The sequence below is a fragment of the Chloroflexia bacterium SDU3-3 genome (genome assembly GCA_009268125.1).
Classification (GTDB): domain Bacteria; phylum Chloroflexota; class Chloroflexia; order Chloroflexales; family Roseiflexaceae; genus SDU3-3.
In genome coordinates this window covers 1-45,491 of the sequence record WBOU01000026.1, presented here as the reverse complement: position 1 = coordinate 45,491, position 45,491 = coordinate 1, and the positions used below count along the sequence as shown (strand labels likewise).

The window sequence follows — 45,491 nt, the reverse complement described above, 5'->3', positions numbered from 1 at the left end:
GCCGGGGCCACGCCCGCCGCCGCCGCCGCCGCCAGGGCCGCCGGGGCCACGCCCGCCGCCGCCACCGCCACGGTAGCCGCCGCCACCGCCGCCAGGGCCGCCGGGGCCACGCCCGCCGCCGCCGCCGCCAGGGCCGCCGGGGCCACGCCCGCCGCCACCGCCGCCGCTATTGCCACCACCGCCTCGACTGCCACCCTCGCTCATTGCAAGAAGAACAGGGGCGACCTTCGAGAGCCAACCCGGCGTTACACATTGACCAAAAACCATTCGTATTTCTCCCGCCGGCTCAGACAGAGGCAATTAGCGTGCTTCAGCTGGTTGGCGGCTCGCGCGCCGCCTGCTGGCTGCCCAATCTCGCTATCTGTAGCGGCCTGTGAACGCTCACATACCAAGGTGCAGTGAGTGTACGAAGGGGCGTTCCAGCGAACGCCCCCCAATCTATCCCCCCGCTGCCTGCTGTGGCTCGCTGTCCCGCGTCTCTGCGGTGACACGTTTTGCCAGTGCTTGCAGCGCTTCCAAGTCTTCCTGCTGAATAGAATCGACGCGCAGGGCACGGGCGAGTGCGCCGCGCTTGAGCGCGAGTTCCCAGCAGGCCGGGTCGTGGCAGAGGTATGCGCCACGCCCTGCGCGTTTGCCGGTCGGGTCGTAGCCGACCCGGCCCTCGGCATCGCGCACGATTCGCATGAGCCCGCGCTTGGCATCCGTCTGGCGGCATGCGATGCATGTCCGCTGGGGAATATGCTTCTGTCGCGGGGCCTTTTGCTTTGCCATAGATATCGGTGGGCGGCCCTAACATAGCACGTGCGGATCGAACGGAGCGAGTTCGATCCGCACGTACTGTAGGTGTCCGCTACTCTTCGCTGGTATCTTCGATCAGCATGTACGAGGCGATCAGCCGGTCGTCGCGGTAGATGTAGATCTTCGCCGGGGTGGCGCGAAGCTGCACATCCTCGCCGATCAGGGCGTCGCCCAGCGGGCCGTAGCGCTGGTTCTGGTAGAGCACGGTGCCATCGGGCCGCACCTTGCGGGTCTCGACCTTGGCGGTGGCTAGGGCCACCTCGGTGGCCATCTGCTCGTGCTCGGCGGCCTCGCGGGCCTCGGCGGCGGCGCGCTCCTCATCCAGCAGCGCGGTGGCGCTCTTGATGTCGATGCGCCAGCCGGTGAGCTTGGCGGCCAGCCGCACGTTCTGGCCCTCTTTGCCGATGGCCAGCGACAGCTGCTTGTCGGGCACGATCACGGTGGCGGCGTGCTCGTCGTCGCGCAGCTGCACCTCCACCACCTGGGCGGGCGAGAGCGCGTTGGCGATGAACTCTTTCGGGTCGGATGACCACTGCACCACGTCGATCTTCTCGCCGTTCAGCTCGTTTACGATGTTCTGGATGCGGATGCCCCGCATGCCCACGCACGAGCCGACCGGGTCGATGCCCTCTTGGCGGGCCACCACGGCCACCTTGGTGCGCAGCCCCGGCTCGCGGGCGATCGACTTGATCTCGACCGTGCCGTTGTAGATCTCGGGCACTTCCATCTCGAAGAGCCGCGTGATCAGGTTTTTGTGCGCCCGCGAGACGATCAGGCGGGGGCCGCGCTCCTCGCGCCGGATCTCCATCATGTAGACCTTGAGCCGCTGGCCGTGGTAGTAGCGGTCGCCGTCCACCTGCTCCTTGGGCGGCAGCACGGCCTCGGCCTTGCCCATCTCAAGGATGACATTGCCCTTGGCCATGCGCTGCACCGTGGCGGTGATCAGCTCGCCCTCGCGCTCCAGGTACTCGCCGTAGACATGCTCGCGCTCGACCTCTTTGATGCCCTGCAGCACCACCTGCTTGGCCGTCTGCGCGGCGATTCGCCCGAAGTCGTTGGGCGTGCTTTCGACCATAATGGTCTCGCCCATCTCGACGTCGGCCTTAAACTTTTTGGCGTGCTCGATATCGACCTCGAAGCGGTCGTCGAACACCTCATCCACCACCTGCTTCTCGGCGAACACGCGCCACGAGCCGGTGGCGGGGTCGAGGCGGACATTAATCTCGATCGGCGGTGGGTTATTGCCTAGCGTGCGGCGGTACGCCGTCACCAGCGCCTTCTCTACCTGCCCGATGATGGCTTCCTTCGGGATACCGCGCTCTGCCGCAATCTGGGAGATAGCCGCGTAGAAATCGCTCTTCATACCACCTCGCCTGCTCTATACCTCTACGGGGTTTGCCCGAATTTTTGACGTTAACAAGAAGAAAAGTGGGGGATACCCACTTTCCTGCAAAGCCTTTGACTAGCGGCTTTAAGTATACCATTTTCGCTGGGCTGGCGCAAACGCTGGCTAGGCAGGGCAGCGCGGCGGGCCAGGCTACGGCGCGGGGTAGGCGGTGGGCGTGGTCAGCGCCTCGGGCGCGGGGTACGACTCGGGGGTGGCCTGGGCCTCGGGCGCGGGGTAGGCGGTGGCCTCGGCGGGCGCCGTGGCGGGCGCGGTGGTCGGGGTGCTGGGCGAGACCGTATCGCAGCCGACAAGCCCTGCGGCCAGGGCCATGCCGATGATGGCAATCTGCAGTTTCTTCACGTGGCTTTCCTCGTCATTACAAGGCGCGATTCAACGGCCCGCAGTGTAGTGCAGCGCTGGGGGGTTGTCAACTGCGCGGCAGCGCCGATGTCGCTGCGGCGTGGCGACATCGGCGCGATCTTGTGATCAGAATCTCAGCCGGGGCTAGTTGCTGGCCAGGGTGTAGCGGTAGCTGGCCGGCTCGGTGGTGATCGGGGTGCTGCCCATCACCACCAGGGTGGCGCGCTCGCCTGCGGCTAGGGTGATGTCGGCGTCGCCCTGGGCGTCGGTGGCCACGCGCTCCACTGTGGTGCCCTGCGCGCCCGTGCGCACCAGCCGCAGCGCCCACAGCTGGGGCAGGGTGCCGCTGGTGCGCACGAAGCCCGTGGCCTGCCAGCCGTCGTCGCCCTGCTCCACGTCGTCGCTGTAGCCCAGCTCGGGGATCTGGATGTTGTCGATCAGCAGGCCCGCGCCGTTCAGGGCGCTGTCGCTGATCAGCCAGAAGCGCAGCAGGATCTTCTTGCCCGCGTAGGCCGAGAGGTCGAACTGCTCGGGCAGCCACTGGCCATCCACGCCCTCGTTGATCTCGGATGAGGGCGAGCCGCTGACCCCGGTGATGCCGTTGCCGAAGTTCTGGCCCTGGGGGTCTTCGTCGGTGGTGGTGCCGCCCTTGATGGTCTGCCAGGTGGTGCCGCCGTCGGTGGATGCTGTGACAAAGGCGTAGTCGTAGTGGCGCTCGATCTCGTACCAGGCGTCGAAGCTGAGCGTGGCCTTGGTCTGGCCGCTCAGGTCGAACTCCTTGGTGAGCATCTGCACGCTGTCGTCGCCTGCGTTGCTCCACCACATGCCGGTGCCGCCCTTGGGCGTGGCCCCCACCAGCGACACCGTGCTGGCGCCGTCGAAGTGCAGGGTGGCAGGCCCCTCTAGCGTCAGGTAGTCGGCCCCGAACTGGCTGACATCGGTGCGATCGCTGGGCAGGGCTTTCTCGGTCCTGGCTGTCTCGGCGATGTCGTAGGCGTAGCGGCCTTCGTCCACGCCCTTGTCGTTCAGCACGTTGGCCACCGTCCAGTCCGATACCACGTCGGCGAAGCTGGTGATGTCAGGGTATTTCTTCTGGGCCAGGTCGACAAAGGCCTGGGTGTTGTTGCCCGCGTCGGCCTTCACCAGGCCGCCCAGGGTCTGCTCGCCGCCGTAGTGGGTGGCGATGTAGCGCAGGAACAGGCGCGAGGTGCCGTAGTGCCGCCCGGTCTGCGCGGCCTCGGCGCTCCAGGTGGTCAGCTGGATGTCGGGCTCCTCCAGGTGCTGGGCCTCCTGGTAGGGGTCGCGGAAGCCGAACAGCTCCTCGGCGTTGGTGGACATGCCCTCGTTGAACCAGCTGGGGCTGCGCCGCGCCACGTTCCACTCGATCATGTGCTGGAACTCGTGGGCCAGGGTCTCGGCGTAGCCGTCGCTGCCCAGCGGGTACGAGTCGATGCCGATCACGAACATCTCGCGCTCGTTGGAGAAGCGGTTGACCTGCTTGGTGACGGCGTCGGCGGATGAGAAGTAGCCGCCCGCGCCGCGCACGGCGGTGTTGAGGATCGTGAGCCGCGCGTCGCCATCGACCCCCGGCGCGCGCTCCTCGCCGAAGATCTCGCGGTCGCGGGCGTAGATCTCGTTCTCGAAGCGCTTGGCCGAGTCCTCGATCGTCTCCTGCGCGATATCGCCCTCGACCTCGGTGTCGACATACATGAGCACCACCGGCCCGGCGTAGCGCAGCTTGGCCTTGATCTGGTAGTTGGTGTTCTCCAGGCTGTCGGCCACCCAGAAGGTCTCGACATCGCCCACCTTCACATCCAGCGGGGTGGTGCGAGCCACCTCGGGCAGATCCTTGCCGCTGAAGGCCTCGGCCAGCGCGGTCTGGTCGCGGTCGCCCGACTTGGCCTGGGTGAGCGTGGCCAGGTCGTCGACGGCGGCAGGCACGGCCTCGGTGGGCTGGGCGGCCTCGGTCGCGCCTGCGGTGGGCTGGGCATCTTGCTCGGTGGGCTGGGCGGCCTCGGTCGCGCCTGCGGTGGGCGTGGGGGTGGTGGGCGGGGTGCTGGCCCGCCCCGGCATACACGCGCCAAGCGTGAGCGCGAGGGCGAGCATGGCGATACGTCGTTGCATAGCATTCTCCACTCTCAATCGAAGTGGGGGTATTGTAGGACATCTTGGGGCATTTCAGGACTTCTTACCACCAAGACTCCAAGACACCAAGGAACAAACGGGAACGAATACCACGAAGACACGAAGACACGAGGGCGAGAAGCGGGAACGAATACCACGAGGGCACGAGGACACGAAGGGCCGAAATGGATGTCTTGCTCCCTCGTGGCGCAATAGCCTTTTTCTGCTGCTATGAGCGAAAAATGCACATGTTGCACAATTAATAGTTGCTATCAAGAATAGACAGCAGATAGCTATCTCTTTTTACCATAAAAACCTACGTGATACGGTCGGACTGTTTTAAGCAAACAGCGGTTGTGACGGCTCCCACGGCTAACGCGCGTGGGCTTCAAGGGAGTGCCGCCCCACTCCACCATGTCAGGTACGAAGGGTAGCGAGGCCGCGTTGGAGGATGTTGATCGCCGCATTCATATCACGATCCATCACCAGCCCACACGTTGGGCACCTATGCACACGGTCAGACAAGGTCTTATCGACCAATGTGCCGCAGCGGGAACACCGCTTGGACGTATTGCGGGGGTCCACCAGAATGACCCGCCTGCCAGCTTCTGCCGCTTTGCTGACGGTCATCGCGATAAACTGCGACCACGCCACGTCCATAATACTCTTGCGCATCCCGCTGCTCGTGCCCATGGCTTGCGGGGCAAGGGCTTCAAACACGATGACCTGAAAGCGATTGACGAGCCTGCGGCTTGCCTGATGCGCAAAGTTGCTGCGTCGGTTGGCAATGCGCTCGTGGATCTTGGCAAGGATCACCGTTTGTTTGGCGTGCTCTGCCCAGTTTGCTGCTTGCTTGGCGGCGTCCTTCCGCCGCTGGACGCGCCCCAGGTCTACTTCATCGCGGCGGTAGAAACGCGGGTTAGCGATCTGCTCCCCATCGGAGAACGTCGCGAACGATGCCAGCCCCATATCCACGCCCACCACCTCGCCCGTGGGGCGTTGTTCATGCGTTTCCAGCTCGCAGGAAAACGAGACAAACCACTTGCCACTCCGAGAACGGCGTATCGTCACGGTTTTGGGCGTTCCCTCAACGGGACGATGCAAAACAACGTGGACCGCGCCGACTTTCGAGAGGAGCAACCGATTGCCCTCCAGCCGCACCCCGTTCCCGTACTGCGGGTAGGTGATCGAATCGTATCGTCCTTTGCCTTTGAACCGGGGAAAGCCTGCTTGTTCAGCGCCACGTTTGACGCGTTGGAAGAAGGCGTGATACGCCAAATCAACCCGCACCGAGACGTTTTGCAAGACTTGTGAGTGAACGCCTTTCAATGCAGGTTTTGCCCTCTTCCACATCGGAAGCAGGGCCTGGGTATCGTACAACCGCAACCGCTCGCCGCGTTCTTCATACGCACGTGTGCGTTCGGCAAGCGTCTCGTTATAGACCCAACGGCACAGTTCCAATTGCTGCTCAAGCAATCGGCGCTGACCTTTGGTGAGATAGATGCGGTATTTGTAGGTTTTCTGCATATGTTAAGCATAGCACACCGCTACGTAAAATGCAACATATGTGCTATACCGACCGTGGGCGAAAGCCGCTCAAGCGGAGCGTTTCATCCCACCAGCTTCAGCGGTGGGATGAAACGCCTAAAGGCAAGCATCCGTAAACATGCTGTCATGTTCAATCGCACCCCGCCGTGCTATGCTCACCATCGCAGGATGCTCTCTGGAAAAAGGATAAAGACGTGCCCACCATTCGCGCACTCCGTCGTAGCCACGGCATGACGTTTTCGGATCTTGCCCTGCGCAGCGGCATATCTGCCCGCACTCTGGCCGAGATCGAGTATGGCATGCGGGCGCTGGATGAGACCAGCCGCGTGCTGCTGGCTGCGATCTTCGATCTGGAGCCGCTGCTGCTGGCGGGCAGCGCCCCGCAGGCCCGCCCCGCGCCCCGGAACCCCCCGCAGCAGCTGGCGGCGCTTGGCATCGCCACTGTGGCTAGCGCGCTGGCGCTCTCGCCCATGCTGCAGGGCCAGGCCGAGGCGGGCGGCGCGATTATCCAGCAGGTGATGGCCGCGCTGAGCACCGCCCAGAGCGCCCAGCCCGGGCAGGGCGCAGATGCCTTTGCGGCGCTGCCCAGCGCCACGCCCACGGCGGCCCCTAGCGCCACGCCCACTCCCACGCCCGTGGAGATCGCGCCCACCATCCCGCCCAGCGCCACGCCCGCGCCCACCGCCACGCCCGCGTTTTCGCTTCAGGCCGATGGCCCGCACGGCTGCCCGCTGATCGCGCCCGCCGGTATGTCGGTGGTGATCACGCAGCCGTTTGGTGTAGGCACCCATGTTCCAGCGGAGACCATGGGCGCGGTCGATCTGGCGATCGACTCCGACCACAACGGCTACGATAACTCGGATGCGACCTTTGGCTCGCCGGTGGTGACGACGCTGGGCGGCACCGCGCAGGTCTTCCCCAACAGCTGGCCAGGCGGCAACTTTATCATCATCACCAACGCCGAGAGCGGCTACGCCACCGCCTACGGCCACCTGAACACCCTGGAGATTGCCGACGGGCAGGTGGTGTCGGCGGGCCAGCGGCTGGGCACGGCGGGCACCACCGGCTACTCCACCGGCCCGCACCTGCACTACGAGGTGCGCTCGCCCGCCGGGGTGAACATCGACCCCGAGCCGCTGGTGGGCTGCGCGCGCTAGGGCGGCTGCGAGCTAGATATCAGGCCCTGCTCATTGTGACGGCCTAGACGCGTGGTATGATACGTGGGCGCAGCGCGACCTTCGCCATAGAGCGCTTTTGAGACCATGCAACGTTCAGAGCAGTCAACCCGCTTTCCATCCCGCCTTGCCGACCGCCCGTCGCAGCTGTTTCGCGTGCGCACCTGGCTGGGGCAAGAGCGGGTCGCCTTTCGCTTCCGTGGGCGGCGCTACACCTTCCGCACCGCCGAGCAGGCCGCGCGCGCCCAGCAGCACCTCACCTCGCAGGCCCGCGCGCTCGATAAACCGATAGCCCTGGTGTCATTCCTGATCGTGGTGCTCACGGCGGCGTGGGCGATCTCGCTCCAGCCCGCGCTGCTGCTGAAGGCCGTAGATGCGGCGCGCGCCATCGTCGGGCCGGGGCCAGTGGCCTTTGTCGAGTCGCAGGTGTTTCGCGCGGGCACGCTGCTGCGCGAGGCGCAGGTGGCGTTCGGCTACGATGCCCCGCGCTGGGAGGTGGAGATCGCGGCCACGCCAGATGCCCGTGCTCCTCAGGCTCTTGTGCCCACGGTGGGCCTGCTGCCCACGCCGCTGCCTACCGCCACTGTCGCCATTAGTGCCACCGCCACGCAGGCCAGCGTGCCCGCCAACCGCAGCGCGGCCACGGTGCTGCGCGGGGGCAACCTGCGTTCCGACCCGACGGTGGGCGAGAATGTGCTGGGCTGGGTGCTGCCGGGCGACCGCCTGGAGGTGATCGACGACCCGCTTGCCAGCCCTGGCTGGGCCAAGGTGCGGGTGGTCGCGCCGGGCAGCGCCGCCAACGAGCGCCCGCTGCGGCCAGGCACGGTGGGCTGGATCTCGGCCCAGCTGCTGGAGCTGGGCGAGCCGCCGAGCGCCACGGCCAGCCCGAGCGCCGCGCCGAGCGCCACGGCCAGTCCCAGCGCCACGATTTTCATCCCCACTGTCACGCCTACGCCTAGGCCGCTGCACACGCCGCGCCCCACGCTGCCGCCCACCGCCGTGCCCACGATTGGGCTGGTGCAGCCCAGCGCGCCGCCGCCCAGCGCCCCCGACACCACCTGGGCGCTCGCGCCCATCCCCACCGCCATCGCCGATGGCCAGCTGCCCTACGAGGGCCAGTGGCAGTTCCTGCCCGCCGCCAGCGACGGCGGCGCTCCGGCCATGGCCGTCACCGCGTTCCGCCCCGACCCGGCGCGGCCCGATATCCAGGTGGCCGTCGTGGCGGTCGATCTGGCGCGCGCCCAGCTGCATATGGTGGCGGGCACGCTGGAGCCGCAGACCAATGTGCTGACCCCCACGGTGCCGCTGGTGCGCGATGGCCGCATCCCCGACGCCGACCGCGAGCGCCTGCTGGCCGCCTTCAACGGTGGGTTTAAGGCCATCCACGGCAACGACGGCATGGGCATTGGCGACATGGTGTTTCGCCAGCCGGTGGATGGCCGGGCCACCCTGGCCGTGCTGGCCAGCGGCGAGGTGCGCGTTGGCCTGTGGGGCCGCGACTTCACCGCCGAGATGGGCCTGGCGGCGTGGCGTCAGAACGGCCAGCTGCTGGTGGATGCGGGCCAGGTGACGCCGCGCGCGCTTGAGGGCGGCGCGGGCTGGGGCGCGTCGGTGGACAAGCAGGTGGAGACCTGGCGCTCGGGCGTGGGCGTGAGCGCGGATGGGCGCACGCTGTTCTACGCCGTGGGCGACGCGCTCACATCCGCGCGGCTGGCCCAGGCCCTGGCCGCCGCAGGCGCGCAGAGCGCCATGCAGATGGACATAAACAACTACTGGGTGCGCTTCGTCACCTACCAGCGCGGCCAGGATGGCGCGCTGCTGGCCCAGCCGCTGATCAGCGCTATGCCCCGCGAGCGCGGCAAGTACCTGGGCGCCGAGGAGCGCGATTTCATGTACCTGACGGCAAAATAGCCGATAGTATAGAGGAAGAAGACCATGCAGCGATCCGACGAGCGCGCCGCCGACCAGATCCGGCCCCTGCGCATCACGCTCGACACCTTTGGCTATGGCGAAGGCTCGGCCCTGATCGAGCAGGGCGGCACCCGCGTGCTCTGCACCGCCAGCGTGGAGGCGGGCGTGCCCGGCTGGCTGCGCGGCCAGGGCCAGGGCTGGGTCACCGGCGAATACTCGCTGCTGCCGCGATCCACCACCACCCGCTCGCGCCGCGAGCGCAGCGGGGCCTCGGGCCGCACCCAGGAGATCCAGCGCCTGATCGGGCGCTCGCTGCGGGCGGCGGTGGACATGCAGCTGCTGGGCGAGCACACCATCACCATCGACTGCGATGTGCTGCAGGCCGATGGCGGCACCCGCTGCGCCTCGATCACCGGCGGCTATCTGGCGCTGGCCCTGGCCCTACACCGCATGGTGCGGCGCGGCGACCTGGCCCAGCTGCCGCTGGTGCAGGCGGTGGCCGCGATCAGCGCGGGCTATGTGGGCGGCAGCGCCCTGCTCGACCTGGACTATAGCGAGGATAGCACCGCCGAGATGGACTGCAACATCATCCAGACCAGCACCGGCGGTATTGTGGAGGTGCAGTGCACCGCCGAGCGCCGCGCGGTGACGCGGGCCGAGCTGAACAGCCTGCTCGATCTGGGCGAGGCGGGAATCGCCACGCTGCTGGAGGCCCAGCGCCAGGCTCTGGCGGGTGCGGGATTCTAACGCCCAACGGCATGGTTGGCTGGAAACGTTCTGCCCAGCCGACCATGCCGTTTTTGTGAGCATATGCTTCCTAACGGTACGTTGAAGAGTCGCACCACGCTGCCCAACTGCGTCCGGTGTATATTCCCAAGCGCAGATCTGCGCATTCACCGCACTGTAATGCGCTCGCAAGATCGGCAACCCTGGTGAAAATCGTCCTGCCAGCGCCAGAACATTATGCTATAATGACGAGGAACACCCTACGAGCCGCGCATATTGTCTTCGTCAAAATATCTGCGCGTATTGGGTATGGCGCACACGCGCCGGGAGTCTGGCGATGCTCGATGAGTATCAGCGTGATGAGGCCATCCTTCACCTTCAGCGCGGCCTCGTCCTTGAGCGGGCACACCGAGTCGATGAAGCCGTTGAGGAATATCGCCGCGCGATCGCCCGCGATCCCCACCTCCGCGAAGCCCACGATGCCCTCGGCCTCTACTACCAGCGCTACGGCCTCTACGCCAAGGCCGCTGAGGAGTTCCGCTTTGTCGTGAAGCTGGAGGGCGGCGATTTCCTCGCCCACTTTAACCTTGGCTATGTGCTGCTGGAAATAGGCCGCCACGATGAGTCGATGCAGGTCTTCCAGCACTGCCTGTCGCTCATCCCCGATGACCCGGCCACCAACTACGAGGTCGCCTGCCTGCACTACATCCGCGGCAGCTACATCGAGGCGCTGCAGCACACCCAGATCGCGCTTGAGCGCTACGCCGAGGACTGGGCGCTCTACAAGCTGCGCGGCTGCTGCATGCTGCGCCTGGGCAACTACGACGAGGCCCAGATCGCCTTCGAGCGCGCCCGCACCTGGGCCACGCGCCCCCAGGCCCAGGCCGAGATCGGCGCGCTGCTGGCCTCGGTCGAGCGCCACCGCGAGTGCGGCGAGGAGCCATCGTTTAAAGATCAGCTCTACGCCAGCTACGGCATCGTGCAGCTCGGCTCGGCCCAGGATGACGGCATCCATCTGCGCGAGGTGGCCGAGTACCACTTCACCTACCCCGACATCGCCACCACCCTGCGGCGCATGGTCGGCCTGGCCCAGGCCGCCGCGTGGGGCTTCTCGTGCGTGATCGGCCTCGATCGGCTGGCCGCGCCGGTGGCCAGCGCGCTCTCGGCCATGCTGGGCCTGCCCATGTGCGGCACTGAGGCGCTCTGCTGCAACTCGCGGCCCCTGCTGGTGATGGCCGTCGGGCGCGAGCAGGAGCTGCTCGACATCGCCCGCGAGCGCAACGGCGGCTGCGGCGCGAGCTTCTGCCTGGGCCTGAACTGGCTGGGCCGGGGCAGCTACCACCCCGACATCATCGGCGTGATCGCGCGCGGGGCCTGCAGCGTGCCGTGGGAGCCGGAGCTGCGCCGCCTGCGCTCGCTGGGCGCGCCCGCCGAGCAGGTCGAGCGCTGTCTTGCCAGCGCGCTCGATCAGATCATGGCCGCCAGCGCCGATCTGGATGCCGACCCGACTCTGGGCGCGCAGATCAGCTACTATACCGACAAGCACCCGAATCTGCGCTTCCTCTAGCTTTTTCGCACTACAAAAACACCCGCATGTGGGCAACACATGCGGGTGTTTTTTTGCCACTTGGTGCGGCGATCTGCCAGCGCCTAGCGTGGGATGAAGTCGGTGCCCTCGTCGATCGAGCGCACGAACGCCGCGATCAGGCGGGCGGCCTGCTCCACATCGGGCAGCGCGATCATCTCGCTGGGCGAGTGCATATAGCGGTTCGGGATGGAGACCAGGCCGCAGGCCACGCCCGCGCGCGCCACGTTGATCGCATCGCCGTCGGTGCCGGTGCGCCCTGGGCTGATCGTGACGGTGTAGGGGATGCCCTCGCGCTCGGCGGCACCCACCAGCATGTCGAACACCACCGGGCTGACCGCCGAGCCGCGGTCGAGCACCGGGCCGCCGCCCAGCTTCACATCGCCGCTGTGGCGCTTGTCGGCACCGGGCACATCGGTGGCGTGGGTCACATCCACGATGATCGCGGCCAGCGGGTCGAAGCCGTAGGCGGCGGTGTGCGCCCCGGCGAAGGTGATCTCCTCCTGGCTGGTGGCCACGGCGGCCACGGTGGCCCTGGGCCGATCCTGCGACAGCAGGCGCAGCGCCTCCAGCACGGTGAACGCGCCGATGCGGTTGTCCATCCCGCGCGAGACCATGCGCCCGTGGGGCAGATCGTAGACCTGGCCCTCGACCACACCCACGCTGCCCACGCGCACCAGCTCCAGCGCCTCGGCGCGGCTGGCCACGCCGATGTCGATCCACAGGTCGTCGATCTTGCTCACGCGCTCGCGCTCGTCGGGCTTCATCAGGTGGATGGCCTTCTTGCCTATGACGCCCACCACCGGGCCGCTGCGGCCCACCAGGCGGATGCGCTGCCCCACCAGCACCTGCGAGTCCCAGCCGCCCACCCCCGAGAAGTAGAGGTAGCCGTCGTCGTCGATATAGCTGACCATCACGCCGATCTCGTCGATGTGGCCCGCCAGCATGATGCGGGGCTTGCCGCCCTGCAGCACGGCGAACGAGCTGCCGCGCACATCGGCGTAGACCGTGTCGGCGAAGGTGCTGGCCTCCTCGCGCCACAGGCGGGCGGCGGCGGCCTCCTCGCTGGATGGGCTGGGGGTATCCAGAAGCTGTTTGAGAAATGCGGTGTTCATGTGTTCCTCTTCTGCCAAATAGAGCCACACCATAGTACAACAAAAGCTGTGGGCGGGTGTCCCACAGCTTGCTTTCTGAGAAGAACGAGGCGGCGGCGCGAAGTGGGGCGGGCTAGCGGATGGTGTAGGCGGGGAAGCTGGTGTTGGCGCGCTGGCTGGCCCTGCCGAACACGGCGCGGGCCTGGGCGATCTGCTGGCTGGCGTCCTCCAGGCGCAGCACGGCGCGGTTCACCAGCTGCACGCTGAAGCTGCCGTAGAACTCCAGCATGTCGTCCATGGCGGCGCGCTCCTCGTCCAGCCCCTTCAGGTAGGCGGTGTGGGCCTCGCGCAGCGACGCGGGCGGGCTGAGCGCCGCGATGGCCTTGTACGACCCATCCACCTTCTCGCGCAGGGCGCGGGCCGCCGAGGCGTGCAGCAGCGACGAGTTGCCCAGCTTGCTGGTGGCCTCGCGGTAGGCATCCACAGCGGTGCGCAGGTCGCCGCGCTGGGCCTCGAAGGCGCTCAGGTAGGCCAGGGCCTGGGCGTCCTCGCTGGCGGCCAGGCTCTTCTGGTAGAGCGGGATGGCCGTGGGGGCCAGGGTGGCCTGCGGCATGTCGGGGGCGGCGGTGGGGATGTGCTGGGCCTTGCTCTGGCTGATGATCTGGCGCAGCTGGTAGTTCAGGCCGATCGTCAGGGCGTAGAGCATGATCATCGCGACCAGCACGATCTGCCAGGCGCGGCTGGTCTCGCGGCGGTTGCGCCGCCAGCCGACCCACCAGTTCTCGCGGTGCTCGCGGTCGCTGCGGTCGCGCTCGCTCTGCTGGGGCTGGGCGGCGGGGATGGCAGCAGGCACGGGCTGGGCGGCCACCATCTTGCGCTGCTCAAGCCAGGCTAGGCCCTGGCGGGCGCGCTCGCTGCTGGGGTTGATCGACAGCACCGAGCGCAGGCAGAAGGCGATCTCGTTGGGGTCTTCGAGCACGCCCGAGAGCCAGAGCCATGCCTGCTCGTGGGTGGGGTCGAGCTGCACCGCGCGAGAGAGCAGGCTGGCGGCCACGCGCTTCTGGCCGCCCTTGGCAGCGCCCACGCCGCGCGCGAACAGGGCTGCGGCCTCCTCGGTGTTGTATTTGACAGATCGTTCTGACATGGCACCTAGTGGTTTGGCAGCGACTTGTTGACCATCCGCTGCGACTCGAAGGGATCTTGGAGCAGGCGCTGGCGGATGACCGTCCAGTTCTCGGGGTCTTCGCCGCCCAGCCGCCAGATGGCGATGCCAGCCAGGTCGAGCTGCTGCACCAGGGCCAGCTTGGCATCCAGGCTGCTCTTGGTGGCGAAGTAGGCCACGCGGCGCTGGCCGCGCAGGGTGTAGGTGATGCGATTCTCCTGCACGCTGCGGCCCTGGCTGTCGGTCTCGACCAGGGTTTTCTCGATGCCGTACTGCTGGATGATCGCGTTAAAATCTTCCCAGTTGTAGGCCTTGGCGTCGCCGCCGCCCTGCTTCCAGTCGTAGCCGTAGAACGGCACGCCCACGATGATCTTGGATGGGTCGACCACGGTGCGCGCATACTCGGAGACATCCTGGACCCAGTAGACTGGGGCCACCGGGCCGGGCGAGCCGCCCTTCCAGCTCATATCGTAGGTCATCATGCGCATGCGGTCGGCATATTTGTTGATTACCACCCAGTCCTGGAAGCCGCCCAGGCCGCAGTAGTCGCATGTCTTGGCGTGCACAGCCACCGTCAGCAGCTTGCCGTGCTTGTGCAGGGCCTCGCCCAGCTCGATGATGAAGGCCGAGTACTCCTCGCGCAGGCTGGATGAGAGCGACTCGAAGTCGATGTCGAAGCCGTCGTAGTTGTGGGCCAGCACCTCATCCACGATGTTGCGCACGTGGCGGCTGCGGGCCTCGGGGTTGCGCAGCAGCGTGGGGATGGGGTCGGCCCCGGTCACCACGTTGTGGACGGATGGGATGACCAGCACGTTGTTGGCGTGGGCCAGATCCACCAGGTCTTTGTCGCGCGCGTCGTAGCCGTGCAGCAGGTCGCCCCTGGTGTTGGTGGCGTACCAGAACGGGCTGATCTCGTCGAGGATGTCGGCGTTGGCCTCGAACGACTTGCGGTTGGTCTCGTTGAACGAGTTGGGCAGCCACGCCGAGATGTAGCGCCCCGTCTTGGGGTGCACGGCCTGCTGCGGCCCGCCGCTGGCCAGCTCCTGGAAGGCCAGCGCGTCGGGGGCGGCGGTGGCGTCGGGGCGGGCGTAGGGCACGGGGGTCGGGCTGATGGCTGGGATGTCGGTGGGGGCAGGCGTGGGCGTGGGCACCACGGCCTGCTGCATCAGGCTGGCGGTGTCGGCGGCCAGCCCCACCCAGATCAGCAGCGCGAGCAGGAAGAACCCGGTGACGAGTAGGCGGCGTAAGAGTGGTAGTAGGCGTTTCATTGCGTGTATGGCTGGCTCCCAGCGGGCGCGCCTGGGCCGCCGCTGCCACTAGTAGGCATCAAGCTCGCGCAGGCGGTCGTCGCTGATCCCAAAAACATGGGCTATCTCGTGCAGCACGGTCCGGCGGATCTGCGCGCGGAGCTGCTCGCGGCTGGGGAAATCGTGGCTCAGCGGCTCGCGAAAGATCGTGATGGTGTCGGGCATCAGCACCATGCCGCTCTGCCGGACGGTGAGCGGCACGCCCTGGTAGAGGCCGTAGAGCGTCTGCCAGGGTTTGATCCGGGCGGCGCGACGGTGCTCGGGCGTAGGCTGGGCCTCGACTAGCACCTCGACGTTCGCCAGGTGGCGGCCAAACTCCTCGGGCAGATCGTTGATGGCCTCCAGCACAACGGCCTCAAAGGTCTCTTCATCCATGGCGTCGTGCCTCCTCGCGGGCATTATATGTTGCTTGGAAACAGAGTGTCAAGCGTTTCGGCGGGCGTGTATGCTACAGCAAGCAACACTTCGGCTTGGCAGCGCCTGCCGCGCGGCTTGACGGATGGACGGCGAGCGGGTACAATCATCTCCGCTGTGCGGGAGTGGCGTAGTGGTAACGCGAGAGCCTTCCAAGCTCAAGTCACGGGTTCGATTCCCGTCTCCCGTACCATCAGTTCCCCCTCTTTTTTCCTTACACCTGCGGTTTTCTCACCTGTCTCTCATACAATATAGAATGCGTGCGTGAACAGCGCGGCAAGCATCAGATACAGCGCGGTGGTGATCGCGATCAGCGCATAGTACACCGGCTTGGATCGCCACGAGGCCATCACGATCATCACCGGGAACAGCACCATGGCGTAGCGCCCGGTGCCCTGCATGGTGAGCGGACCAGCCAGGGGCGACACCAGCGCGAGGCACAGGCTGAGCGCGGCGTAGAGCGTGTAGGCCAGCGGGGTGCGCCGCCACGAGAGCGCGACGATCGCGGTGAAGGCAAAGACGATCACGGTGTTGATCGCGCCGATCATGTAGAGGTGCGGGTCGTTGGTGAGCGCCGGGTTGAGCGCGTAGCCGATGCCGCGCGCCAGCGTCAGCGGCGGCAGCATGGTCTCGCGGTCCCAGTGGCTCTGGGCGTGCTGGAAGGCCAGCGGGTCGCCGGTGTGCCACAGCAGGTAGGCCATGTAGGCCAGCATGCCCAGCGGCGCGATGCCCAGCCCCAGCGCGGCGCGCAGCCTGTCGCGGCCCACCAGCCCGCCGCGCCACAGTAGCAGCCCTAGCTCCACCGCCATCACCACCCCCAGCAGCACGCCGGCCAGCCTGCATATGGAGGCCAGCGCGATCGCCGCGCCAGCCCACATCCATTTCCGCCGCCGCATAGCCACAAAGAAACCCACGCTCAGCGCCAGAAAGAACGACTCGGTGTAGGGCACGGCGTAGAAGAAGGCCAGCGGGAACAGCGCGGTGTAGAACACCGCACGCCGCGCGGTCTCGGCGTCGCCCGTGTCCTCCATGGCCAGCCAGTAGAGCATGCAGAAGGCCAGCAGCGAGGCCAGGTGTACCAGTGCGATCCCGCCCACCGCGCTGGCTAGCTCGCTGCCGAGCCCGACGATGCGCATGGCCAGCGGCAGCAGCGGGAAAAACGCCAGGTTGCCGCCATCCTGCTCGGTGATGCTGGCGGGGTAGCCATCGGTGGCGATCTGCAGGTAGTTGAGCGCGTTCCAGCGGTAGTGGGCGGCCATCCCCCAGCCGTAGCGCTCCTGCACCGGGTTGGTGATGGCGTAGATGACCGGCAACATGTCCTTCCCGGCGAAGACCACAAGGTAGAACAAGATCCGGCTGATCAGAAAGATGGCGATCGCGGGCTGGTAGAAGTTCCAGGTCCGGCGCAGCCGCCCGCCCGCGCTGTCTGGCTCGGGGGGCTGCGCGGTGTCACGGGGCGGGATCGAGATGGTGTGGAGCATGGTCTGCCTCGTCTGCTAGCGGGCCGCACGGCCTGCGTGTGCTAGGCACTAGTATAGGCGATCTGGCGATGCTACGCCGACATGGGTGCAGCCCGCGCTGGGCCTGTGTGCCCTCCAAAACCACTGGGCTGGAGCGGTACGCCCTATCCAAGATCGGTCGCCTTCGCACCTTCGTGGTTCCTGGTTCTCTTTTTCCTTGGTGTCTTGGAGTCTTGGTGGTAAAAGAATTGGCGATCTGTCGCGAACGCATAGGCCCTGTCAGAGGCGCTGGGATCTGCCGCCCGATGCGGATGCCTGTGCTATACTGTGCTCTACAACGCTCTGGTAAAGTAGGCGATCTGTCCATGCGAATCACATTTCTTGGCACCGGCACATCCATGGGCCTCCCGATGATCGGCTGCTGCTGCCGCGTCTGCACCTCGGCGGACCCACACAACCGCCGCCTGCGCACCTCGGCGCTGCTGGAGGTGGGCGGCAAGGTCGTGCTGATCGACGCTGGGCCGGATCTGCGCCAGCAGGCGCTGTCCGTCGGCCTGGCGCATGTGGATGCGGTGCTGGTCACGCACTCGCACACCGACCATATCGCGGGCATCGACGACCTGCGCCCGCTGACCATGGTCAGCAATGCGGCGATCCCGATCTATAGCACGGCGGGCACGCTGGGCGAGATCCGCAAGCGCTTCGACTACGCCTTTGGCGAGAGCAACTCGGGGTCGAGCCGCCCCATGATCGAGCTGCGCGAGGTGGCCCACGGCCAGCCGTTCGTTGCCGCTGGCCTGGATGTGCTGCCGCTGGCGGTCGAGCATGGCTCGTGGACGATCACCGGCTTTCGGGTCGGCGACCTGGGCTACGTGACCGACGCCAGCGCGATCGGCGAGCCGACCATGGCGGCGCTGGGCGGGCTGGATCTGCTGGTGCTGAACGCGCTGCGCCACGAGCCGCACCCGAACCACATCTCGCTTGGCCAGGCGGTCTCGCTGATCGAGCGGCTGCGCCCGCGCCGCGCCCTGCTGGTGCATATGACGCACGATCTCGACCACGCCGAGACCAACGCGCTGCTTCCAGAGCACATCCGGCTCGCCCACGATGGCCTGTCGGTCGAGCTGGCCGACCCGCCAGGGGTTGCGCCTGCCTGACCGTGGGCTGCGGGGCCGCCATTCGTACCCGTATAGCGCGCACGTTGAGAGCTATTGCACATATTGTGCTGCGGTGGAATATGTGCGCCGGAATGATCATGCGTATTGCGATAGATGCCCGCCTGAACGCGTACCGGCGCGGCGGGATACCACAATATACACGGAGTCTGGTGGCGGCTCTCGCCGAGGTCGATCAGAGGCACCAGTATATCTGCCTGCAGCACCGCAAGATGGAGCGCCCGCTGGCGGTGGCCCCGCACGTGAGCCGCCACGTGATCTACACCCCGCCCCACAACCGCTTCGAGCCATGGTCGCTGCCGCTGGAGCTGATGGCGGTGCGTCCGCAGGTGCTGCACTGCCCCGACTTTATCGCGCCCACCCGCCGCCCGTTTCCAGCGGTGGTCACCATCCACGACCTGGCGTTCATGCACTACCCCGAGATCTTGGATGACGACGCCCGCCGCTACTACGGCCAGATCGCGCGCAGTACCGCCCGCGCCGAGGGCGTCATCGCCGTCTCTGAGGCCACCCGCCAGGACATCGCGCAGTACCTGGATGTCGCGCCTGACCAGATCGATGTGGTCTACGAGGCCGCCGCGTCGCTGTTCCGCCCCGTGCTGCTGCGCGAGGGCGAGGCCCGTGTGCTGGGCGGCCAGCCGGTGGTGGCCAAGAGCTTCATGCTGTTTGTGAGCACGCTGGAGCCGCGCAAGAACCTGCCGACCCTGCTGCGCGCGCTGCGGGTGGCGATCGACCGCCGCCCCGAGCGGCCCTACCGCCTGGTGATCGTGGGCGGGCGCGGCTGGAAGGACGAGCCGATCTTTGAGTCCGCCCGCGAGCTGCGCCTGGGCGACCACGTGCTGTTCACCGGCGGCGTGGGCGTGTACGACCTGCGCTGGCTCTACAACGCCTGCCGGGTCTACATCAACCCCTCGATCTACGAGGGCTTTGGCCTGCCCCTGCTGGAGGCCATGGCCTGCGGCGCTGCCAGCCTGGCCTCGCAGTCCTCCAGCCTGCCCGAGATCGGCGGCGACGCGGTGGCCTATGTGCCGCCGATGGATGTGGAGGCATGGGCCGACGCGATCGAGCGCATGTGGGATGATGAGGACCGCCAGCGCGAGCTTGGCCGCCTGGGCATGGCGCGCTCGCAGCGCTTCTCGTGGCAGCGCGCCGCCCGCGAGACCCTGGCGATCTACGAGCGCGTGGCCAAGGGCCTGCCCCGCCGCGCCGAGCACGCCGCCCCTAGCGCCACCCAGCCCTCCCCCGATGACCCGCTGGGCCAGCCCGACCACGCGGCCCACGCCACCTTCGAGCAGAAACAATGAGATCGAACCAACCTACCTTCCGCTGCGAGGCCGATGTGCTGGAGGGCCTCGCGCCGCTGGCCCGCGACGAGCTGCAGCGCCGCCTGGGCGACGCCGTGCGCCTGGGCGGCGCGCCGCGCCCCGATGCGCTGGGCTTCACCTACCGTGGCCCGCTGGCCGACCTGCTCGACCTGCGCAGTGTGGTCGCGGTGTCGCTGGTCCACGCCTTCGCGGTGCCGCGCCCCAAGGCCCTGCTGGGCCACCAGCACTGGGCGGTGATGGCCGAGATGATCGGGCAGGCCATGGAGCTGTGGCCGCCGGGTCGCTTCCAAAGCCTACGCCTGAGCGCCGCCGGGGCCGAGTCCTCGGTGATGCAGCGCATCCAGCAGGAGATCGCGCAGCACACCGGCCTGCGACCCGATGCCGAGGAGGGCGACCTGCTGCTGCGCCTGCGCCGCGCCCCCGATGGCTGGGAGCTGCTGGTGCGGCTCTCGCCCCGGCCGCTGGCCACGCGGCCCTGGCGGGTGTGCAACATGCCCGGCGCGCTCAACGCCTCGCTGGCCCACGCCATGGCCCACCTGACCCAGCCCAGCCCCGTCGACCGCGTGATCAACCTGATGTGCGGCTCGGGCACGCTGCTGGTGGAGCGGCTGGCCCTGGCCCGCGCCGCGCTGGCCTTGGGCTGCGACACCGACCCCGCCGCGCTGGAGTGCGCCCGCCAGAACCTGGCCGCCGCCGAGGGCTACGAGCTGCCCCACGGCCAGCCCGTGCGCCTAGAGCCGTGGGACGCCACCGCTGTGCCCATGCCCGACGCCTCGTTCGATGTGCTGCTGGCCGACCTGCCCTTTGGCCAGCTGATCGGCTCGCACCGCGAGAACGAGGAGACCTACCCCCGCCTGCTGGCCGAGGCCACCCGCCTGGCCGCCCCCGGCGCGCGTATGGCCCTGATCACCCACGAGGTGCGCCTGCTGGAGCGCGCCGCCGCCCCCTTCGAGGCCTACTGGGCGCTGCAGGATGTTATCCCCGTGCGCTCCGGCGGCATGACCCCGCGCATCTTCCTGTGGCGGCGCGCGCGCTAGCCTGGCTGTTTTTGCCGCCTAACAGAAAGACAGCCAGATGTTTAAAGAATTTCTTTACAAAATCCAGCGCTGAATCGGATAGAGATGCGCTGCGAAGCATGATAAGATACCCCAAGCATATGAGGTCAACACAACACTAGAGGTAACTCATGCGAAAGCAGCTCTCTTTGCTCGGCGTCTGCCTGATGCTGGCGGCATTTTGCCTGCCCAGCGCCCAGGCCAGCGCGGCCCCGGCCAACCCGCCGGGCACCCTGGTGGCCTACTACCCCGAGACCGGGCACCACGTCATCTCCCACTTCAAGAAGTTCTACGACGCCAACGGCGGCCTGGCCATCTTCGGCCTGCCGCTCACCGAGATGTTCGTAGAGGATGGCCTGCAGGTGCAGTACTTCCAGCGCGCCCGCTTCGAGTACCACCCCGAGCTGCCTGCGGGCCAGCGGGTGCAGCTCACCCAGATCGGGCGCTGGTTCACCAACGACCGTGCAGCCACGCCCGCGTTCCAGTGGCTGGGCCAGAACCCCGACCCCAGCGGCCAGCGCAGCTTCTTCCCCGAGAGCGGCCACTCGCTCGGCGGGGCCTTCCGGGGCTTCTGGGAGGGCAAAGGCGGTCTCGCCGTGTTCGGCTACCCGATCTCCGAGGAGCTGCAGGAGGCGAACCCGAACGATGGGCAGACCTACACTGTCCAGTTCTTCGAGCGCGCCCGCTTCGAGCTGCACGCCGACAAGGTGGGCACCCCCGACGAAGTGCAGCTGGGCCTGCTGGGCAGCGAGCTGATCGCCCAGCGCCCCGCCGCCCAGGCCCAGCAGGCCGCCGTGCCGCGCATGGTGCTGCTGGGCAAAGCCACCACTGGCTTCCGCACATCCGCCGAGGCCCGCGAGCAGAATATCTTCCGCGCCGCCGACATGTTCAACGGCGCGGTGGTGCCCGCCGGGCAGGAGTACTCGTTCCTGAACAGCGGCGAGTTCTCGGAGGATGGCGGCTTTGTCGAGGGCTACGGCATCGTGGGCGGGCGTATGGAGAAGATGGTGGGCGGCGGGCTGTGCCAGGTCTCCACCACCATGTACCGCGCCGTGGCCAACGCGGGCCTGCAGATCACCCACCGTGTGGCCCACAGCTACGTGGTCTACTTCTACGAGAACATTCTGGGCTTTGACGCCACCGTGTTCACGCCCGACGTCGACTTCCGCTGGCGCAACGACTCGCCCGGCCCGATCACGATCTTCACCAGCACCGACGCGGCCACATCCAGCGTCACCTTCGAGCTGTGGGGCACCAGCGACGGCCGTAAGACCACCTACCAGGGGCCGACGATCAGCAACAAGCGCCAGCCCGGCGCGGCCAACTGGCAGTACGACCCCACCCTGCCCAGGGGCGCGGTGCGCCAGATGGTGCACGGGCGCGCGGGCATGGATGTGAGCCTCACCCGCATCGTCACCATGCCTGACGGCAAGGTGCTGCGCAACGAGAACATCGCCACCCACTACGAGCCGTGGGCCGACTTCTACCTCTACGGCCCAGGCGTCACGCCGCCCAGGGGCGCGATCATCGTCCCGCCGTCCACCACCGGCGCATAGCCCTCCCGCCGAGCGCGGCAGCCCCACAGGCCGCCGCGCTCGCTCTTTCTTGCGGTGCCTTGCCTGCCTCGGGTATAATGAGCCGCAGCAATAGAGGATGACTATCAACCCTTCGTCGTCTACTCCCCGATCATTTCTCATGGGAATGTAGCGAGATGCCAATGTTGGCGCTGGGGGCCGCAGTCTGCTTGCTGGCCTCTTTGATCTGACCTCTCACGTGTTGGAGTACCACATATGCTGAACTTCTTTAAGAAGCTGGTTGGTGACTCGAATGATCGTGCGGTGAAACAGCTGCAGCCGATCATTGCCGAGATCAACGGCCTGGAGCCGGAGTACCAGGCCCTGACCGACGAGCAGCTCGGCGCAAAGACGGCTGAGTTCAAGCGCCGCCTCGCCGATGGCGAGACGCTGGATGATATCCTGTCCGAGGCCTTCGCCACCGTGCGCGAGCAGGCCCGCCGCACCATCGGCCAGCGCCACTACGATGTGCAGATGCTGGGCGGCATCGTGCTGCACCAGGGCAAGATCGCCGAGATGAAGACCGGCGAGGGCAAGACGCTGGTGGCCACCCTGCCGCTCTACCTCAACGCCATCGAGGGCAAGGGCGTGCACCTGATCACGGTCAACGACTACCTGGCCAAGGTCGGCGCGGGCTGGATGGGCCCGATCTTCCACCGCCTGGGCCTGACGGTCGGCTTTATCGCCCACGACTACTCGGCCCGCTTCGACCCCGACTACATCGACCCGAGCGCCAACCAGGAGGACCAGCGCCTGGTCCACTGGCGGCCCTGCTCGCGCCGCGAGGCCTACGAGTCCGACATCACCTACGGCACCAATAACGAGTTCGGCTTCGACTACCTGCGCGACAACATGGCGGTGGAGCAGAACCAGGTGGTGCAGCGCGAGCTCAACTTCGCGATCGTCGACGAGGTCGACAACATCCTGATCGACGAGGCCCGCACCCCGCTGATCATCTCTGGCCCGGCCCAGCAGAGCAGCGAGGAGTACCGCCACTTCGCCCGCCTGGTGCCCAAGCTCAGCGCCAGCCCCTACACCCCCGACGAGGTGAAGCGCGAGTTTATCGAGGATCCCGAGGGCGATTTCATGATCGACCCGCGCTCGAAGAGCATCCAGCTCACCGACCAGGGCATCATCAAGGTCGAGCAGATGCTGGGCATCCCCGACGGCGAGAGCCTCTACGACCCCAAGTACTACGAGCTGACCCACTACCTCGACAATGCGCTTAAGGCCCAGTTCATCTTCCACCGCGACCACGACTATGTGGTGGAGGCCGATGGCGAGATCGTGATCGTCGATGAGTTCACCGGGCGCAAGATGCCGGGCCGCCGCTGGTCCGATGGCCTGCACCAGGCCGTCGAGGCCAAGGAGGGCGTGCCCATCCGCCAGGAAAACGTGACGATGGCCACCATCACCTTCCAGAACTTCTTCCGCATGTACAAGAAGCTGGGCGGCATGACCGGCACGGCCTACACCGAGCGCGAGGAGCTGGGCAAGATCTACAACCTGGATGTGGTGATCATCCCCACCAACCGGCCGAACGTCCGCCAGGATATGGATGACCAGATCTACCGCACCGAGAAGGCCAAGTTCAACGCCACCATCCAGGAAATCAAGGAGATGCAGCAGTCGGGCCGACCGGTGCTGGTGGGCACCACCTCGGTCGAGACATCCGAGCGGCTCTCCGAGCTGATGAACCGCCACGGCATCAAGCACTTCGTGCTGAACGCCAAGCAGCACGAGCGCGAGGCCCACGTGGTGGCCCAGGCCGGGCGGCTCGGCATGGTCACGATCGCCACCAACATGGCCGGTCGCGGCACCGACATCCTGCTGGGCGGCAACCCCGACGGCCTGGTCGAGGAGCTGCTGGCCAAGAAGAAGCTGAAGCTGGAGGATGCCACCCCCGAGCAGCGCCAGGAGGCCTGGGAAGAGGCCAAGCGCCTCACCGCCACCGAGGGCGAGGAGGTGCGCAAGCTCGGCGGCCTGCACATCATCGGCACCGAGCGCCACGAGGCCCGTCGCATCGACAACCAGCTGCGCGGTCGCGCTGGCCGCCAGGGCGACCCCGGCTCGTCGCGCTTCTTCCTCTCGCTCGAAGATGACCTGATGCGCCGCTTCGGCCCGATGGATCGCGTGAAGGGCCTGATGGAGCGCTGGGGCGTCGAGGAGGACATCCCGATCGAGGCCAAGCTGATCAACCGCTCGATCGAGAGCGCCCAGACCCGCGTCGAGGGCTACAACTTCGACGCCCGCAAGCACACCGTCGAGTTTGACGATGTGATGAACAAGCAGCGCCTGGTGATCTACGCCGACCGCGCCAAGATCCTGGCGGGCGAGAACATGCGCGAGCGCGTGCTCGACATGATGAGCGACGAGATCGCCGCCCTGCTCGACCTGCACGTGGGCGACAACCCTAGCGAGGAGTGGGATCTGGAGGCGCTCATCCGCGCGGTGCGCACCATGGATCCCATGCTGCCCGCCGAGGTGACCGCCGAGGCGCTGGAGAAGCTCACCCGCGAGGAGATCGACGACCTGCTGGTCGAGCGCCTGGAGGAGGCCTACGAGCAGCGCGAGCAGACTATCTCCGAGGAGAACATGCGCTACGTCGAGCGCCGCATGATGCTGGGCGCGATCGACCGCCAGTGGATCGACTACCTGACCGGCATGGAGGATCTGCGCCAGGAGATCGGCATGCAGGCCATCGCCCAGCGCGACCCGCTGCTGGAGTACCAGCGCAACGCCTACAGCATGTTCGATGAGCTGAAGCGCAACATCCAGCGCGACATCGTCTACCAGATCATCCCGGTCTCCTTCCAGTACGAGCAGTACATGCGCCAGCTGATCGCCGAGCAGCAGCAGCGTCTGGCGGTGGCCCAGCAGGCGGGCCAGAGTGAGGAGGAGGCCAAGGCCAACAAGACCGTGCGCAAGCAGGTGACGATTAAGCTGGAGCGCAACGACCCCTGCCCCTGCGGCAGCGGCAAGAAGTTCAAGCACTGCCACCTGGGCCGCGAGCAGGAGCTGCTGGCCCTCATCCAGTCGGGCCAGATCCGCCTGGTCGAGCAGCCCAGCAGCGACCCGAACCAGCCGGTCGAGGCCACCGCTGTGCCGGTGAACCCCGCGCCCATGCAGCCCGACCCCGAGGACGACGAGGACGAGGACGAGGCCACCGCGCAGGCCCCGGCCCAGCCCAAGCCCGCGCCGCGCCCCGCCGCCCCGCCGCCCCGCCCGCCGTCGATCTCGGCGCAGCTGGCCACCGGTCGCGGCCAGAGCGTGCCGCGCGGTCGCGGTGCGCAGCCCGCCCCCAGCTCGGCGGCTGCCAAGGCCCAGAGCGGCGCCGCCAAGGCCCAGAACGGCGAGCCGCAGCAGCCCGAGGCCGCTGCCGAGCCCAAGGCTGCCAAGCCCTCCCAGCCGGTGCCGCGCGGCAAGAAGAAGTAGCCGCATATCCCCCAAGGCCCCGCGCAGCAACGCTGCGCGGGGCCTTTTGCTTGCAGGAGGAGCGTTTTACTACGAAGACGCGAAGGCACGAAGAGAACACAAGAACCGATGTACCACCAAGACTCCAAGACACCAAGAAGACAGAGGAGCGTTTTACCACGAAGACGCGAAGGCACGAAGAGACGGCAGAATATGGTGAGAATCAGCCCTTACCACCTGGCCCATGCGGCGAAGGTGCTGCTCGTGTAAACTGGCCATATACACGCATACTAGCTGCCAGCGGACAGCACAGGAACGCCTCACATTGCGAGTTCCAAGGGGGCATCGCCCCATGGCGGGGTTCCGAGGGGCTGGCCCCTCGGCGCTGCCCGCGTAGGGCATCCACCCACTTCACCACCGCCATCGCTGATAGGAAAAAGCTCAATCTGGTCGATGTTGCGTTTGCAGCGGCCGAACCAGGGTCTATGCCTTCTGTTCGCATTTTCGTGGTACATACCTTGTGTTCCTTGGAGACTTGGAGCCTTGGTGGTAAAACGTTCTGACGAACAAGAACGCAGCGGCCCTGCCGGTTGATTGTCGCCACTTGTGGTGCGGTCTCAGCCATACTACAATGGGGCCGCGCCCCAGGCTGCGTAGCTAATCGCTTCGGCTCGCTGGCAAGATCACAACTCTGCCGCCCGCCACGTGCGCTACAATGGTCGCTTGGAGCAGTGCGATCTGCGCTGGCTGCCAGACTGCGGGCGGCCATGCGGCGTACCCCGCAGCTGATGGAATAGATGAAAGGGAAGATCCGTGACCGCTCGACGTAATATACGGCCTGTGATGCTGGTGATCCGCGACGGCTGGGGTGAGCGCGAGGAGACCGAGGCCAATGGCGTGAAGCTGGCCAACACCCCCAACGACGACGCATGGCGCAAGGCCTACCCCTGGACTCTGGTGCGCGCCGCCGAGAAGTATGTGGGCCTGCCCATGGGCCAGATGGGCAACTCCGAGGTGGGCCACACCAACCTCGGCGCTGGCTTTGTGGTGCGCCAGGACATCACGATCATCGACGACTCGATCGAGGACGGCACCTTCTTCGAGGATGGCGTGCTTGTGGATGCCTACAACCACGCCAAGAAGAACGATGGCCAGGTCCACATCATCGGCCTGCTCGGCTCGGGCGGCGTGCACAGCCACGTGAACCACGAGAAGGCCCTGCTGGAGATGGCCGTGCGCACCGGCGTCGAGCAGGTCTACGTCCACATGTTCACCGATGGCCGCGACGCCCCGCCCCAGAGCGGCATCGCCTTCGCGCGCGACCTGCTGAGCTTCATGCACGAGAAGAATGTGGGCCAGGTGGCCAGCGTGATCGGGCGCTACTACGCCATGGACCGCGATAAGCGCTGGGAGCGCACCAAGCTGGCCTACGATCTGCTGGTCAACGGCATCGGTACCCCGGCCAGCGACGCGCTCACCGCCATCCAGCGCTCGTACGACGAGGGCGTGACCGACGAGTTCATCAAGCCCGCCGTGATCGTGGATGCCGCTGGTGCGCCGGTGGCCACCGTGAAGCCGGGCGACACGGTGATCTTCTTCAACTTCCGCTCGGATCGTGGTCGCCAGCTCACCCGTGTGTTCACGCTGCCCAAGTTCGACGGCTTCGAGCGCGAGCTGCTCAAAGATCTCTACTTCGTGACCATGACCGAGTACGAGAAGGATCTGCCAGTGCACGTGGCCTTCGAGAACGACGATGTGGCCATGCCGCTGGCCCGCGTGATCAGCGATGCTGGCCTCAGCCAGTTCCACTCGGCGGAGACCGAGAAGTACCCGCACGTCACCTTCTTCTTCAACGGCGGGCGCGAGGAGCCGCACCCCGGCGAGGACTGGCAGGTGGTGCCCTCGCCGCGCGACGTGGCCACCTACGACCTCAAGCCCGAGATGAGCGCCCACGGCGTGCGCGACGAGGTGCTGAAGGCCATCGAGTCCGAGAAGTACGACTTTATCCTGGTCAACTTCGCCAACCCCGACATGGTCGGTCACACCGGCGTCATCCCGGCGGTGATCAAGGCCTGCGAGGTGGTGGATGAGTGCACCGGCCAGATCATCGAGGCGCTGCTGGCCAAGGGCGGCGCGGCGATCGTGATGGCCGACCACGGCAACGCCGAGCTGATGATCGACCCGGCGACCGGCGGCCCGCACACCGCCCACACCACCAACCCCGTGCCCACCTTCCTGATCGCCCCGGCGGATGCTGGCCTGGGCCTCGGGCAGGTGTCGCTGCGCGCGGGTGGTAAGCTGGCCGACATCGCCCCCACGGTGCTCGACCTGATGGGCCTGCCCAAGCCCGCCGCCATGACCGGCGAGAGCCTAGTGGTGCGCAAGTAGGATGTTCGAAACGGCGAAGGGGCGGCCTTGGCCACCCCTTCGCTCCCCCTTGCCACCCCGCGCGGGCTAGCGCCCGCTACTCGCGGATGTAGACCTCGCGCTCGTGCTCGAACTGCCAGTCATCCAGCACCTCTACCTCCACCTCGATCCGCGGGTTCGCCGGGTCGATCCGCTTCACCAGATGAATGTCCACCACGCGGTTATCGTTTACCTCTAGCGCGGTGCAGATAGCATCTTGGGCGATCTTCAGCCCACCATCTAGGTCACGGCGCATAGGCGTCTCAAAGTAGAAGTCGATAAACAGCGCAAGGTAGCCGCGCTGCGCCGCCTCGCAGAGCGCGTCGCTGATCTGCCCCTGACCGCGCGCCCGCTCAAGGTTGCGGATCACGTTGGTCTTGTAGCGCCGGGCCTCTTTGCTCAGCACCCGCCGCCCCTCGACGGTGGCATACTGGTTGTTGACGCTCGGCGGCAGCGGCAGCGTCACGTGAAGCCGATGGATCATGGCACCTTGCTCCTAGCACATTCGTGCGTGTGCGAGGTATTATAGCACATGTGGTCGGGATTGTTTGGCGTTGGAACGCTATTTGCTACCGCTGCTATGATACAAACAAGGTGTTAGCCGCTGCCAGCACGAGGCCGCCTGTGCCGAATCCAACAGCTATCGAGGATAATCATCATGCCGCGTGTGCTTCTTCTTCCGCCCGCTAGCAGCCTGCGTGCCGCGCTTGCGCCGCTGGCCCAGCACGACATCGAGCTTGCGGCTGCCGCTGAGCCGGGAACCTGCCAGCTGGTGCTCGCCGACCTCGCAGGCCAGCCTGCTGCCGCGCTGGGCACGCTGGGTGCGCCCCAGGGCCTTCCGGTGCTGGTGGTCTCCAGCGCGCCGCCTGCGCCCGCCCACGGCTGCTGGGTGGTGGGCTGGCTGCCCGCCGATGCCGCGCCCGCCGAGCTATGCGGCGCAGTGCGCGCCGCCGTGGGGGCCTGCGCCGCGCGCGGCGACGACGACCCAGCCCTGCTGCTCCAGCAGGCCGCCAGCGTCGCCCAGAAGAAGGACGAGTTTATCTCGCACATCGCCCACGATCTGAAGAACCCCATGGCCTCGATCAAGGGCTACGCCGACCTGATGCGGCGGCGCAGCGCCAAGCTCGAAGAAGACCCGAACCGCAAAGGCCTTGAGATCATCTCCACCCAGGTGTCGCGTATGACCATGCTGCTCGATCAGCTGCTGGACTTCTCGCGGATCAGCCTGGACCGCATGATCCTCGACAGCCGCCCGATCGATCTCGTCGCGCTGGCCCAGCGCCTCGTTGAGGATCTGCAAGCCACATCCAAGCGCCACACGCTGCAGCTGGTGGCCCCGCCCCACCCGGTGGTGGTGCTGGCCGACGAGACGCGCATCCGGCATCTGCTCGATGCGCTGCTGCAGAACGCCATGCAGTTTAGCCCGCAGCAGGGCACGATAGTGATCTCGGTGGCGAGCGATGGAGGGGCAGCGGTGGTGCGTGTGGTAGACCGGGGCATCGGCATCCCCCCGGCGGATCTGCCGCATATCTTCGAGCCGTTCTACCGCGCCAGCAATGTCGAAGAGAGCCGCCCGGGCGCGGGTGTTGGGCTGTTTGTGGCGCAGCACGTGGCGCAGCGCCACCAGGGCCAGATCATGGTGGAGAGCGTGGTGGGCGAGGGCAGCACATTCACCGTGTGCCTGCCGCTGGCGCCCGAGGGCGATGTGGCGAGCTAGGGCAGCCCTAGCTCGTGCTGCAGCGCATCCAGCTCGCGCGAGACGCGCTCGACCAGCTGCCGCCGCTCCTCGGCGGGTAGGAAGGTCGCGCCTGCTGCGGTGCGCACAGTCGTCGCCAGCTCGCCCGCGCTGAACCCAAAGGCGCTGGCAGCTAGCCGGTACTCGTCGCAGAGCGTGGTGGCGAAGAAGGTTGGGTCGTCGGTGTTGATCGTCACCGGCACGCCGGCGTCGAACAGCATGCGCAGCGGGTGATCCTCGATCCGGGCCACCGCGCCGGTCAGCAGGTTGCTCGACGGGCAGACATCCAGCACCACGTGCTGGGCGCGCAGGTACTCCAGCAGCGCTGGGTCGCCCACGCTGCGGATGCCGTGGCCCAGTCGCTCGGCCCCCAGTGTGCGCGCGGCCCCCCACACGCTGGCAGGCCCCACCACCTCGCCCGCGTGGGCCATCAGGTGCAGGCCGCCGCGCCGCGCCGCCGCGAACACCTCGGCGAATGGTTCGGGTGGGTAGTGCAGCTCGTCGCCGCCGATCGACCAGGCCACGAGCGAGTGCTTGCGGTTGCGGATGGCCACCTCGACCAGCGGCCAGGCGTGGGCGGTGCCAAACTGCCGGCCGTAGTCGAAGGCCAGGCACACCTGCGTGCCGCGCTCGGCCTGCGCCCGCGCGAAGCCCGCCGCCGCGCCCTGCACCACCTCATCCAGATCCATGCCGCGGTTGTAGTACTGGCTGGGCGAGATCATCACCTCGGCGTAGCGCACCTGCTGGTCGGCCAGGTGGTGCCCCAGCTCATAGGCGATCAGCTCGAAGTCCTCGCCGCGCACCAGCACCTTGGCCAGCACCATAAACACGCCCAGGAAATCGTGGAAGTGCTGGTAGCGGAACAGCTGCGCGACGCCCGCCTCGTCGTGCGCGGGGATGTGCACGCCGTTGCGCCGCGCGATCCGCAGCAGCGTCGCAGGCTGGATGGAGCCTTCGAGGTGCAGATGGGTCTCCACCTTCGGCATGCGGGTGATGAATGTGTCGAGCGCCTCTGGCAGAGCCTTCCTATTCACGAGTTCTCGCCTCCGATGCGGGGTCGTTCAAGGGTCAAAAAAGGAGGCCGCGCCATATGTCGTGACCCCCTGCCGCTGAACGTCCGCCTGCCGTTGTGCTATTCTGTGCCGATCGACTCAAGCCGCTGGGTGTTGTCGAACACGATCAGCGCGTCGATAATGCGATCGATATTGCCGTCCAGTGCGCCTGGGATGTTAGAAAAGTTTTGCCCGATCCGATGATCGGTGATCCGATCCTGCGGGAAGTTGTAGGTGCGGATCTTCTCGGCGCGCTCGCCAGTTCCCACCTGGGCCAGGCGGTTCTCGCCCAGCTCTTTGCGCCGCTTTTCCTCCTGCTGGGCGTAGAGCCGCGCGCGCAGCACGGCCAGCGCCGAAGCCTTGTTCTTGATCTGCGACCGGCTGTCCTGGCAGGTCACGATCATCTCCTCGGGGGTGCCAGGCTTGTAGCGGATGCGCACTGCCGAGTCGGTGGTGTTGACGCCCTGGCCGCCGTGGCCGCCCGAGCGGTAGACATCCACCTCGTAGTCCTCGGCCTTGATCTCGATGTCGGTCTCCTCCACCTCTGGCAGCACTGCTACCGTCGAAGTGGACGTGTGGATACGCCCGCGCGCCTCGGTGGCCGGCACGCGCTGGACGCGGTGCACGCCGCCCTCGTACTTCAGGCGGCTGTACGCGCCGTCGCCCTGGATCTCGAACGAGACCTCTTTGAGGCCGCCGATGCCGTTCTCGTTGGCGTTGACCACATCGATCTTCCAGCCCCGCACCTCGGCGTAGCGCGTGTACATGCGGAACAGGTCGGATGCGAACAGCGCCGCCTCGTCGCCGCCCTCGCCCTGGCGGATCTCGATGATCACGTTCTTCGAGTCGTTCGGGTCGCGCGGCAGCAGCAGCACCTTCAGCTCTTCGTCGATGGCGGCGATCTGGTCGCGCAGGGTGGCGACCTCCTCCTGGGCCATGGCGCGCAGCTCGGCGTCGCTCTCCTCATCCAGCAGCGCCTTGGCGCTTTCTAGGTCGCTCTGCAGCTTGCTGCGCTGGCGGTAGGTGTTGACCACATCCTCCATGTCGCGCTGCTCGCGGGCGATCTGCTGGAGCCGCTGGTGGTCGCTCACCACCTCGGGGCGAGCCATCAGCTCGCTTAGCTCGTTGTAGCGGGCCTCAACACTTGCTAGTTTGTCAAACATATGAACGCAGCCTTGATGTTTTTTTTCGTAGTCTGTCGTTTGGCGCCAGATTCTATTGGGTCGGGAAGAGCCGCGCTCGGCTCTGCTGGGGTCTCAAGTGGTAGCTAGGTGGATAACAAAACGCCCAGGACTGCACGCTTACGCGGAATCCTGAGCGCTTTGCAAAAGGTTCAAAAGCTAACGCGCGGGGGCCATCCGCTTGCGGCGGTTGCGCTCTGCACGGCGCGCCTTCTCTTTGCGCTGCTCGCTTTTCGAGATGAAGTGCATCTTCTCGCGGTAGGTCTTGGTGATGCGCTCCGCCACAACAATCTTGTTGAAGCGCCGCAGCAGCTGGTCGACGGTCTCGCCGTCTCGTCGCTCGATTCGCATAAGCTCTACGTCCAGCACGGCTCACAGGGCTGTGGGCCGGTGGAAGCGTAATGTTCACCCCCCCTCCGCGTGGAATAGTGCAAAAAATTGCCTTCGCTAGTATACAGGCTTTCAGGGCTTTGTGCAAATTGCCGCAGCTGGGCTCGTTTTCTGCTGTAGGCATCGGGATGATGTGCGAGCCAAACTGCCCGCATGTATCGGAGCTTCTTTACCACGAAGACGCGCAGATTCGAGGATCTCTATCCCTTTTTGAATGTGCATGCCTTCGTGGGTATTTGTTCCCTTTGTTCCCGTTTTCCTTGGTGCCTTGGAGTTTTGGTAACGAGAACGCAGAGGCCCTGCGTAGCGTGCGGTTGACGCCCGCATGAGAGCGTGCTAAGATACTTCCAACCTTTAAGGCCAATCCCGTGAGGTTGGGAAGGTAAACAAGATGTACACACACCTGCAGGCGCGTTTGGCGCGCCGTACAACCGACTGCTATCAGCGATCCTCGGCATCCCATGTGGGAGGCACGAGGTTTTTTTATGCCCGCTTCCCCTGTGCGCCGCTGCCGCTTGTAGATGCCAGTGCGCTGGCCTAACCGGAGGTTCCCCGATGAACGAGAAGCAGATCCTCTCTGTCGATGACATCCGCCGTGCGATCACCCGAATTGGCCACGAGATCGCCGAGCGCAACGAGGGCGTGCGCAACGTGGTGCTGGTGGGCATCCGGCGGCGCGGCGTGCCTCTGGCCCAGCGGATCGCAGCCACCCTGCTCGATTTCGAGGGCGTGAAGGTGCCGGTCGGCACGCTCGACATCACGCTCTACCGCGACGACCTGGCGCTGCGCGGGCCTGCGCCGGTGGTGCACTCCACCAGCATCCCGCTCGATATCACCGGGCGGGTGGTGGTGCTGGTGGACGACGTGCTCTACACCGGGCGCACCGTGCGCGCCGCGCTCGATGCCCTGAGCGACCTTGGCCGCCCCGAGCGCACCCAGCTGGCCGTGCTGGTGGATCGCGGCCACCGCGAGCTGCCCATCCGCGCCGACTTTGTGGGGAAGAATGTGCCCACATCCAGCGAGGAGCGGATCGAGACCAAGCTGCAGGAGATCGACCACGTAGACGATGGTGTCTTTATTGTTCGGTAGGCGCGGCCCTGCCGAGCCAGCCGGGAAAGGAACCCCGATGCCAGCCAAGAATACGACCACCGTACCAGCGCCCGAGGCTGCGCCGCGCCGCCGCCACGTGCTCGACCTGGATGACTTCAGCGCCGCCGAGATCGCCGAGGTGCTTGAGACGACCGCCAGCATGAAAGAGGTGCTGGGGCGCTCGATTAAGCAGGTTCCGGCGCTGCGCGGCAAGAACGTGGTCAATATGTTCTTTGAAGATAGCACGCGCACCCGCATCTCGTTCGAGCTTGCGGCCCGCTCGCTCTCGGCCAACGTAGTGTCGATGAGCGCCAAGGGCAGCAGCGTCGAGAAGGGCGAGTCGCTGATGGATACGATGCGCACGCTGCAGGCGCTGGGCGCGGATGTGATCGTGATGCGCCACAGCGAGGCGGGCGCGCCCTACTTTCTGGCCCAGCACTTCCACGGCTCCATCCTCAACGCGGGCGATGGTCGCCACGCCCACCCCACCCAGGGCCTGCTCGACCTGTTCACCATCCAGGAGCGCTTTGGCCGGATCGAGGGCCTGAAGGTGGTGATCGTGGGCGACATCCTGCACAGCCGCGTGGCGCGATCCGACCTGTGGGGCCTCACCAAGATGGGCGCGCAGGTCACGCTCTGCGCGCCGCCCACGCTGCTTGGCCCCACCGCGTTCTGGCTGGCCACTTGGCCCGATGTGACGATCACATCCAACCTGGATGAGGCGATTGCCGGGGCCGATGTGGTGATGACCCTGCGCCTGCAGAAAGAGCGCCAGCAGGCCGGGCTGCTGCCCTCGCTCCGCGAGTACAACCGCCTTTTCGCCATCACGCCCGAGCGCATGGCCAAGGCCGCGCCCGAGGCGATTGTGATGCACCCCGGCCCGATGAACGAGGGTGTGGAGATCATGCCCGAGGTCGCGGTCTCGTCGCAGTCGGTGATCGAGACTCAGGTGACAAATGGCGTGGCGGTGCGTATGGCGCTGCTCTACCGTTTGGCGGGCGAGTAGCTTGGGCGGTTTCGCAGCGCCGATGATGCGACACAAGAGGAGTGAGTTATGCGCTATCTGATTAAAAACGGCAATATTATCGATCCGGCCCGCCGCATTGCGACGGTTGGCAATATTTTGATCGAGGATGGCAAGGTCTCGCAGCTGTTCGACCTGGCCGACCTGAACATGACCGCCGAGCCAACCGGCGAGGTGGAGGTGATCAACGCGCGCGGCTCGATCGTGGCCCCTGGCTTTATCGATCTGCACACCTACCTGGGCGAGCCGGGCGAGGAGCACCGCGAGACGATCGAGAGCGCCACCCAGGCGGCGGCGCGCGGTGGCTTCACTACGCTGTGCGCCATGCCCGCCACCCAGCCCGCCATCGACTCGGCTGGCACGGCCCGCTACGTGCGCGAGATCGCGCGACAGCGCGGCGCGGTGCGGGTCGACCTGATCGGCGCGATCACCCAGGGCCGCAGCGGCGAGCGCCTGACCGAGATGGCCGAGCTTGCCGAGGCTGGCTGCGTGGCCTTCTCCGACGCTGGCCACACCGTGTCCGACCCGGCGGTGATGCGCAACGCCCTCTCCTACGCCGCCATGCTCAATCTGCCGGTGATGGCCCACTGCGAGGACACCCGCCTCACCAAAGGCTGGGCCATGCACGAGGGCACGATCAGCACGCGGCTGGGCCTGCAGGGCTACCCTTCCTCCGCCGAGGAGGTGATGATCGCCCGCGACATCGCCCTGGCCGAGCTCACCGGCGCGCACATCCACATCTGCCACGTGAGCACGGCGGGCGGCGTGGCGCTCATCCGCAACGCCAAGGAGCGCGGCATCCGCGTGACCGCCGAGGTGACGCCCTACCACCTGACCTTGAGCGACCGCTGGGTGCTCGGCTCGCTGGCGCAGAGCACGCCGCCCACCGGCCCCGCGCCTGCCCCCGAGGGCAAGAAGCGCAAGCGGGCCAAGAAGAGCGAGCCAGGCCTAGGCCTGCCCAGCTGGTTCGACCCCACGCTGCTGCCGCCCTACGACAGCAGCACGCGCGTCAACCCCCCGCTGCGCAGCGAGGAGGATGTCGAGGCCCTGCTGGAGGGCCTGCGCGATGGCACGATCGACGCGATCGCCACCAACCATATGCCGCAGAGCATGGTGGAAAAAGATGTTGAGTACCGCCTGGCGGCGCCTGGCATCTCTAGCCTAGAGACGGCGCTGGGCCTGATGCTGTCGCTGGTGCACCGCGCCGAGATCGATCTGGTGGACATGGTGGCCAAGCTCACCGAAGGCCCCGCCAGCGTGCTCGACCGCACCCCGGCCACGCTGCGCCCAGGGGCGGTGGCCGATATCGTGATTTTCGATACCGACCAGACCTGGATGGTCGACCCCAAGGACTTCGCATCCAAGGGCCGCAACACGCCGCTGGCTGGCCAGCAGCTCAAGGGCCAGGTGATGATGACCATGGTGGGCGGCGAGATCGCGTTCCGACGCGGCAACTTTGGGGTCGGTACCGGCATGCTGCGCCAGGCCAGCAAGCTGGAGGGTATTCTCGACGACGCCGATAAAGACTAGGCGCTACAGGTGGGGCTGGCGCGCGTAGCGGCAGCCCCAGCACGCTCATGATCACGCAACATATGTTCCCTGTGGCCGAGCAGCGCGCAGCTGGCGGTCTGATGTGGCTCACGCTCCACGCCCCGGCCATCGCCCGCAGCATCCGGCCCGGCCAGTACCTGCTGGTGCGCTGCGCCGATGCCGACAGCGCTGACCCGCTGCTGCGCCGCCCGCTGTTTGTGGCCGCCGCCGAGGAGTCGCTGGGCCAGATCGGCCTGCTCTACGCGCCCAGCGAGCGCGGCCTGCGCTGGCTCTCCCGCGCCCGCCCCGGCGAGCCGATCGATGTGCTGGGGCCATTTGGCCACGGATTCGAGGTCGACCGTCGCACGTGCACGCTGCTGCTGGTGGGCCAGGGCGATGCCCTGGGTGCGCTGCTGCTGCTGGCCGCGCAGAGCGTGCGGCGGGGCTGCGCCGTCGCCCTGCTGGCCGGTGCTGCCGACCCGGCGCTGCTGCCGCCCGCCTTCCTGCTGCCCGACGAGGTCGAGTACCAGAGCACCGTTGGCTCGCCCCTGGGCCTGCTGCTGCCGCCCGCCGCGCCTGCGCCCGCCAAGGGCAAGCGCCGCCCCGAGCCGCCGCGCCCCGCCGCCCGCCCCGAGCTGATTGCTTGGGCCGACCAAGTGTGCGCCGCCCTCCCTATCGAGGATGCGGCGACGCTGTGCGATCAGGTGCGCCTGGCCAAGCTGCGCTGGGAGCGTGGGTTCGCCAGCGCCCTGCTGGATGGCCCGTTTGTCTGCGGCACGGGCGCGTGCGGCGTGTGCGCAGCCGAGCTGCGGGTGGGTACGCGCATGCGCTGCTCGGATGGCCCGGTGTTCGATCTTCGCGACCTGTAGATTTTTAAGCTGCCTTTTGTAATGCCTTGCAGAGCCGATACTATGACACTCTACCATCTTCTTAAGCCGATCATCTTCCGCTTTCCGCCCGAGCTGGCCCACGATCAGACCGTGCACGCGCTGAAGCTGGCCCAGCGCATCCCGCTCGCCCATCGTGCGCTTGAGGCGCTGTTCCACTTTGAAGATCCGATCTTGGCAGGCGAGTGCGCGGGCATGCGCTTTGTGAACCCGTTTGGCATGGCGGCAGGCTTCGACAAGCAGGCCGAGCTGATCCCCGGCCTAGCCATGCTGGGCTTCGGCCATGTGGAGATCGGTACGGTCACGCCGCTGCCCCAGCCGGGCAACCCGCGCCCCCGCATGTTCCGACTGCTGCGGGATGATGCGCTGGTTAACCGCATGGGCTTCAACAGCGAGGGCATGTATGTGGCCACCCGCAACCTTGAGCGCCACGGCGCTGGCGGCCACGCCCTAGTGGGCGTCAATATCGGCAAGAACAAGGTTACGCCGCTGGCCCGCGCCAGCGATGACTACGTTCGCGCCTTCGACCAGCTGGCGTCGTTTGGCCGCTATGTGGCGGTCAATATCTCATCGCCCAACACGCCCGGCCTGCGCAAGCTGCACGACCGCGCCGCCCTGGCCGAGCTGCTGGGCGCGCTGGCCGAGCGCAACCGCCAGCTGCCGCAGCCCCGCCCGATCTTTGTCAAGGTCTCGCCCGACGAGACGCCCGCGCAGCTGGATGCGGTGGTCGAGGCGGCGCTGGGTACGGGGATGGCGGGCTTTATCGCGGGCAACACCACCGTGTCGCGCGCGGGCATCCGCAGCTTTGTAGGCGGCGAGATCGGCGGCCTGAGCGGTCGACCGCTGACCCTGCGCGCCCGCAGCCTGATCGCGCACCTGCACCGCGCCACCAGCGGCAATATGCCAGTGATCGGCGTGGGCGGTATTATGAACGCCGAAGATGCCTACCTGCACCTGCGCGCTGGCGCGTCGATGCTGCAGATCTACACCGTGATGGTCTACGAGGGGCCGGGCGTGGTGCGCACGCTCAAGCAGGGCCTAGCCGACCTGCTGCGCCGCGATGGCTTCCGCTCGCTGGGCGAGGCGGTGGGCGTGGATGCGGGCCTGCATCAGCTGTGACCATGAAGCTATCGAGCTTGTGATATCTCTTTACACCAGAGCTAGCTGTTACACTTTGTAGATCGCAATAGACCTAGGTACTATTGCAACTGCCATATCGTTCGTGTATAATCGCAGCCAGTTCAGCTAATTCAACCATTTCTCAACTTCTATCAAGCGGTCGCACTATGGCGGTTCCTCCTCGCTCGCGCCGGGGAAACAAAAACCAGGAAGAGATCGACCTGCTGCAAGCGTTGATCGAAACCCCGCCCGCGCCGCGCGCCAATCGCCCGGTGCCTGTTGCGCTGCGCTCGATCGAGCGCCAGCGCGACCACACGCTGAGCGGCTTCCTGCGGCGCACATGGGTTGACCATGTGCTCACCCACACCGAGCGCGTGCTGATCTTCGCCGCCCTGATGGTCTTTGGCATTTGGGTCGCCGATGGCCCGCTGCGCGACTGGCTGCACACCCAGCAGCAGCACCAGGCGCTGGCTTCGCCTGCCCAGGCCACCCCAGCCCCTAGCGCCACACCCGATCCGCTGGCCGGGCGTGTGGCCGCGCTGCTGCCCTATTCTAGCCCCAGCGCCCGCGATGGCGATATCTTTCTTTCAGCACCGGGGGCGGTTGCCGCCAAGCCCGCCGAGCAGCCCCGCACGCCAACGCGCCTCGTCGTACCCAAGATCGCCCTCGACACGCCAGTGAAAGAGGTCTTCGTGATCGACGGCGTGTGGGAGGTGGCCGACTATGCCGCAGGCTTTATGCACGGCACCGCGCTGCCGGGCGACCAGGGCAATACCGTGCTGGCAGGCCACGCTGGCATCCGTGGTGCGGTGTTCCGCGATTTGCCCCAGCTGGCTGCTGGGGATGATATCTATATCGATGCGGGCGGCTGGCGCTTTCACTACCGGGTGCGCGAGTCGACCAGCGTTTGGCCTACCCAGGTCGAGGTGCTGGCATCCCGCCAGAAACCCGAGCTTACCCTTATCACATGTACGAACTGGGATACGCAGCGGCTGGTGGTCGTTGCGGATCTGCTTGACTCGACGCCGTCACCCGGCGAATGACCGGCGCGGTAGGAAGGATACGCCATGAGAAGCAATAATCGGCCCCGCTCGCGGCGTGGCACGGCGCGCTGGACGCCGCTTGAGGCGCTGCTGATCGTAGTCAGCCTCGCGATGATCGCGTTCCCGCTCTATGCTGAGACCACCCGCTGGATCGCGCCGCCCTCAGCCCCTGCAGCCGATCGCACGCAGCAGGATACGGCCACTGCCGAGGTTGTGCCGAGCGAGGTTGTGCCGAGCGAGGTTGTGCCGAGCGAGGTTGTGCCGAGCGAGGTTGTGCCCGATGCGGCTGCTTCTGGCGAAGGGCGTGCGCGCGCGACCATTACGCCGGGGCCTGGGACGGCCACCGCCGGGCCGACGGCCACAACCAACCCGAACGTCACGCCGACCAACACCAGCGCGCCGACCGACACGGTGGAGGCGACCGACACGGTGGAAGCGACCGCCACGTCGACGACCGACCCGAACATCACGCCGACCGACACGGTGGAAGCAACCGCCACGTCGACGACCGACCCGAACATCACGCCGACCGACACCGTGGAGGCGACCGCCACGTCGACTAGCGAGGCTCCCACAAATACGCCCACAGGCAGCAAGAAGCTGATTGTTTCCAAGTCTGCAGATGTGTCAGCCGCGCGCCCCGGGACAGAATTTAGCTACGCGATCACGGTGTTTACCAGCTCGACGACAGCCGAGCAGGTGCAGGTTTCCGATGAGCTAGATTCAAACCTAGAGTTTGTTAGCGCTACTGCGACGAATGGCTCGTGCTCGGGCACAACGACGGTGACATGCACCCTGAATGTGACAAAATCGGGTGAGCTGATCACTTTACGTGTGCGAGTAAAGGCAGCGGTCTCATCGGATACCGCCAGCAATGCCGCCCTTGGCCAGATCATGAGCGGCGAGAATCAGGGTACCACCGATGTATCGGATGATGTGATCGTCAATATCAGCGGCTCGGCGGTCACCGCGACTCCGACCACTGGCACTGGGGTGACGCCAACCGATGGCCCTAGCCCGACCGCTGGCTCGAACCCGACCAACACACCTGGCTCGAACCCGACCAACACACCTGGCTCGAACCCGACCAACACACCTGGCTCGAACCCGACCAACACACCTGGCTCGAACCCGACCAGCGGGCCAAATTCTACAGCGCGGCCTACGTCGAAGAGCGATGACGACGATGATGATCGTGGTGGCGGCGGTGGCGGCAGCGATAGCGCGACGCCGACCAGCCCAGCGCTGCCGCCGCTGCCGCCTGTGCCACAGCCAGGCGGCTCGGCACCCGCGCCCGCTGCGCCCACCGCGCGGCCGGTGCGCACCGCGCGCCCTGGCCAGCAGGCTACCGCGCGCCCTGGTCAGCAGGCCACCACGCAGGCCAGATCGACTGAGCAGGCCAGATCGACCGAGCAGGCCCAGGCTACCCAGGTTCCGCCGACGCCCAGCGCGACGCCAACCCCAGCCGTGCTTGCGCCCAATAGCGATCTCTACTTCCGCATGGCCAGCGACTGGGGTAGCGCCTACCCCGAACAGGCCGTAAACTATGTGGTCGCGCTGCGAAATAACCGCCCGCTTGGGGCCGATAAGTACACCAACCTAGAGCTATCAAGCGAGATGCCGGCCAACCTAGAGATTGTAAGCGCCAAGGCCGATCGTGGCGGCGACCCCACCATAGCGGGCAATACGGTCTCGCTCAAGCTTGCAGCCCTGGCTCCCGGCGAGGGTGTCGAGGTGGTGATCGCCACCAAGGTGCGCAAGGGCGTGTCGGCGGGCACCACCATTGTCGGTCAGACAGCCCTAACCGCCGACGGCCTGCCTTTCCAGGCTTACTCGAATATTGTGTCGCTGCTGGTGGTGGGCGCTCCCCAGCTGCAGGCCACGGCCACGCCCGACGCCAGCGCCACCGCTGTGGCGTCGCGGGTGATCACCAGCACGGGCACGCTGACCAGTACGGCCGCTGTGACCAGCACGGGCACGCTGACCAATACGGCTGGCGGGGCGGCTAATGCGCAGCCCGACGCTGCGGCGGCCACGGCTACGGCCACGGCTGTTGTGGCCCCCACCGCAACCGTGGTGGCTGGGGCGGCTGCTGCCGGAACCCTGCCCGATACCAGCACTGGCGTGCCGCTCATGGGCTTCGCCCTGCTGGGTATGACCATGATGGTGCGAACTGTGCGCATTCATCGGTCGCAGACGCGTATCTAATACCTAGCGACGTTCGGTAGAGTAGCTAGCGAGAAGGGAGCGAGCCACCGTTCGCTCCCTTTATCTGCGCCGGTCTGCATCCCTACGTCTTGTAGTCGCAGGCCTGGGGTTGCTGCCTGATTCTATGTGACATAATTGCTAGATGCGAAAACCTGCACGTTGTCGCTGGAGGAGATTTCCCAACCCAAGGTTGCGATCTCCGTATCGAGAATGGGCTACGTGAAATATTCGTTTGACACGCCATAACGCGTGTGGTATACTCCCAAATCGCTGTGCTCTAACTTTATGTTTCGCACGCAGTGTAGTGGTGAACCCTATTCTAAGGCGCGGTCGCGGCTGCGTACCAGACCAGGGTTCCATCTTTTTTTGCCAACGGCTTGATGCCGAAAAGATATCGTTTTTAGAACGAACCTTTGGAACCCGGAAGGCGTCGAACGGAGGAAAGTAACAGGATGCCGACTATTAATCAGCTCGTTCGGAAGCCGCGTAAGCCGGTCTTGAAGAAGACGAAGGCGCCCGCGCTGCGTTTCACCTACAACTCGCTGAAGGGCAAGATGACCCGTGGCAAGGGTGCTCCCTTCAAGCGCGGCGTCTGCACGCAGGTCCGCACGATGACCCCGAAGAAGCCGAACTCGGCGCTCCGCAAGATCGCCCGCGTTCGCCTTTCGAACAATATGGAAGTGACCGCCTATATCCCGGGCGAGGGTCACAACCTGCAGGAGCACTCGGTGGTCCTCATCCGCGGCGGTCGTGTGAAAGACCTGCCAGGCGTGCGCTACCACATCGTGCGCGGCACGCTGGATGCCCAGGGCGTCGCCAACCGCAAGCAGGGCCGCTCGAAGTACGGTACGAAGAAGAACGCGGCTCCGGCCAAGAAGAAGTAATGAATTGTGGTGCGTCCTTGGTATTGCGGCAACGCGCGGCAACACGAACGACGCTCTACGCATTGAGGTGAAAGAATGCCCCGTCGAGGAACGATCGAAAAGCGAATCCCGGCGCCGGATGCTCGGTTCAATAGCGTGCCGATGTCGCAGTTCATCAACAAGGTGATGCAGCGCGGCAAGAAGAGCGTGGCGCAGAAGATTGTCTACGAGGCGCTGGATCTGGCCGCCGAGCGGCTGAACAAGACGCCGATTGAGGTGTTCGAGATCGCGCTGCGCAACGCTGGCCCGGCCATCGAGGTCAAGCCCAAGCGCGTCGGCGGTGCGACCTACCAGGTGCCCGTCGAGGTGAAGGCCGACCGCCGCCAGGCGCTGGCGATGCGCTGGCTGCTGATCTCGGCTCGCGCCCGCTCCGGCAAGCCGATGCACGAGAAGCTTGCGACTGAGATTGTGGATGCCTACAATAACACCGGCAACACGATCAAGCGCAAGGAAGATGTCCAGCGTATGGCTGAGGCCAACCGCGCGTTCTCTCACTATGGCAAATTCTAAGGGCGGTGCTTCTGCCGCCCCGCGCTACGCGGGCGCTGCGGCGCGGCGCACCCCTCATCGGCCTATGTGGCCGCGCGTCGTCTGAGCGTACGCGTCGAGGAGAAATATAACAGTATGGCACGAGAATACCCGCTCGAAAGAATTCGAAATATCGGTATTATCGCCCACATCGACGCGGGCAAGACGACTACGACCGAGCGAATTCTGTTCTACACCGGTCGCAGTTACAAGATCGGCGAAGTCCATGAGGGCACTGCTATCATGGACTGGATGGAGCAGGAGCGTGAGCGCGGGATCACGATCACGGCTGCGGCCACCACGGCTTCGTGGCAGGTTGCGGGCGAGGATTACCGCGTGAACATTATCGACACTCCTGGACACGTCGACTTTACTGCCGAGGTAGAGCGCTCGCTGCGCGTGCTCGATGGCGGTGTGGTGGTGTTTGATGCCGTGGCCGGCGTCGAGCCGCAGTCGGAGACGGTGTGGCGGCAGGCCGATAAGTACCACGTTCCGCGCATCTGCTTCGTCAACAAGATGGACCGCACAGGCGCAAACTTCGAGCGCACGGTGCAGATGATCAAGGATCGCCTCGGCGCAAAGCCGGTGCAGATCCAGCTGCCGATCGGCGCTGAGGACCGCTTCCGCGGTATCATCGACCTTCTGCAGAACAAGGCGATCATCTACACCGACGATGCTGGCCGCCACGAGGAGTTCGAGGACGTTCCGGCGGAGTACAAGGAGCGCGTCGAGGCCGCTCGCCAGGAGATGATCGAGGCCATCGCCGAGACCGACGATGAGCTGATGCTGCTCTACCTGGAGGGCGAGGAGCTTGGTCTCGAAGAGATGCGCCGCGCTCTGCGCAAGGCCGTCATCGACAACAAGCTGGTGCCGGTGCTCTGCGGCTCGGCCCTCAAGAACAAGGGCGTGCAGCGCCTGCTCGACTCTGTGGTCTACTTCCTGCCCTCGCCGCTGGAGATCCCGGCTGTGCAGGGTACCCACCCTGGCGAGGTGCTTGGCGAAGAGGGCGTCGAGCCGATCATCCGCGCTGCGGATGAGAATGTGCCCTTCGCCGGCCTGGTGTTCAAGATCGTGGCCGACCCCTACGTCGGCAAGCTGGCCTACTTCCGCGCCTACTCGGGCAAGCTGGAGGCCGGTAGCTATGTGCTGAACACCAGCCGCAATCAGCGCGAGCGCATTGGTCGCCTGGTGCAGATGCACTCGAACCACCGCGAGGACATTAAAGAGGTCTACGCGGGCGATATCGCCGCGATCATCGGCCCCAAGTACAGCTTCACCGGCGACACTATCTGCGATCCTGAGAACCCGATCGTGCTCGAAAGCATCCGCTTCCCCGAGCCGGTCATCCGGCTGGCCGTCGAGCCGAAGACCAAGTCGGACCAGGACAAGATGGGTATGGCGCTCGCTCGCCTCTCGGAAGAGGATCCGACCTTCCAGGTCTCCTCGGATCAGGAGACGGGCCAGACGATCATCGCTGGTATGGGCGAGCTTCACCTCGAAGTTATCGTCGACCGCATGCGCCGCGAGTACAAGGTCGAGGCGAATGTTGGTAAGCCCCAGGTGGCCTACCGCGAGTCGATCACCCAGGCTGCCGATATCGACAGCAAGTTTGTCCGCCAGTCCGGCGGTAAGGGCCAGTACGGCCACGTGAAGGTTCGCTTCGAGCCGAACGAGCCGGGCAAGGGCTTCGAGTTCATCAATAGCATCGTCGGCGGCTCGATCCCGCGCGAGTACATTGGGCCAGCCGAGGCCGGTATCAGAGAGGCGATGGAGACAGGCGTTATCGCCGGTTTCCCCGTGGTTGATATCAAGGCCACCCTGTACGATGGCTCCTTCCACGAGGTTGACTCCTCTGAGATGGCGTTCAAGATCGCTGCCTCGATGGCGCTGAAAGACGGCGTCCGCAAGGGCCGCCCGGTGCTGCTCGAGCCGATCATGAAGGTTGAGGTCACCACCCCCGAGGACTTCCTCGGCACCGTGCTGGGCGACCTGAACTCGCGCCGTGGCCAGGTTGAGGGTATGGAGGGCCGCGCGAACGCGCAGGTGGTGCGCGCATATGTGCCGCTGGCAGGTATGTTCGGCTACACCACCGACCTCCGCTCGGCAACGCAGGGCCGCGCGACCTCCTCGATGGAGTTTGCGTACTACCAGGCGCTGCCCGACCACCTGGCGAAGGAAATCATCGAGAAGCGCGGTCAGTAAGCATAGGTACCAGTGCCTGGGCCAGGGCAGGAGCCATAGCCCAGGCACCTGCATTCCAAACTTAAATCCTATCTAAGGAGTAATGCACAGTCATGGCGAAGCAGAAGTTCGAGCGAACCAAGCCGCATGTCAACATCGGGACCATTGGTCACGTCGACCACGGTAAGACCACGCTGACCGCTGCCATCACCAAGGTGCTGGCGCTGCGCGGCGCGGCGAAGTTCACGAGCTACGACCAGATCGACAACGCTCCTGAGGAGCGCGCTCGTGGTATCACGATCGCCATCCGCCACGTCGAGTATGAGACGGACAACCGCCACTACGCCCACGTGGACTGCCCCGGCCACGCCGACTACATCAAGAACATGATCACCGGCGCGGCCCAGATGGACGGCGCGATCCTGGTGGTCTCGGCCCCCGACGGCCCCATGCCCCAGACCAAGGAGCACATCCTTCTGGCTCGCCAGGTGCAGGTGCCCGCCATGGTCGTCTTCCTGAACAAGGTCGACATGATGGACGACGAGGAGCTGCTGGAGCTGGTCGAGATGGAGCTGCGCGAGCTGCTCAGCAAGTACGAGTT

35 protein-coding genes, 1 tRNA gene and 2 pseudogenes are annotated in these 45,491 nt (G+C 66.2%); 25 read left to right on the top strand and 13 right to left on the bottom strand.

The genetic code is table 11. The features are described from left to right. Nucleotides 1-256: pseudogene (locus tag F8S13_26370) on the top strand (type VII secretion-associated serine protease). Between the two features lie 182 nt (nt 257-438). On the opposite strand, the gene F8S13_26365 reads toward F8S13_26370, so the two are convergent. Both F8S13_26365 and nusA read right to left on the bottom strand, forming a co-directional pair. Continuing rightward, on the bottom strand, nt 439-771 hold the full coding sequence (locus F8S13_26365; protein KAB8139903.1) for a YlxR family protein: 333 nt from the start codon (nt 769-771) through the stop codon (nt 439-441). A 79-nt stretch (nt 772-850) separates the two neighbouring features. Beyond that, nucleotides 851-2,161 carry a transcription termination/antitermination protein NusA gene (gene nusA / locus F8S13_26360; protein KAB8139902.1) on the bottom strand — a complete coding sequence of 437 codons (1,311 nt, stop codon included), beginning with the start codon at nt 2,159-2,161 and terminating at the stop codon, nt 851-853. Nucleotides 2,162-2,392: 231 nt separating this feature from the next. Here nusA and F8S13_26355 point away from each other — a divergent pair. After that, nucleotides 2,393-2,482, top strand: a pseudogene (locus F8S13_26355) (RNA-binding protein). Between the two features lie 207 nt (nt 2,483-2,689). Here the strand turns inward: F8S13_26355 and F8S13_26350 are convergent. Next, nucleotides 2,690-4,669: a hypothetical protein gene (locus F8S13_26350; protein KAB8139901.1), complete on the bottom strand. Its 1,980-nt coding sequence runs from the start codon at nt 4,667-4,669 to the stop codon at nt 2,690-2,692. 417 nt (nt 4,670-5,086) lie between these two features. Beyond that, the gene (locus F8S13_26345; GenBank protein ID KAB8139900.1) at nt 5,087-6,196 is read right to left on the bottom strand and encodes an IS200/IS605 family element transposase accessory protein TnpB; all 1,110 of its coding nucleotides are present in this window, start codon (nt 6,194-6,196) and stop codon (nt 5,087-5,089) included. 215 nt (nt 6,197-6,411) lie between these two features. Between F8S13_26345 and F8S13_26340 the strand changes: the two genes are divergently transcribed. From F8S13_26340 to F8S13_26325, 4 genes are all read left to right on the top strand, one after another. Next, nucleotides 6,412-7,374, top strand: a complete 963-nt coding sequence (locus tag F8S13_26340; protein KAB8139899.1) for a peptidoglycan DD-metalloendopeptidase family protein — start codon at nt 6,412-6,414, stop codon at nt 7,372-7,374. Nucleotides 7,375-7,479: 105 nt separating this feature from the next. Then, nucleotides 7,480-9,303, top strand: a complete 1,824-nt coding sequence (locus F8S13_26335; GenBank protein KAB8139898.1) for an SH3 domain-containing protein — start codon at nt 7,480-7,482, stop codon at nt 9,301-9,303. Between the two features lie 24 nt (nt 9,304-9,327). Next, the gene (locus tag F8S13_26330) at nt 9,328-10,050 is read left to right on the top strand and encodes a ribonuclease PH (protein ID KAB8139897.1); all 723 of its coding nucleotides are present in this window, start codon (nt 9,328-9,330) and stop codon (nt 10,048-10,050) included. A gap of 316 nt (nt 10,051-10,366) precedes the next feature. Further along, nucleotides 10,367-11,596 carry a tetratricopeptide repeat protein gene (locus F8S13_26325; protein ID KAB8139896.1) on the top strand — a complete coding sequence of 410 codons (1,230 nt, stop codon included), beginning with the start codon at nt 10,367-10,369 and terminating at the stop codon, nt 11,594-11,596. 83 nt (nt 11,597-11,679) lie between these two features. On the opposite strand, the gene F8S13_26320 is transcribed toward F8S13_26325, so the two are convergent. The 4 genes from F8S13_26320 to F8S13_26305 all read right to left on the bottom strand — a co-directional run bounded on the left by F8S13_26320 (nt 11,680) and on the right by F8S13_26305 (nt 15,552). Next, entirely contained in the window at nt 11,680-12,729 is a 1,050-nt protein-coding gene (locus tag F8S13_26320; GenBank protein ID KAB8139895.1) for a M42 family metallopeptidase, read from the bottom strand. A 112-nt stretch (nt 12,730-12,841) separates the two neighbouring features. Then, nucleotides 12,842-13,852, bottom strand: coding sequence for a hypothetical protein (locus F8S13_26315; protein ID KAB8139894.1), 1,011 nt, complete (start codon nt 13,850-13,852; stop codon nt 12,842-12,844). 5 nt (nt 13,853-13,857) lie between these two features. After that, nucleotides 13,858-15,036, bottom strand: coding sequence for a glycoside hydrolase (locus F8S13_26310; GenBank protein ID KAB8139906.1), 1,179 nt, complete (start codon nt 15,034-15,036; stop codon nt 13,858-13,860). A 150-nt stretch (nt 15,037-15,186) separates the two neighbouring features. Then, nucleotides 15,187-15,552 (bottom strand): metallopeptidase family protein, encoded by a 366-nt coding sequence (locus F8S13_26305; protein ID KAB8139893.1) that lies wholly within the window; start codon nt 15,550-15,552, stop codon nt 15,187-15,189. 158 nt (nt 15,553-15,710) lie between these two features. On the opposite strand from F8S13_26305, the gene F8S13_26300 reads away from it, so the two are divergent. Next, nucleotides 15,711-15,784 (top strand) — tRNA-Gly (locus F8S13_26300). Nucleotides 15,785-15,833: 49 nt separating this feature from the next. Here F8S13_26300 and F8S13_26295 read toward each other — a convergent pair. After that, nucleotides 15,834-17,072: a hypothetical protein gene (locus tag F8S13_26295; GenBank protein ID KAB8139892.1), complete on the bottom strand. Its 1,239-nt coding sequence runs from the start codon at nt 17,070-17,072 to the stop codon at nt 15,834-15,836. 344 nt (nt 17,073-17,416) lie between these two features. Here F8S13_26295 and F8S13_26290 point away from each other — a divergent pair, with 344 nt between their 5' ends. The 6 genes from F8S13_26290 (at nt 17,417) to F8S13_26265 (ending at nt 27,982) form a co-directional block, all read left to right on the top strand. Further along, the gene (locus F8S13_26290) at nt 17,417-18,208 is read left to right on the top strand and encodes an MBL fold metallo-hydrolase (protein ID KAB8139891.1); all 792 of its coding nucleotides are present in this window, start codon (nt 17,417-17,419) and stop codon (nt 18,206-18,208) included. A gap of 98 nt (nt 18,209-18,306) precedes the next feature. Continuing rightward, on the top strand, nt 18,307-19,530 hold the full coding sequence (locus F8S13_26285; protein ID KAB8139890.1) for a glycosyltransferase family 4 protein: 1,224 nt from the start codon (nt 18,307-18,309) through the stop codon (nt 19,528-19,530). Further along, the gene (locus tag F8S13_26280; protein KAB8139889.1) at nt 19,527-20,588 is read left to right on the top strand and encodes a methyltransferase domain-containing protein; all 1,062 of its coding nucleotides are present in this window, start codon (nt 19,527-19,529) and stop codon (nt 20,586-20,588) included. Before F8S13_26285 ends, F8S13_26280 begins: the two co-directional genes overlap by 4 nt. Before the next feature lie 149 nt (nt 20,589-20,737). Continuing rightward, nucleotides 20,738-22,162: a vanomycin resistance protein VanB gene (locus tag F8S13_26275; GenBank protein ID KAB8139888.1), complete on the top strand. Its 1,425-nt coding sequence runs from the start codon at nt 20,738-20,740 to the stop codon at nt 22,160-22,162. A gap of 234 nt (nt 22,163-22,396) precedes the next feature. Further along, nucleotides 22,397-25,615, top strand: coding sequence for a preprotein translocase subunit SecA (secA, locus tag F8S13_26270; GenBank protein KAB8139887.1), 3,219 nt, complete (start codon nt 22,397-22,399; stop codon nt 25,613-25,615). A gap of 822 nt (nt 25,616-26,437) precedes the next feature. Then, nucleotides 26,438-27,982, top strand: coding sequence for a 2,3-bisphosphoglycerate-independent phosphoglycerate mutase (locus F8S13_26265; GenBank protein KAB8139905.1), 1,545 nt, complete (start codon nt 26,438-26,440; stop codon nt 27,980-27,982). Nucleotides 27,983-28,058: 76 nt separating this feature from the next. Here F8S13_26265 and F8S13_26260 read toward each other — a convergent pair whose 3' ends face one another. After that, a complete protein-coding gene (locus F8S13_26260; GenBank protein ID KAB8139886.1) occupies nt 28,059-28,484 on the bottom strand; it encodes a RusA family crossover junction endodeoxyribonuclease in 426 nt (141 codons plus the stop codon). Nucleotides 28,485-28,658: 174 nt separating this feature from the next. On the opposite strand from F8S13_26260, the gene F8S13_26255 reads away from it, so the two are divergent. Continuing rightward, entirely contained in the window at nt 28,659-29,717 is a 1,059-nt protein-coding gene (locus F8S13_26255; protein KAB8139885.1) for a HAMP domain-containing histidine kinase, read from the top strand. Here F8S13_26255 and add read toward each other — a convergent pair. From add to rpsU, 3 genes are all read right to left on the bottom strand, one after another. Beyond that, on the bottom strand, nt 29,714-30,721 hold the full coding sequence (add, locus tag F8S13_26250) for an adenosine deaminase (protein KAB8139904.1): 1,008 nt from the start codon (nt 30,719-30,721) through the stop codon (nt 29,714-29,716). The genes F8S13_26255 and add overlap by 4 nt on opposite strands. Before the next feature lie 146 nt (nt 30,722-30,867). Next, entirely contained in the window at nt 30,868-31,950 is a 1,083-nt protein-coding gene (gene prfA / locus F8S13_26245) for a peptide chain release factor 1 (protein KAB8139884.1), read from the bottom strand. 177 nt (nt 31,951-32,127) lie between these two features. Continuing rightward, nucleotides 32,128-32,319 carry a 30S ribosomal protein S21 gene (rpsU, locus tag F8S13_26240; protein KAB8139883.1) on the bottom strand — a complete coding sequence of 64 codons (192 nt, stop codon included), beginning with the start codon at nt 32,317-32,319 and terminating at the stop codon, nt 32,128-32,130. Nucleotides 32,320-32,913: 594 nt separating this feature from the next. On the opposite strand from rpsU, the gene pyrR reads away from it, so the two are divergent. From pyrR to F8S13_26185, 11 genes are all read left to right on the top strand, one after another. Then, nucleotides 32,914-33,447 carry a bifunctional pyr operon transcriptional regulator/uracil phosphoribosyltransferase PyrR gene (gene pyrR, locus F8S13_26235; protein ID KAB8139882.1) on the top strand — a complete coding sequence of 178 codons (534 nt, stop codon included), beginning with the start codon at nt 32,914-32,916 and terminating at the stop codon, nt 33,445-33,447. A gap of 37 nt (nt 33,448-33,484) precedes the next feature. After that, on the top strand, nt 33,485-34,453 hold the full coding sequence (locus F8S13_26230; GenBank protein ID KAB8139881.1) for an aspartate carbamoyltransferase catalytic subunit: 969 nt from the start codon (nt 33,485-33,487) through the stop codon (nt 34,451-34,453). Between the two features lie 48 nt (nt 34,454-34,501). Next, entirely contained in the window at nt 34,502-36,001 is a 1,500-nt protein-coding gene (locus tag F8S13_26225; protein KAB8139880.1) for a dihydroorotase, read from the top strand. A gap of 47 nt (nt 36,002-36,048) precedes the next feature. Then, a complete protein-coding gene (locus F8S13_26220) occupies nt 36,049-36,870 on the top strand; it encodes a hypothetical protein (GenBank protein KAB8139879.1) in 822 nt (273 codons plus the stop codon). A 42-nt stretch (nt 36,871-36,912) separates the two neighbouring features. Continuing rightward, on the top strand, nt 36,913-38,007 hold the full coding sequence (locus tag F8S13_26215) for a quinone-dependent dihydroorotate dehydrogenase (GenBank protein KAB8139878.1): 1,095 nt from the start codon (nt 36,913-36,915) through the stop codon (nt 38,005-38,007). A gap of 167 nt (nt 38,008-38,174) precedes the next feature. Then, entirely contained in the window at nt 38,175-39,050 is an 876-nt protein-coding gene (locus F8S13_26210) for a sortase (protein KAB8139877.1), read from the top strand. A gap of 24 nt (nt 39,051-39,074) precedes the next feature. Continuing rightward, nucleotides 39,075-41,258: a DUF11 domain-containing protein gene (locus tag F8S13_26205; GenBank protein KAB8139876.1), complete on the top strand. Its 2,184-nt coding sequence runs from the start codon at nt 39,075-39,077 to the stop codon at nt 41,256-41,258. A 452-nt stretch (nt 41,259-41,710) separates the two neighbouring features. Further along, nucleotides 41,711-42,142 (top strand): 30S ribosomal protein S12, encoded by a 432-nt coding sequence (locus F8S13_26200; GenBank protein ID KAB8139875.1) that lies wholly within the window; start codon nt 41,711-41,713, stop codon nt 42,140-42,142. A gap of 75 nt (nt 42,143-42,217) precedes the next feature. Continuing rightward, nucleotides 42,218-42,691, top strand: a complete 474-nt coding sequence (gene rpsG, locus F8S13_26195; protein KAB8139874.1) for a 30S ribosomal protein S7 — start codon at nt 42,218-42,220, stop codon at nt 42,689-42,691. A 114-nt stretch (nt 42,692-42,805) separates the two neighbouring features. Beyond that, nucleotides 42,806-44,911, top strand: coding sequence for an elongation factor G (fusA, locus tag F8S13_26190; GenBank protein KAB8139873.1), 2,106 nt, complete (start codon nt 42,806-42,808; stop codon nt 44,909-44,911). Nucleotides 44,912-45,003: 92 nt separating this feature from the next. Further along, on the top strand, nt 45,004-45,491 hold a 488-nt coding region (locus F8S13_26185; GenBank protein KAB8139872.1), incomplete at its 3' end, for a GTP-binding protein.

What these genes read in the sequence shown, in the direction of transcription:
- F8S13_26345 (KAB8139900.1), bottom strand. Translation starts at nt 6,196, where the DNA reads ATGCAGAAAACCTACAAATACCGCATCTATCTCACCAAAGGTCAGCGC.
- secA (KAB8139887.1), top strand. Translation starts at nt 22,397, where the DNA reads ATGCTGAACTTCTTTAAGAAGCTGGTTGGTGACTCGAATGATCGTGCG.
- F8S13_26290 (KAB8139891.1), top strand. Translation starts at nt 17,417, where the DNA reads ATGCGAATCACATTTCTTGGCACCGGCACATCCATGGGCCTCCCGATG.
- rpsG (KAB8139874.1), top strand. Translation starts at nt 42,218, where the DNA reads ATGCCCCGTCGAGGAACGATCGAAAAGCGAATCCCGGCGCCGGATGCT.
- F8S13_26325 (KAB8139896.1), top strand. Translation starts at nt 10,367, where the DNA reads ATGCTCGATGAGTATCAGCGTGATGAGGCCATCCTTCACCTTCAGCGC.
- F8S13_26215 (KAB8139878.1), top strand. Translation starts at nt 36,913, where the DNA reads ATGACACTCTACCATCTTCTTAAGCCGATCATCTTCCGCTTTCCGCCC.
- F8S13_26365 (KAB8139903.1), bottom strand. Translation starts at nt 771, where the DNA reads ATGGCAAAGCAAAAGGCCCCGCGACAGAAGCATATTCCCCAGCGGACA.
- F8S13_26265 (KAB8139905.1), top strand. Translation starts at nt 26,438, where the DNA reads ATGCTGGTGATCCGCGACGGCTGGGGTGAGCGCGAGGAGACCGAGGCC.
- rpsU (KAB8139883.1), bottom strand. Translation starts at nt 32,319, where the DNA reads ATGCGAATCGAGCGACGAGACGGCGAGACCGTCGACCAGCTGCTGCGG.
- F8S13_26210 (KAB8139877.1), top strand. Translation starts at nt 38,175, where the DNA reads ATGGCGGTTCCTCCTCGCTCGCGCCGGGGAAACAAAAACCAGGAAGAG.
- prfA (KAB8139884.1), bottom strand. Translation starts at nt 31,950, where the DNA reads ATGTTTGACAAACTAGCAAGTGTTGAGGCCCGCTACAACGAGCTAAGC.
- F8S13_26330 (KAB8139897.1), top strand. Translation starts at nt 9,328, where the DNA reads ATGCAGCGATCCGACGAGCGCGCCGCCGACCAGATCCGGCCCCTGCGC.
- F8S13_26205 (KAB8139876.1), top strand. Translation starts at nt 39,075, where the DNA reads ATGAGAAGCAATAATCGGCCCCGCTCGCGGCGTGGCACGGCGCGCTGG.
- F8S13_26280 (KAB8139889.1), top strand. Translation starts at nt 19,527, where the DNA reads ATGAGATCGAACCAACCTACCTTCCGCTGCGAGGCCGATGTGCTGGAG.
- F8S13_26220 (KAB8139879.1), top strand. Translation starts at nt 36,049, where the DNA reads ATGATCACGCAACATATGTTCCCTGTGGCCGAGCAGCGCGCAGCTGGC.
- add (KAB8139904.1), bottom strand. Translation starts at nt 30,721, where the DNA reads ATGCCGAAGGTGGAGACCCATCTGCACCTCGAAGGCTCCATCCAGCCT.
- F8S13_26200 (KAB8139875.1), top strand. Translation starts at nt 41,711, where the DNA reads ATGCCGACTATTAATCAGCTCGTTCGGAAGCCGCGTAAGCCGGTCTTG.
- F8S13_26260 (KAB8139886.1), bottom strand. Translation starts at nt 28,484, where the DNA reads ATGATCCATCGGCTTCACGTGACGCTGCCGCTGCCGCCGAGCGTCAAC.
- F8S13_26230 (KAB8139881.1), top strand. Translation starts at nt 33,485, where the DNA reads ATGCCAGCCAAGAATACGACCACCGTACCAGCGCCCGAGGCTGCGCCG.
- F8S13_26275 (KAB8139888.1), top strand. Translation starts at nt 20,738, where the DNA reads ATGCGAAAGCAGCTCTCTTTGCTCGGCGTCTGCCTGATGCTGGCGGCA.
- pyrR (KAB8139882.1), top strand. Translation starts at nt 32,914, where the DNA reads ATGAACGAGAAGCAGATCCTCTCTGTCGATGACATCCGCCGTGCGATC.
- F8S13_26315 (KAB8139894.1), bottom strand. Translation starts at nt 13,852, where the DNA reads ATGTCAGAACGATCTGTCAAATACAACACCGAGGAGGCCGCAGCCCTG.
- nusA (KAB8139902.1), bottom strand. Translation starts at nt 2,161, where the DNA reads ATGAAGAGCGATTTCTACGCGGCTATCTCCCAGATTGCGGCAGAGCGC.
- F8S13_26225 (KAB8139880.1), top strand. Translation starts at nt 34,502, where the DNA reads ATGCGCTATCTGATTAAAAACGGCAATATTATCGATCCGGCCCGCCGC.
- F8S13_26320 (KAB8139895.1), bottom strand. Translation starts at nt 12,729, where the DNA reads ATGAACACCGCATTTCTCAAACAGCTTCTGGATACCCCCAGCCCATCC.
- F8S13_26285 (KAB8139890.1), top strand. Translation starts at nt 18,307, where the DNA reads ATGCGTATTGCGATAGATGCCCGCCTGAACGCGTACCGGCGCGGCGGG.
- F8S13_26310 (KAB8139906.1), bottom strand. Translation starts at nt 15,036, where the DNA reads ATGCAGCAGGCCGTGGTGCCCACGCCCACGCCTGCCCCCACCGACATC.
- F8S13_26295 (KAB8139892.1), bottom strand. Translation starts at nt 17,072, where the DNA reads ATGCTCCACACCATCTCGATCCCGCCCCGTGACACCGCGCAGCCCCCC.
- F8S13_26335 (KAB8139898.1), top strand. Translation starts at nt 7,480, where the DNA reads ATGCAACGTTCAGAGCAGTCAACCCGCTTTCCATCCCGCCTTGCCGAC.
- fusA (KAB8139873.1), top strand. Translation starts at nt 42,806, where the DNA reads ATGGCACGAGAATACCCGCTCGAAAGAATTCGAAATATCGGTATTATC.
- F8S13_26350 (KAB8139901.1), bottom strand. Translation starts at nt 4,669, where the DNA reads ATGCAACGACGTATCGCCATGCTCGCCCTCGCGCTCACGCTTGGCGCG.
- F8S13_26305 (KAB8139893.1), bottom strand. Translation starts at nt 15,552, where the DNA reads ATGGATGAAGAGACCTTTGAGGCCGTTGTGCTGGAGGCCATCAACGAT.
- F8S13_26255 (KAB8139885.1), top strand. Translation starts at nt 28,659, where the DNA reads ATGCCGCGTGTGCTTCTTCTTCCGCCCGCTAGCAGCCTGCGTGCCGCG.